General features: G+C 43.0%; 57 protein-coding genes and 1 other annotated feature (1 of these 58 running past the window's edge). Of the genes, 43 read left to right on the top strand and 14 right to left on the bottom strand.

What is annotated here, in order from left to right:
• On the bottom strand, positions 1 to 402 hold the beginning of the coding sequence (gene gltB / locus ACVBIO_RS05775) for a glutamate synthase large subunit (RefSeq protein ID WP_447160398.1). 4047 nt of this gene lie to the left of the window's left edge; only the first 402 of its 4449 coding nucleotides appear in the window; its start codon is at positions 400 to 402; its stop codon lies off the left edge, out of view.
• A 509-nt stretch (positions 403 to 911) separates the two neighbouring features.
• Between gltB and ACVBIO_RS05770 the strand changes: the two genes are divergently transcribed.
• The 3 genes from ACVBIO_RS05770 to oxyR all read left to right on the top strand — a co-directional run bounded on the left by ACVBIO_RS05770 (position 912) and on the right by oxyR (position 3522).
• Positions 912 to 1829, top strand: a complete 918-nt coding sequence (locus ACVBIO_RS05770; RefSeq protein ID WP_447172171.1) for a TIGR01212 family radical SAM protein — start codon at positions 912 to 914, stop codon at positions 1827 to 1829.
• A gap of 210 nt (positions 1830 to 2039) precedes the next feature.
• Positions 2040 to 2405: an Hpt domain-containing protein gene (locus ACVBIO_RS05765; RefSeq protein ID WP_447160400.1), complete on the top strand. Its 366-nt coding sequence runs from the start codon at positions 2040 to 2042 to the stop codon at positions 2403 to 2405.
• A 205-nt stretch (positions 2406 to 2610) separates the two neighbouring features.
• Positions 2611 to 3522 (top strand): hydrogen peroxide-inducible genes transcriptional activator OxyR, encoded by a 912-nt coding sequence (gene oxyR / locus ACVBIO_RS05760; RefSeq protein ID WP_447172212.1) that lies wholly within the window; start codon positions 2611 to 2613, stop codon positions 3520 to 3522.
• A 75-nt stretch (positions 3523 to 3597) separates the two neighbouring features.
• On the opposite strand, the gene ACVBIO_RS05755 is transcribed toward oxyR, so the two are convergent.
• Positions 3598 to 4677, bottom strand: coding sequence for an adenylate/guanylate cyclase domain-containing protein (locus ACVBIO_RS05755; protein ID WP_447160401.1), 1080 nt, complete (start codon positions 4675 to 4677; stop codon positions 3598 to 3600).
• A gap of 125 nt (positions 4678 to 4802) precedes the next feature.
• The gene (gene mutH, locus ACVBIO_RS05750) at positions 4803 to 5474 is read right to left on the bottom strand and encodes a DNA mismatch repair endonuclease MutH (protein WP_447168880.1); all 672 of its coding nucleotides are present in this window, start codon (positions 5472 to 5474) and stop codon (positions 4803 to 4805) included.
• A 692-nt stretch (positions 5475 to 6166) separates the two neighbouring features.
• Here mutH and rppH point away from each other — a divergent pair.
• The 9 genes from rppH to ACVBIO_RS05705 all read left to right on the top strand — a co-directional run bounded on the left by rppH (position 6167) and on the right by ACVBIO_RS05705 (position 14613).
• Entirely contained in the window at positions 6167 to 6688 is a 522-nt protein-coding gene (gene rppH / locus ACVBIO_RS05745; RefSeq protein WP_447160402.1) for an RNA pyrophosphohydrolase, read from the top strand.
• Between the two features lie 18 nt (positions 6689 to 6706).
• Positions 6707 to 8941, top strand: a complete 2235-nt coding sequence (gene ptsP, locus ACVBIO_RS05740) for a phosphoenolpyruvate--protein phosphotransferase (protein ID WP_447172170.1) — start codon at positions 6707 to 6709, stop codon at positions 8939 to 8941.
• Between the two features lie 75 nt (positions 8942 to 9016).
• Entirely contained in the window at positions 9017 to 9817 is an 801-nt protein-coding gene (locus ACVBIO_RS05735) for a sulfite exporter TauE/SafE family protein (RefSeq protein ID WP_447163725.1), read from the top strand.
• 83 nt (positions 9818 to 9900) lie between these two features.
• Entirely contained in the window at positions 9901 to 10752 is an 852-nt protein-coding gene (locus tag ACVBIO_RS05730) for a thymidylate synthase (protein ID WP_447160405.1), read from the top strand.
• A 496-nt stretch (positions 10753 to 11248) separates the two neighbouring features.
• A complete protein-coding gene (gene nhaA / locus ACVBIO_RS05725; RefSeq protein WP_447160406.1) occupies positions 11249 to 12424 on the top strand; it encodes a Na+/H+ antiporter NhaA in 1176 nt (391 codons plus the stop codon).
• A complete protein-coding gene (locus ACVBIO_RS05720; RefSeq protein WP_447160407.1) occupies positions 12421 to 12804 on the top strand; it encodes a hypothetical protein in 384 nt (127 codons plus the stop codon). Before nhaA ends, ACVBIO_RS05720 begins: the two co-directional genes overlap by 4 nt.
• A gap of 70 nt (positions 12805 to 12874) precedes the next feature.
• On the top strand, positions 12875 to 13783 hold the full coding sequence (gene nhaR / locus ACVBIO_RS05715) for a transcriptional activator NhaR (RefSeq protein ID WP_447172169.1): 909 nt from the start codon (positions 12875 to 12877) through the stop codon (positions 13781 to 13783).
• A gap of 193 nt (positions 13784 to 13976) precedes the next feature.
• Entirely contained in the window at positions 13977 to 14216 is a 240-nt protein-coding gene (locus tag ACVBIO_RS05710) for an FAD assembly factor SdhE (RefSeq protein ID WP_447160515.1), read from the top strand.
• Positions 14197 to 14613: a protein YgfX gene (locus tag ACVBIO_RS05705; protein WP_447160409.1), complete on the top strand. Its 417-nt coding sequence runs from the start codon at positions 14197 to 14199 to the stop codon at positions 14611 to 14613. The genes ACVBIO_RS05710 and ACVBIO_RS05705 overlap by 20 nt, the downstream gene beginning before the upstream one ends.
• Positions 14614 to 14684: 71 nt before the next feature.
• On the opposite strand, the gene nadB is transcribed toward ACVBIO_RS05705, so the two are convergent.
• Positions 14685 to 16295, bottom strand: coding sequence for an L-aspartate oxidase (gene nadB, locus ACVBIO_RS05700; protein WP_447160410.1), 1611 nt, complete (start codon positions 16293 to 16295; stop codon positions 14685 to 14687).
• A gap of 219 nt (positions 16296 to 16514) precedes the next feature.
• Between nadB and rpoE the strand changes: the two genes are divergently transcribed.
• The 11 genes from rpoE (at position 16515) to acpS (ending at position 26072) form a co-directional block, all read left to right on the top strand.
• Positions 16515 to 17093, top strand: coding sequence for an RNA polymerase sigma factor RpoE (gene rpoE / locus ACVBIO_RS05695; RefSeq protein ID WP_012154289.1), 579 nt, complete (start codon positions 16515 to 16517; stop codon positions 17091 to 17093).
• 25 nt (positions 17094 to 17118) lie between these two features.
• The gene (locus tag ACVBIO_RS05690; RefSeq protein ID WP_447160411.1) at positions 17119 to 17724 is read left to right on the top strand and encodes a sigma-E factor negative regulatory protein; all 606 of its coding nucleotides are present in this window, start codon (positions 17119 to 17121) and stop codon (positions 17722 to 17724) included.
• Positions 17725 to 17736: 12 nt separating this feature from the next.
• The gene (locus ACVBIO_RS05685) at positions 17737 to 18669 is read left to right on the top strand and encodes a MucB/RseB C-terminal domain-containing protein (RefSeq protein ID WP_447160412.1); all 933 of its coding nucleotides are present in this window, start codon (positions 17737 to 17739) and stop codon (positions 18667 to 18669) included.
• A 13-nt stretch (positions 18670 to 18682) separates the two neighbouring features.
• A complete protein-coding gene (locus ACVBIO_RS05680; RefSeq protein ID WP_447160413.1) occupies positions 18683 to 19147 on the top strand; it encodes a SoxR reducing system RseC family protein in 465 nt (154 codons plus the stop codon).
• A 132-nt stretch (positions 19148 to 19279) separates the two neighbouring features.
• Positions 19280 to 21070 carry a translation elongation factor 4 gene (gene lepA, locus ACVBIO_RS05675; protein WP_447160414.1) on the top strand — a complete coding sequence of 597 codons (1791 nt, stop codon included), beginning with the start codon at positions 19280 to 19282 and terminating at the stop codon, positions 21068 to 21070.
• 138 nt (positions 21071 to 21208) lie between these two features.
• Complete coding sequence (gene lepB / locus ACVBIO_RS05670; RefSeq protein ID WP_447172168.1) at positions 21209 to 22126, top strand: signal peptidase I; 918 nt, start codon at positions 21209 to 21211, stop codon at positions 22124 to 22126.
• Position 22127: 1 nt separating this feature from the next.
• Entirely contained in the window at positions 22128 to 22805 is a 678-nt protein-coding gene (rnc, locus tag ACVBIO_RS05665) for a ribonuclease III (protein WP_447172167.1), read from the top strand.
• Positions 22802 to 23794 (top strand): GTPase Era, encoded by a 993-nt coding sequence (era, locus tag ACVBIO_RS05660; protein ID WP_447160417.1) that lies wholly within the window; start codon positions 22802 to 22804, stop codon positions 23792 to 23794. The genes rnc and era overlap by 4 nt, the downstream gene beginning before the upstream one ends.
• 218 nt (positions 23795 to 24012) lie before the next feature.
• Positions 24013 to 24702: a DNA repair protein RecO gene (gene recO, locus ACVBIO_RS05655; protein WP_447160418.1), complete on the top strand. Its 690-nt coding sequence runs from the start codon at positions 24013 to 24015 to the stop codon at positions 24700 to 24702.
• 125 nt (positions 24703 to 24827) lie between these two features.
• The gene (gene pdxJ, locus ACVBIO_RS05650) at positions 24828 to 25565 is read left to right on the top strand and encodes a pyridoxine 5'-phosphate synthase (RefSeq protein WP_447160419.1); all 738 of its coding nucleotides are present in this window, start codon (positions 24828 to 24830) and stop codon (positions 25563 to 25565) included.
• 111 nt (positions 25566 to 25676) lie between these two features.
• On the top strand, positions 25677 to 26072 hold the full coding sequence (acpS, locus tag ACVBIO_RS05645; RefSeq protein ID WP_447160420.1) for a holo-ACP synthase: 396 nt from the start codon (positions 25677 to 25679) through the stop codon (positions 26070 to 26072).
• Here the strand turns inward: acpS and ACVBIO_RS05640 are convergent.
• Both ACVBIO_RS05640 and ACVBIO_RS05635 read right to left on the bottom strand, forming a co-directional pair.
• A complete protein-coding gene (locus ACVBIO_RS05640; protein ID WP_447160421.1) occupies positions 26039 to 26545 on the bottom strand; it encodes a GNAT family N-acetyltransferase in 507 nt (168 codons plus the stop codon). The genes acpS and ACVBIO_RS05640 overlap by 34 nt on opposite strands.
• A 153-nt stretch (positions 26546 to 26698) precedes the next feature.
• Positions 26699 to 27640 carry a Dyp-type peroxidase gene (locus tag ACVBIO_RS05635; RefSeq protein WP_447163721.1) on the bottom strand — a complete coding sequence of 314 codons (942 nt, stop codon included), beginning with the start codon at positions 27638 to 27640 and terminating at the stop codon, positions 26699 to 26701.
• A gap of 409 nt (positions 27641 to 28049) precedes the next feature.
• Between ACVBIO_RS05635 and ACVBIO_RS05630 the strand changes: the two genes are divergently transcribed.
• Positions 28050 to 29060 carry a toxin-antitoxin system YwqK family antitoxin gene (locus ACVBIO_RS05630; protein WP_447172166.1) on the top strand — a complete coding sequence of 337 codons (1011 nt, stop codon included), beginning with the start codon at positions 28050 to 28052 and terminating at the stop codon, positions 29058 to 29060.
• A 293-nt stretch (positions 29061 to 29353) separates the two neighbouring features.
• On the top strand, positions 29354 to 29893 hold the full coding sequence (locus ACVBIO_RS05625; protein WP_447172165.1) for an Mpo1 family 2-hydroxy fatty acid dioxygenase: 540 nt from the start codon (positions 29354 to 29356) through the stop codon (positions 29891 to 29893).
• A 77-nt stretch (positions 29894 to 29970) separates the two neighbouring features.
• On the opposite strand, the gene ACVBIO_RS05620 is transcribed toward ACVBIO_RS05625, so the two are convergent.
• Both ACVBIO_RS05620 and ACVBIO_RS05615 read right to left on the bottom strand, forming a co-directional pair.
• A complete protein-coding gene (locus ACVBIO_RS05620) occupies positions 29971 to 31251 on the bottom strand; it encodes an HlyC/CorC family transporter (protein ID WP_447172164.1) in 1281 nt (426 codons plus the stop codon).
• A gap of 146 nt (positions 31252 to 31397) precedes the next feature.
• Complete coding sequence (locus tag ACVBIO_RS05615) at positions 31398 to 32186, bottom strand: cytochrome C assembly family protein (RefSeq protein ID WP_447160426.1); 789 nt, start codon at positions 32184 to 32186, stop codon at positions 31398 to 31400.
• A 397-nt stretch (positions 32187 to 32583) separates the two neighbouring features.
• Between ACVBIO_RS05615 and ffh the strand changes: the two genes are divergently transcribed.
• The 11 genes from ffh to ACVBIO_RS05560 all read left to right on the top strand — a co-directional run bounded on the left by ffh (position 32584) and on the right by ACVBIO_RS05560 (position 43855).
• Positions 32584 to 33957 (top strand): signal recognition particle protein, encoded by a 1374-nt coding sequence (gene ffh, locus ACVBIO_RS05610; protein WP_447160427.1) that lies wholly within the window; start codon positions 32584 to 32586, stop codon positions 33955 to 33957.
• Positions 33958 to 34174: 217 nt separating this feature from the next.
• Positions 34175 to 34426, top strand: a complete 252-nt coding sequence (gene rpsP, locus ACVBIO_RS05605; RefSeq protein ID WP_012154307.1) for a 30S ribosomal protein S16 — start codon at positions 34175 to 34177, stop codon at positions 34424 to 34426.
• 20 nt (positions 34427 to 34446) lie between these two features.
• The gene (gene rimM / locus ACVBIO_RS05600) at positions 34447 to 34977 is read left to right on the top strand and encodes a ribosome maturation factor RimM (protein ID WP_447160428.1); all 531 of its coding nucleotides are present in this window, start codon (positions 34447 to 34449) and stop codon (positions 34975 to 34977) included.
• A gap of 15 nt (positions 34978 to 34992) precedes the next feature.
• Positions 34993 to 35739: a tRNA (guanosine(37)-N1)-methyltransferase TrmD gene (trmD, locus tag ACVBIO_RS05595; protein ID WP_447160429.1), complete on the top strand. Its 747-nt coding sequence runs from the start codon at positions 34993 to 34995 to the stop codon at positions 35737 to 35739.
• A 36-nt stretch (positions 35740 to 35775) separates the two neighbouring features.
• Positions 35776 to 36129 (top strand): 50S ribosomal protein L19, encoded by a 354-nt coding sequence (gene rplS / locus ACVBIO_RS05590; protein WP_012276214.1) that lies wholly within the window; start codon positions 35776 to 35778, stop codon positions 36127 to 36129.
• Positions 36130 to 36483: 354 nt separating this feature from the next.
• Entirely contained in the window at positions 36484 to 37575 is a 1092-nt protein-coding gene (locus ACVBIO_RS05585; RefSeq protein WP_447160430.1) for a 3-deoxy-7-phosphoheptulonate synthase, read from the top strand.
• Positions 37576 to 37589: 14 nt separating this feature from the next.
• On the top strand, positions 37590 to 38729 hold the full coding sequence (gene tyrA / locus ACVBIO_RS05580) for a bifunctional chorismate mutase/prephenate dehydrogenase (protein ID WP_447160431.1): 1140 nt from the start codon (positions 37590 to 37592) through the stop codon (positions 38727 to 38729).
• A 371-nt stretch (positions 38730 to 39100) separates the two neighbouring features.
• The gene (hcp, locus tag ACVBIO_RS05575; protein WP_447172163.1) at positions 39101 to 40765 is read left to right on the top strand and encodes a hydroxylamine reductase; all 1665 of its coding nucleotides are present in this window, start codon (positions 39101 to 39103) and stop codon (positions 40763 to 40765) included.
• A gap of 105 nt (positions 40766 to 40870) precedes the next feature.
• Positions 40871 to 41986 carry an FAD-binding oxidoreductase gene (locus ACVBIO_RS05570; RefSeq protein WP_447172162.1) on the top strand — a complete coding sequence of 372 codons (1116 nt, stop codon included), beginning with the start codon at positions 40871 to 40873 and terminating at the stop codon, positions 41984 to 41986.
• 204 nt (positions 41987 to 42190) lie between these two features.
• Positions 42191 to 42529, top strand: coding sequence for a hypothetical protein (locus tag ACVBIO_RS05565; RefSeq protein WP_447172161.1), 339 nt, complete (start codon positions 42191 to 42193; stop codon positions 42527 to 42529).
• 39 nt (positions 42530 to 42568) lie between these two features.
• Positions 42569 to 43855: a cation:proton antiporter gene (locus tag ACVBIO_RS05560; RefSeq protein WP_447164995.1), complete on the top strand. Its 1287-nt coding sequence runs from the start codon at positions 42569 to 42571 to the stop codon at positions 43853 to 43855.
• Between the two features lie 138 nt (positions 43856 to 43993).
• On the opposite strand, the gene pheA is transcribed toward ACVBIO_RS05560, so the two are convergent.
• The gene (gene pheA, locus ACVBIO_RS05555) at positions 43994 to 45967 is read right to left on the bottom strand and encodes a prephenate dehydratase (RefSeq protein ID WP_447172160.1); all 1974 of its coding nucleotides are present in this window, start codon (positions 45965 to 45967) and stop codon (positions 43994 to 43996) included.
• 79 nt (positions 45968 to 46046) lie between these two features.
• Positions 46047 to 46167, bottom strand: a sequence feature (Phe leader region).
• A gap of 119 nt (positions 46168 to 46286) precedes the next feature.
• The gene (hpf, locus tag ACVBIO_RS05550) at positions 46287 to 46649 is read right to left on the bottom strand and encodes a ribosome hibernation-promoting factor, HPF/YfiA family (RefSeq protein ID WP_012154318.1); all 363 of its coding nucleotides are present in this window, start codon (positions 46647 to 46649) and stop codon (positions 46287 to 46289) included.
• Positions 46650 to 46958: 309 nt separating this feature from the next.
• Between hpf and ACVBIO_RS05545 the strand changes: the two genes are divergently transcribed.
• Positions 46959 to 47651: a cytochrome b/b6 domain-containing protein gene (locus ACVBIO_RS05545; RefSeq protein WP_447163716.1), complete on the top strand. Its 693-nt coding sequence runs from the start codon at positions 46959 to 46961 to the stop codon at positions 47649 to 47651.
• Positions 47652 to 47739: 88 nt separating this feature from the next.
• On the opposite strand, the gene ACVBIO_RS05540 is transcribed toward ACVBIO_RS05545, so the two are convergent.
• A complete protein-coding gene (locus ACVBIO_RS05540; RefSeq protein ID WP_447172211.1) occupies positions 47740 to 48183 on the bottom strand; it encodes a c-type cytochrome in 444 nt (147 codons plus the stop codon).
• A 245-nt stretch (positions 48184 to 48428) separates the two neighbouring features.
• On the opposite strand from ACVBIO_RS05540, the gene trpR reads away from it, so the two are divergent.
• Positions 48429 to 48704, top strand: a complete 276-nt coding sequence (gene trpR / locus ACVBIO_RS05535) for a trp operon repressor (RefSeq protein WP_439267710.1) — start codon at positions 48429 to 48431, stop codon at positions 48702 to 48704.
• Positions 48705 to 48782: 78 nt separating this feature from the next.
• On the opposite strand, the gene ACVBIO_RS05530 is transcribed toward trpR, so the two are convergent.
• A complete protein-coding gene (locus tag ACVBIO_RS05530; RefSeq protein ID WP_447160439.1) occupies positions 48783 to 49157 on the bottom strand; it encodes a hypothetical protein in 375 nt (124 codons plus the stop codon).
• Between the two features lie 123 nt (positions 49158 to 49280).
• Positions 49281 to 49910, bottom strand: coding sequence for a peptidylprolyl isomerase (gene slyD / locus ACVBIO_RS05525; RefSeq protein ID WP_447172159.1), 630 nt, complete (start codon positions 49908 to 49910; stop codon positions 49281 to 49283).
• A 710-nt stretch (positions 49911 to 50620) separates the two neighbouring features.
• On the opposite strand from slyD, the gene thrA reads away from it, so the two are divergent.
• The 4 genes from thrA (at position 50621) to ACVBIO_RS05505 (ending at position 55899) form a co-directional block, all read left to right on the top strand.
• On the top strand, positions 50621 to 53086 hold the full coding sequence (gene thrA, locus ACVBIO_RS05520; RefSeq protein WP_447163715.1) for a bifunctional aspartate kinase/homoserine dehydrogenase I: 2466 nt from the start codon (positions 50621 to 50623) through the stop codon (positions 53084 to 53086).
• Entirely contained in the window at positions 53083 to 54018 is a 936-nt protein-coding gene (gene thrB, locus ACVBIO_RS05515; protein ID WP_447172158.1) for a homoserine kinase, read from the top strand. The genes thrA and thrB overlap by 4 nt, the downstream gene beginning before the upstream one ends.
• A gap of 47 nt (positions 54019 to 54065) precedes the next feature.
• The gene (gene thrC, locus ACVBIO_RS05510; RefSeq protein ID WP_447160443.1) at positions 54066 to 55352 is read left to right on the top strand and encodes a threonine synthase; all 1287 of its coding nucleotides are present in this window, start codon (positions 54066 to 54068) and stop codon (positions 55350 to 55352) included.
• Between the two features lie 256 nt (positions 55353 to 55608).
• A complete protein-coding gene (locus ACVBIO_RS05505; protein ID WP_447160444.1) occupies positions 55609 to 55899 on the top strand; it encodes a hypothetical protein in 291 nt (96 codons plus the stop codon).
• A 17-nt stretch (positions 55900 to 55916) separates the two neighbouring features.
• On the opposite strand, the gene nfo is transcribed toward ACVBIO_RS05505, so the two are convergent.
• Positions 55917 to 56771: a deoxyribonuclease IV gene (gene nfo / locus ACVBIO_RS05500; protein WP_447160445.1), complete on the bottom strand. Its 855-nt coding sequence runs from the start codon at positions 56769 to 56771 to the stop codon at positions 55917 to 55919.
• 244 nt (positions 56772 to 57015) lie between these two features.
• On the opposite strand from nfo, the gene ACVBIO_RS05495 reads away from it, so the two are divergent.
• On the top strand, positions 57016 to 57555 hold the full coding sequence (locus ACVBIO_RS05495) for a hemerythrin domain-containing protein (protein ID WP_447160446.1): 540 nt from the start codon (positions 57016 to 57018) through the stop codon (positions 57553 to 57555).
• The last annotated feature ends 116 nt before the right edge of the window (positions 57556 to 57671 follow it).

Genomic DNA, 57671 nt, shown 5'->3' with positions numbered 1-57671 from the left:
ACTCGCTTTACCAATTGGTCCAAGTACGTCGGCATTAACTGGCACATTTCGCCACCCTGCAACACTTAAGGTTTCCTTTTGGAGTTCTTGTTCAAGTAGCTGTTTGGTTTGCGAAGCTAAGATAGTATCTTGACTAAGGAAAAGCATGCCAACGGCGAAACGACGGCTTAAATGCCATTCATTTTCTTCGGCTATCGCTTTAAAGAAGTTAATTGGTAATTGCATTAATAGACCACAGCCGTCGCCAGTGCGGCCATCAGCAGCAATACCGCCACGATGCTTCATTCGGTCTAGGCCATGGATCGCGGTACGTACAATACGGTGGCTTGCTTCACCGTCCATCTGGGCTATTAACCCAAATCCACAATTGTCCCGCTCAAAACTTGGATGATATAAGCTCATTACTACACTCCCTAACCTCAACTGATACAACTCGGGAGATAAAGCAAAAAATCTCTATAGATATGCACCCGAATCAATCAAATTAACCTCAAGCGGGTTAAAGGTCAAACCAAATTACTGCATAAAAAGTAACTTGCAATTGCTGTTTAATACACCTGCATTAATCGGTTTACCTTAACGTAAACTGCAGATCTTCACGTATAACATTATGAATAAAAAGGATTTTGAAATTTACGGTTTTTTCTAGCCGCCTATTTGTAACTAAAATGTTGATTATATCTGTTTTCGGTAAAGTGATTTTTATTGCACATACAGTGAAATGATAACCACTCTTACTTGTGAGTATTTATGCATAAATAAACATGAGTGTAGTAAAGGTGAGTCGTTAGTAACGTAAAGAAATCATTAATAGTAAAGCGTGGTCTTTACGGTTATTTGAGCTAGCGCTAATTAATGAATTGTGGAACTGGTTAAAATAGCGCAAATTTTTTCGCAAGGTGATAGAGCAGTTGGGACTGGATAGTTACGTTAATACCTTCGGTGGTGTATGCAAACAAAAATATGGTGAGCGGATCCGTAAGCTGACTATTGATGCTAAGTTCACTTGTCCAAATCGTGACGGCACTTTGGGTAAGGGCGGTTGTACCTATTGTAATGTGGCTTCGTTTAGTCATGAACATAAAACAGAGCTTTCTATTCAAGAGCAACTTAATCAGGGGCGTGAGCGCTTATCATCTAAGTCATCGAAATATATTGCATATTTTCAAGCCTATACCAGTACTTATGATGAGTACCTAGTATTAAAGCAAAAGTACGATGAAGCGATACAAGATAGTGATATTGTTGGGCTCTGTGTCGGCACTCGGCCTGACTGCGTTCCTGATGACGTACTGGAGCTATTAGTTGGCTATCAAAATGATGGCGTTGATGTATGGCTAGAATTAGGCCTGCAATCGGCTAATGACAACACCCTAAAGAAAATTAACCGCGGACACGACTTCGCTGCCTATGAAGATACAGTTAAGCGCGCGCGTCATTTAGGCATTAGGGTATGTACTCATTTGATTTTGGGGCTGCCAGGTGAAAGCCATAAAGACTATCTTGAAACCTTAAATAAGGTGTTAGCCGTCGGCGTTGATGGCATTAAGCTGCACCCGCTGCATATTGTGGAAGGCAGCACCATGGCCAAAGCATGGCGTAACGACAAGATGAGTTTACTTGAGCTTGAAACCTATGCTTTTAGCGTGGGAGAACTGATACGCTGGACCCCCAAAGAGGTGATCTTCCATCGAGTTACCGCTTACGCCAAAAAACCTATGTTGTTAGCACCAGACTGGTGTGCCTATCGTTGGAATGGTCTTGTGGCAATTGTTGATGATCTGAAGGCAAAAGGCGGTCAAGGTACCTATTTGAAAAATAGCGTTTAAACTGTTAGGAGCTTTGTGCGAAAAACGTTCAAGTATCAGATTGGCAAGGTAGCCGCAAGGTTACTTTATTTAATGATAGGTTGGTAAAGTGTTAAAATCGGTGTAAATTTAACCTCGTGTGACAGTAGTTGTTGCACCGGTGATTTTAGCGGGTATTATGTGGTAAATTCGTATTTTTGTATACATGGCAATATTTTGAGAGGTGCCTAAATGGCAACGGCTGAATTAGAATCAATTCTGGATCTTAATACACTGGAGCAATACTGCAGTGCAATTGGTGCAGGTACGCTACTTAAAAGCGTCGTCTTGTTTGAACAACTGATGCCAGAGTACGTTGGCAACCTAGTCAGTGCACAAGAAGCTAACGATAAAGATACGCTTTGTAGCGAAGCGCATAAGTTCAAAGGCGCAGCGGGTTCAGTTGGCCTTAAACGTATTCAGCAATATGCCCAGCTATTACAACATGGCGAAGAAGCATCTTGGGAACAAGAGCACCAAGCATGGTTGAATGAAATTGTTGCATACGCTTCAAAAGACTTGCAGCAATTAAAAGAATACTTGGAGTCTAAGGCTTAAATTAACCTAGCTTCAATATTAATAGCGCAGTTTGGATTATCCACTGCGCTATTTTTTTATCTGTCGTTAAACAGTATCAAGAGATTATCTTGTACATTTTTGATTCAGTTCACAGTCTAACCGCTCTAAATCAGAGTTGGCTTAGCGTTTTATGGTAGAGTTAGATTGAACGATTAGATAAATAATGTCACTGGTAATCTATTTTATGAAACATCTACCAAGTTTAAAGAATCTGTTCTATCTGGTGAATCTACACCAAGAACAGAACTTCAACAGAGCCGCTAAAATATGCCATGTCAGCCAATCGACCTTGTCTAGCGGCATTCAAAACCTTGAAGAGCAGTTAGGTCACCAGCTTATTGAGCGTGACCATAAGTCATTTATCTTTACCGCGATAGGTGAAGAGGTGGTGATGCGCTCTCGTAAGCTGTTGACTGATGTTGATGATTTGGTCGAACTGGTTAAGCATCAAGGTGAGCCTATGACTGGTGAGATCCGCTTAGGTTGTATTCCTACTATTGCGCCTTTTTTGTTGAGTAATGTGGTTCAACATTGCAAGCAGGCTTACCCAGACTTAACGCTATTCTTAAAAGAAGACACAACCGATCGTCTGATCAACGCGTTAGGTAAAGGCGAGCTCGATCTGCTGTTGCTGGCTCTTCCGGTCGATACGAGTGGCTTTCATAGCATGAAGGTTGGTATTGATCCGTTCAAAATGGTAGTGCATAAAGATTTGAGCGATGAGATCCATGAACCCATCGACTATCAAGATTTACCGGATGAAAGTATTTTTTTACTGCAAGCAGAGCACTGTATTACAGGCCATGCCATTTCGGCTTGTCAATTAGGTGAGAGTATTAAAATCAACCCATTTGCAGCGACGAGCCTGCACACGTTAGTACAGATGGTGAACTGTAAACTAGGCACAACATTCTTACCGCAGATGGCAATCGATGCGGGGATTTTGAATAACACAGACTTAACGACGATGGCCCCGCCTGGTGAGACGCCTTACCGCGACATCGGATTAGTTTGGCGCCAAACATCAAGCCGAATTTTGACCTTTAGAACGATAGGATTAGAGATCCAAAAGTTATTAGAGCAAGCTGATAAATAGGTCGTTGGTATAAATAATAAAGCCGATAAAATTATCGGCTTTTTTATTGCTATTTTTTATTGCTATTTTTTATTGCTAAGAGTTAGCGAGTTTAGGTGTGACACCAAAGACTTCGATGGAGTGTTGCTTACCTTTTAACTTGATTGGTCCTAAGCTATTTAGGTTGTACTGTGAGTCGCTATATTCAAGACGTGATTGTAGCGAGCCAGAGATCAGCATTCGCTGACCCAGTGGGTTACATTGGTCTTGTAACCGAGCTAAGGTATTAAGTACATCGCTAAAGAAGCTAATTTCTTGCTTCTGCACACCTACAACGGCAGCAACAACTTGACCGCAATGGGCCGCAGCCTTAAATTTAGGCACAAAGCCATATTGTTCTTCAAAGTAGCGTCTTTGCCAGCTGAGTTGCTGACTAAACTCATGATAAATATTAAAGCATCGATCTTCTTTAATACCGTCTTTTAATGGCCAGTGGATAAGAACTGCATCCCCCATATAACGATAAATTTCAGCCTCGTTATTGGTTACCGTATCGGCTAATAAACTAAAACTGTCTTGGATTAAGCGGCTAAAACGATAGTCTCCAAGTGATTCAGCATGAGTGGTTGATGCCACCATATCTAAATACAAAAATAAGCGCTGTTCATATCTTGGCTTATGATATTTACCTAAACCAATATTAAGTAGCACTCTTGGGCCAACTAATAGTGCCATCTGCTCAATAAATGCTAGGCCGACACGCACCACAACGAGATAGACAATCAATGCCTGGAATGAAGGACTATAAAGAATGTGAGCTGTTAACATTTGGCGCAATGTAGTCATATGGTTTTCAATGGCCCACATGTTGAGGTATTGGGTGATATAGGCCAAAGTTGTTGCGCCGAGCAATAAAAACAGGCCTTTAAAAACAACTGAAAAAACATAGGGTAAGCGATTGATAGCACTGAAATCTGCAATTAAGTTCGACATCCAGTGAAGGCTGCCGAAAATCAGGCCCATATAAATTGAAAGCGTGGCTAAATCAGCGGAGCCAATGGCCCACTGTGGAAGTTCTGGAGTTTGCGCGTATCTAAAAAATACGAAAGCCGCCATGGCCAAAGTCCAAGCGAATATAGCAAAGGCTAATTTTTTCGCTTGTATATGTGCTTTCACTATTAAGGGGGTATCCAAATACTACACGATTTTAGGAGGCGCTATTTTATAGAATATTCCCCTACTTTGACTAGTAGTATTTGTGATCTAGGTCAAATGAGTGTGAGTTTTGGCCAAAAAAAGACTTAAAGCAGCTGTGAAAGTATTTTTTGGGTAAATTGGGTCTTTAAATAAAAGCCTCTAGGGTTGGTTTGGGTGAGTTGTCCATCACGGCCAATGCTATCTGTAACGACCTGACTATTCGCGGCTTTAGGGCGTAGCTGTAGCACTTCTCCATGTCGAGCTGTGACTTTGTCGACTTGGCCCATTGCTATTAACTCCATGATCTCCTCCCAGTCTTGTTTTAGGAGTTCACTCTCTTCACTAGATGGTTGCCATAAAATAGGTGAGCCTATCTGGCGCTCGGCTAAGGGGATCTCTCGGTCACCTTGAACAGGGATCCACAATACCTGTTGGAGCTTATGGCAAACCACGCTATTTTCCCACGTTAACCCTTGTATATTGGTCAGTGGCGCTACCGTTACATAAGTCGTTTCGAGCACTTTTCCTTGTCGGTTGACTGGAATCGTCTTGAGTTCTACGCCTAAATGAACAAAGTCTTGTTCAGGCCTTGAGCCCGCTAAGGCACCTAACTCTAATTCAATTAGTTGTCCGACCCAGCCTTTATGACGTTTTAAGTCATTCGGCATCTCAATATCGTGATAATTTGCAAGCTGGCCTAAGGTTAAACCTGCCATGGCTTCGGCGCGTTGCATCAGTTCTTCGATGCTTTCTGGGGAGCTAAGTGATTTCTTCATAGGCATAATTTTACCTAAATAGTCAGTTATATCAAATAAGAGTGAAAAACGAACAGCTAGTTAAACACTGGGCGCTAACGGTAGAAATTATACCTAAGTAAGTGAATTGCATGGGGAACTTTATTGTTGTTCATATCTGGACTTGAGTTTTTACTAAGTTACACCACTGCTTTCCCTGTTTTTCCAACATAGTTATCCACAGAATTGTTGGATAACTTATATTTATTCAATAACTACTGCAATCAAAGTGATCTGTCAATCTATTAAAAGGCGGTTTTTTTGCTTTTTTTAAACGGAAAATGGTTGCACTTGTGAATAACACCTTTCGGCTATCTAGCGATTCAAGCTATTTAAATGCGCTGGTTAAAAAGTGACCACCTTTGGCTTTCGCCAGTGTTTTGGTTTTTATACCTCAGTGTAAGTCTTTGTTATTGTGTGTCTTGTTGTTTGCTTTTCTCCTAAGGTAAAATTAATAAACCAATAGTAAATGCGCAAGTTATTAGACTTTAATTGAGTTTCCAACAGAGATATCCACAGTTTTTGTGGATATCATGAGTTATTCATTTGGCTCTCTGTTGATAAGGTTGATAGAAAAGTCATTTTATCCAACGATTGGCGTGTAACAGATATTTGCCGCCGGACACGCTTTGTGAAACAATCAAAAGATTAATAGTTAATAGTTCGGAGTCCATGTGATTGATAGTGACGGCTTTCGCGCAAATGTGGGCATCATTATCTGTAATCGCTTTGGGCAGGTTATGTGGGCAAGACGTTTTGGCCAACATTCCTGGCAATTTCCTCAGGGTGGCGTTGACGATGGAGAGTCAGCAGAAGAAGCCATGTATCGTGAGTTATACGAAGAAGTAGGATTAAAGCCAGAACATGTGCAAATTCTAACATCTACGCGATCATGGTTACGCTACCGATTACCTAAGCGGTTAATCAGACAAGATAGTAAACCCGTGTGTATAGGGCAGAAACAGAAATGGTTTTTGCTACAATTGAAAAGTGCCGAAAGTGCTATTGACCTAAATGCCAGTGGTCACCCAGAGTTTGATGATTGGCGTTGGGTCAGTTATTGGTACCCAGTAAGACAAGTCGTTTCTTTTAAAAGAGATGTTTACCGAAAAGTCATGAAAGAGTTTGCTGTGACCACTTTACCTTTGCAGGTTAAAGAGTCGAACAATAGAAGACGAGGTATGCGTAGAAGCTAAATAGGGAGGTTTGCAGTAGTGCTAAAAACACTGAGAGATATAACACAGGCGGTTGCGTCAGCTCGCGACCTTCAAAACGCGTTAGATCTGCTTGTTACGCAAACCAAGCAAGCTATGGCTACAGAGTGTTGTTCTATCTATATATTAGAAGAACAACAACTCGTACTTTCTGCAACTGATGGCCTAGAGCCCACAGCTGTTAATCGCGTAAAAATTCCCATTACACAAGGTCTCGTTGGTTTAGTTGCTCAGCGAGAAGAGGCTATTAACTTAGCCGATGCCTCATCTCATCCAAGATTTAAATTACTCCCAGAAGTCTCAGAAGAAGCTTATAGCGCCTTTCTCGCTGTGCCGATCGTTTATCAAAAGTCGGTTATTGGCGTTATCGTGGTTCAGCAAGTGCAGGCTCGTCAATTTAGTGAAGGAGAAGAAGCCTTCTTGATGACACTAGCTGCTCAGTTAGCCGTTGCAATTAAGGGGGTCACTCATAGAGTTAAATCTGCCACTAACTTGCAGCAGCGTTACTACACTGGCAGTCAGGCTTCCAAAGGTATTGCGATAGCTCAAGCTTTGGTGCTTGGTGGACAGATTTCATTTGATCTTGTTGAGCGGCAGGCCAAATCAATTGATGAGGAGGAGAGGCGCCTTCAAGATGCAATGAACCGGTGCAAAGATCTGCTTGTTGGGCTATCTCAACGCTTCGATAGAGAAAAAGATGAAGAAGCGGCCTCGATTTTTAGGGCATTACTGCTATTGCTTGAAAAAGCGAGTTTAGGCGGAGAATACATAAAAGAAGTTAGAGCCGGCTGGAGCGCGGAAACGGCAGTTTGTCTGGTTTCCAAGCGTTACATCGTACACTTCGGCTCGATGACAGACCTCTACCTTAAAGAACGCGCTAATGATATTAGAGATCTCGGCCAACGTGTGCTGAGGCAGTTAATTGAACCGGATAAGATTTTTTTAGAGCCTCAAACGCCAGTGATCTTGATTACTCGTGAAGCCACTACCACCTTATTAGCGGAGTTTCCCAGACAAAAATTAGCAGGGATCGTCACCGAGCTTGGCGGTGCTAACTCTCATGCGGCCATTTTAGCGAGGGCTATGGGAGTACCCGCGATTATTGGTGTTGAAGGCATATTAAGCGCCAATATAGAAAAGTCGCAGATTATTATTAACGCCAATCGTGGTCAGGTCATTATTGAGCCATCAGGAATCGTACTGTCTGAATATCGAAGCTTAATAGCGGCGCAAGAGGAGCAGCAAAGACAATACGCGCAAGAACTCTCTCATAAAGCGGTGACAATTGATGGTAAGCGTATTTATCTTTACATCAATAGCGGGTTGTTAAGTAGCGTTGATTCAGAAACTGGCGCCGACTCAGATGGTATCGGACTGTATCGCACTGAGATCCTGTTTATGATCAAACAGTGCTTTCCTGGTGAAATAGAGCAGTTAGAAATTTATCGCAAGGTTCTAAAGGCGGCCGGTAATAAGCCTGTGGTGATGCGAACATTGGATGTGGGTGGCGATAAGCCGCTAGATTACTTCCCCATTATTGAGGATAACCCGTTTTTAGGGTGGCGCGGTATTCGATTATCGCTGGATCATCCTGAGTTATTCCTAGTTCAATTAAGAGCGATGCTACAGGCGGCAATTGATACTGAGCAGCTACATATCTTGCTGCCAATGGTCAGTAATCTTGAAGAGATTGATTTAGCTTTGATCTATTTAGAACAGGCTTGCCAGGAGCTGACTTCAGAACTTGGTAAGCAGATCACTATGCCGAAAGTGGGCATCATGCTTGAAGTTCCAGTGTTGCTATATCAGTTAGATGAAGTGGCTAAACGGGTAGATTTTGTTTCAGTAGGCTCCAATGACTTAACGCAGTATCTATTAGCAGTCGATCGTAATAACCCTAGTGTTAGCCCATTATTTGATAGTTATCACCCGGGCGTTCTCAGAGCGCTCAAATTTGCAGTCGAACGCTGTAATGAGCTCGAACTGCCAATTAGTGTTTGCGGCGAGCTTGCGGGTGAACCTATTGGTGCTATCTTGCTGGTTGCTATGGGATATGAGCAATTAAGTATGAATCAGGCTAGTTTAGCGCGAATTAATTACTTATTAAGACGTGTTTCACAGCAAGAGTTAAGCTTATTATTAGCAAAAGTATTATGCCTAAATAGTGGCGATGAAGTGAGAAAACGAGTCAGTGATTATTGTGAGCAACGCGGTCTTTTATCGGTGATAAGTTAAAAAGCCTCAATAACTTGTTATTCCGTTAGTGAATAATTTAAGCTTAATCAATAATAATAACGAAAGGTCGTACTTGTGGAAAGCTGGCTATATATATTGTGTATTTGCTTAGTGCTAGGTGCAGGCATTGGTTTTATGGCTGGGCTGCTCGGGATCGGCGGTGGACTGATTGCTGTTCCTGCGTTACTGCATATTTTACCCCAAGTTGGTATTACACCTGAAAAGTTACCCCATGTCGCGATTGCAACCTCTTTGGCGGCCATCATCCTTACCTCGCTTTCATCTGCCCGTGCGCATCATAAAAGGGGTAATATTCCTTGGCCGTTATTTAAGTCTATGCTGCCAGGCTTTGTGCTGGGCGCGTTATGTTCAGGTTTTATTTCTGAAATGATTGCCGCGAAATCACTGCAACAAATATTTGCTGTATTTGTTATCTTGATGGCTGTGCAGATGGCCTTTCCATTTAAGACCGAATCAAACCGAGCAATGCCATCGCCTATGAGTTTGTTCTTTGCAGCGACCGCGATAGCTATTATCGCAGCGCTTATGGGAATTGGTGGCGGTGTACTTTTGGTACCTTTCTTAACTTGGTGTGGGCTACAAATGCGCAATGCGGTTGGGTTTTCTGCTGCAACAGGTTTACTCATCGCATTATTTGGCAGTATCGGATATACACTCGCAGGTTGGGATGCTGCTGGTTTACCAGAATGGACCTTAGGTTATATCTATTTACCGGCATTGATAGGTATTGTATCGACATCGATGTTGATGGCCCCTGTGGGCGCAAGAGCCGCAACTAATTTACCTACGGCAAAATTAAAGAAGTTTTTTGCCGTATTCCTTGCTCTTGTGGGCCTGAAACTTGTTTTAGCATAATGTTATACTGGGTAAATGTCGGTAGTATTTCTTCATTTAGCGCTGGGAGACAACCCAGCATCTTTTTTTATAGGTAGATAGTCATGAAACAGTATTTAGATCTTTGTCAGCGAATCATTGATGAAGGGACTTGGGTTGAAAACAGCCGTACAGGTAAGCGTTGCCTTACCGTTATTAATGCTGATTTGGTTTATCATGTCGATAAAAATGAATTCCCACTTATTACTACGCGTAAAAGTTTCTATAAAGCGGCAATTGCTGAGCTGCTGGGGTATATCCGAGGATATGATAATGCTGCTGATTTTAGAAAAATTGGCGCAAAAACCTGGGATGCTAATGCCAATGATAATCAAGCATGGTTGAACAACCCTCATCGTAAGGGCGTTGATGACATGGGGCGCGTTTATGGCGTGCAGGGCCGTGCTTGGAGTAAGCCAGATGGTGGCACTGTCGATCAGTTACGTAAAATTGTTGATGATTTGTCAAAAGGCATAGATGATAGAGGCGAGATCTTGAGCTTCTACAACCCTGGTGAGTTCCACATGGGATGTTTAAGACCTTGCATGCACACTCATAACTTTTCCTTAGTTGGTGATACGCTTCATTTGACCAGCTTTCAGCGCTCTTGTGATGTCCCGCTAGGCCTTAATTTTAACCAAGTTCAGGTGTTTACCTTGCTAGCCTTGATGGCACAAATTACGGGTTATAAAGCAGGCAAAGCATTCCATAAGATTGTTAACGCACATATTTATGAAGATCAGCTAGAACTGATGCAAAATGTGCAACTAACACGTGAACCTTTTGCTTCGCCGAAATTGGTGATTAATCCGGACATTAAGTCACTTGAAGATTTAGAAACGTGGGTGACAATGGAGGATTTTGACGTTACGGGTTATGAACATCATGAACCGATTAGTTATCCATTTTCAGTGTAGATTTTTGCTATTCATGGTCGTCTATAAACTCGCTTAACGGCGAGTTTTTGCTTTAACATTTTATTAAACCACTGAAAGTGGATTTGCTACCTCCCTTTTATACTCCGCTTGAAACTCTCTACTAATAAATTACTATTATCTTAGTGGTTTAAGCTTATATTAAGTCTTTATTCAGCATTTACCTGACGAAAAATTGAGTAAATACTCGTTATTTTCGAATCGTCAAAAGTTTGTTTTTTAAATTGTTATATTGTGTGAATAATAGGCTTGTAATATAGATCACCGTTTTACTTCCTAAAAAAGTGTGATCTCCAACGCTTTATTGTTATTGTGGCTTTATAAAGCGTGATTATTCTATTGATGTTTGGTACTTATGCATATTAGGATTTAAATCAATACTTCGGATATACCGATGTTTGTAGTTGGCGCAAACGATTATTCAGGTTAATCGTATTCAGCTACACTCGGCAGTATTGAGATTTTATGGAGCGTATAAATGGAACGGGCAATTAGGAATTTTTTAAGCCAGGAATCGGCAGGCGGCATTATTTTAATGGTTTCCGTCGCATTAGCGATGATTTTGGCGAACTCACCTTTATCAGGTATGTACCAAGGCTTTCTGGAAACAGAAATGCAAGTCCGTGTTGGCAGCCTAGATATCGATAAAACACTGATCCATTGGATCAACGATGGCCTGATGGCGATATTCTTTTTACTTATAGGCTTGGAAGTCAAGCGAGAGCTATTGGAAGGCGCATTATCGAGTCGAGCGCAGGCTTCTTTGCCGACGTTTGCAGCAATTGGCGGTATGCTTTTCCCTGCTGCTGTTTACCTAATATTCAATTATTCAGACCCTATCACTCAGGTAGGCTGGGCAATTCCTGCCGCAACTGATATTGCGTTTGCATTAGGTATTATGGCGCTATTGGGTAGTCGAGTTCCTGTTGCGTTAAAAGTGTTTTTATTGGCGCTAGCAATTATCGACGATCTTGGTGTTGTTGTGATTATCGCACTTTTCTACAGTACGGACCTGTCGACAATTAGCTTAATCATTGCTGCGGTTGCAATTTTAGGTTTGATAGGGCTTAACGTTAAAGGTGTAACAGCATTAGCGCCATATGGAATACTCGGTCTGATATTGTGGATTGCAGTATTAAAATCAGGCGTTCATGCCACACTTGCTGGCGTTATTATCGCATTCTGTATTCCGCTTCGTGCAAAAGATGGTTCGTCACCTTCAGAGAGTTTAGAGCACGGGTTGCACCCATGGAGCACCTTCATGATCTTGCCGATATTTGCCTTCGCAAATGCGGGTGTAGATTTAAGCGGCATGAGCTTGAGCTCGTTACTATCGCCTGTTCCGTTAGGTATTGCACTTGGACTACTGATCGGTAAACCATTAGGTATCATGCTATTTAGTTTCATAGCAGTAAAACTTAAACTGGCAGTATTACCAGATGGCATGGGATGGAGACATATTACTCCTGTAGCTGTTATGTGTGGTATTGGTTTTACTATGTCTATGTTTATCTCGTCACTTGCATTTACTGGCGAGGGCCAAATGTACGGAGACTATGCAAGACTTGGGATTTTATTGGGATCACTAGCATCTGCAACCATAGGTTATTTCTGGTTATCTAAGGTGCTACCTGAAAAAGGAGAGAAAGTATGAGATTAAGGTTATTAGCATTAGTCGTTGGTCTGGGTTTTACTTCAATGGCATCGGCAACACAGGTTGAAGTGTGTAATCAAGATATCAATAGTGTTGTTTGTCATAACTACCTTGAAGGTGTCGTTGATGGAGCCTTGATGTATAAAGGGGCGGCAGTGGGTAAACGATTAGAAAGTGATGGCTACGAGTCTCGCGCGCTTAAATACCGAGGTGGTAAGCGTTATCAGGAAGCTAACCGTACCTTTTGTGAGGATAACCTCCCAGACCGTGATGCGCTTGTTGCTGGATTAGCTGAAGCATTCTCAAGCGGTGAAATAAAACGTACTGATGATTTGACGAGTGTTATGTCAGGCTTATTGGACTGTCAGCGTCTTAAATAAGTCACAGTCAATTAACGAGGCAACTGAATAAGTTGCCTCTTTTTTTATTTTCAATACTGTGGCGTTAATCATGGCAAATCTAAACTACAATCACCTTTACTACTTCTGGATGATCCAGAAAAAGGGCTCGGTTGCTAAGGCTGCAGAGGCATTATGCTTAACTCCGCAGACGGTTACTGGTCAAATACGTGTATTGGAAGCTAGCCTTAATGGCAGCTTGTTCAAGCGAGTGGGACGGTCATTAGAGCCGACAGAGTTAGGTGAGTTGGTATTTCGTTATGCCGATAAAATGTTTAGCTTAAGCTATGAGATGCTCGATCTGCTGAACTACCAAAAAGATGAGAACATCTTGTTTGAGGTCGGTATTGCTGCAGCGCTGTCAAAAGCATTGACCAGCCGAGTCTTATTGTCTGTAGTACCCAGCGATGGTTCAATGCATTTAGCGTGTTATGAGTCGACTCACGAAGACTTGATGGCACGATTACGCGAACATAAACTAGATATGATCCTATCGGATTGTGCGGGTGAAAGCCTTAAATACCCTGAGATTTTCTCTAAGCAGCTAGGTGAGTCTGGTGTGGCATTTTTTTCCGCTGAAACTTACTCTAAGCCTTTTCCGCAATGTTTAGAGCAAGGCAAGTTATTGATCCCAGGTAGACGGAGTTCTCTTGGGCAGCAATTAGTGCGTTGGTTTGACGAGAAAGCACTTAATGTGAGTATTCTCGGTGAATTTGATGATGCCGCCATGATGAAATCATTTGGTTTTTTCAAGCAGGGAATATTTGTAGCACCGTCAATTTATAAGCAAGATATATTAGCTCACGGTATGACGCTGCTAGGTGAAACATCTGAAATTAAAGAGGTTTACCATGTGATGTTTGCAGAAAGAATGATCCAGCATCCAGCGGTTAAGCGGCTTTTAGAGACTGACTTTAGCGATCTATTTGCAGGTAATGACCTGACCGTACAGCAGTTATAAGGTATTAATATTGGCTAGTGTTTAACGCTATATTGGACGGTTTTTTCACGTTATGGCCTAGCTGCAAGGCTCTAAAAGTAAAACGTTTATTGAGTTACGACACTAAGGCTAGGCAAGCGTTATAAGCAACTGTTACACTAGCGGCACTATCAAAGATTGGAGTTTTACTTTGTCTGATTCAAGCCAAGAACCTATGAAATTACCGAGAGTTAAGTGGGCGTGCCGCAGAGGTATGCTTGAGCTAGATGTATTGTTTCAACCTTTTGTTGAACAGCAATATGAAGCTATGTCGGTCAAAGATAAAGACACTTTTGTCAGACTACTCGAATGCGAAGATCCTGAGCTGTTCGCTTGGTTTATGGGCCACGAAGTGTGCAATGATCCTGAGTTTGCAGAAATGATTATTAGGGTTCGTGGACGTCCAGCAGCATAGTTTTGATGTTCGAACCTCTTTCGGTCAACGTCTCTCGTTGGCCGTTATTGCTCTTATTTGTCTAAGCTCTTTTCTTATTTGGCCTTACGCTGAAAACATCTCTTATATCTTACTCAAAGCATTGCTGTTTATTGCATGTTGTATTTTCTTTATATGGCAGATATGGCGCTTAAAAACGTGGCGTTGTCGCTTTGTTCTTAGAGCCGACGGCGGTGGTAAACTTGAGGGGAACATAGGTTTCGTAGTAAAAGGCAAACCTGTTATTACGCCTTTTGCGGTGATGTTTGATATTAGTTTCGCGAAGCGAAGTACAAGATTAGTGGTGTGGGCGGATATGCTAGACGACACAAACTATCGACATCTGTGTCGTCTGCTTCAGTTAGCCAGTCAGAGGTGAAAGGCTAACCGCTATAGTTAACGGCAATGCTTTATTAGCATTACATAGACTGCAAGGGTTAACGACTGGGGCTAATCGGGCTGTAGAATCGTTGGTTTTGGTGATGCATCCTTGTTTGGATGATCTATGTTGTAATGCAAGCCTCGGCTTTCTTTACGCTCCATAGCGCAGCGAATAATAAGCTCTGCAACTTGGACCAGGTTACGCAGCTCTAACAAGTTATTACTGACTCTAAAGTTGCTGTAATACTCTTGAATTTCCTGTTGCAACATGACACAGCGGCGTAATGCGCGCTCAAGTCGTTTATCAGAACGAACAATGCCGACATAATCCCACATAAATAAGCGTAACTCGTGCCAGTTATGGGCAATAACCACTTCTTCATCAGAATTAGACACTTGGCTTTCATCCCAAGCGGGTAAAGTGCCCGGCATCGGGATCTTACCTAGCTGACTTTCAATATCCTCTGCTGCGGCCCTAGCAAATACCAAACACTCAAGTAGTGAGTTGCTGGCCAGACGGTTAGCACCGTGAAGTCCTGTGTAAGCGACCTCGCCAATCGCGTACAAACCATTAAGGTCAGTTTGTCCATGTAGGTCTGTCATTACCCCGCCACAGGTATAATGCGCAGCAGGTACAACAGGGATCGGCTCTTTGGTGATATCGATACCGAGTTCTAAACAGCGCTTATAGATAGTTGGGAAGTGCTTAATAATAAAATCAGCAGGCTTGTGGGTAATGTCAAGATAAACGCAATCTGAACCTAAGCGTTTCATCTCGTAGTCGATTGCACGGGCAACAATATCACGCGGTGCAAGCTCTGCGCGCTCATCAAATTCTGGCATAAAGCGGGTGCCATCAGGGCGACGTAGAAACGCGCCTTCGCCGCGCAGCGCTTCGGTCAATAAGAAATTTCTCGCATCAGCATGATAGAGGCAAGTTGGATGAAATTGGTTAAATTCCATATTGGCGACACGACAACCTGAGCGCCATGCCATGGCAATGCCGTCACCTGAAGCGATATCAGGGTTCGATGTATACTGGTAAACCTTAGAGCTGCCACCAGTTGCTAGCGCGACAAATCGTGCCTTAACGGTTTCAACATGCTCTTCATCTCGGTTCCAAATATAGGCACCTTGCACGCGATTTCCTGGGCGACTTAATTTTCGGGTGGTAATTAAATCAATGGCATTATAACGTTCGAGCACTCGAATATTCGGGTGATTACGTGCCTGGTCTTGCAGGGTGACTTGGACCTCTTTGCCTGTGGCATCGGCGGCATGTAGAATGCGTCGGTGACTATGGCCACCTTCACGAGTCAAGTGATAAGGCGCTTCAGCTGTACTGCCTGCAGGAACTTCTTCTTTATCGAATGCGACGCCGCAGTTAATTAACCACTGCATTGCAGCTTTGGCATTTTCAGCTGTAAATTTCACGACAGGCTCGTCGCAAAGCCCTGCTCCGGCAACGAGCGTGTCGGCAACATGAGACTCAATGGTGTCGTCTTCATCAAAGACTGAAGCGATACCACCTTGGGCATAATAGGTAGAGCCTTCGCTAAGTGGACCTTTGGAAAGCAAAATAACTTTTGATTTTTCAGCAAGATGCAAAGCTAAAGTGAGACCGGCAGCACCACTGCCGATAACCAAAACGTCAGATTGGTGTTCAACTACTTGTTTCATCAGGTATCATAGAGTTATCTGGGAGTCCGACTATGTTAAACCATGGCGCTGAATATGGATACTTTCATAGGTCGCATATAAAAAATCATTGCTTCCATAAAAGAAAATCACATCTTTGCAAAATTTTTTAGAACTTTTTTGAAACGCGCTAGTCTACATAAGTGAATATGATTCGAGCGGCTGAGAAATCAGTATTAGATTTAGGAGTAGTCGGCTCGGATGAGTGGACAAATAAGTGATCAACAGTTAGTTGAGCGCGTACAGCGTGGAGACAAAAACGCTTTTAACCTTTTGGTACAAAAATATCAAAACAAGGTCGCCAATCTGATATCTCGTTATGTACGAAATCAGGCCGACGTTGCAGATGTTTCGCAGGAAGCTTTTATTAAAGCTTACCGTGCACTACCAAATTTTCGTGGTGAAAGTGCGTTTTATACTTGGTTGTACCGCATCGCAGTTAATACTGCGAAAAATCATCTGGTCGCTCAAGGGCGTCGCGCCCCAGCGAATGATGTCGATGCTGAAGAAGCTGAATATTATGATGGCAGTGATGCGTTAAAGGAGTTTGCCTCCCCAGAACGTCTCGTATTGTCAGAAGAAATTCAAAAGGTTGTTTTTGATACCTTAGACACATTACCAGAAGAATTGAAGATGGCTATTTCACTCAGAGAACTTGATGGTATGAGTTACGAAGAGATAGCCAATGTTATGGATTGCCCTGTAGGCACTGTGAGATCGCGGATCTTCAGAGCACGAGAAGCAATCGATAAAAAGCTTAAGCCGTTGCTAGAACGTTAGCATCTTAAATAAAGATAGGTGAATAATGGATAAATTAGGTCAGGAATGGGTATCTGCTGCTGTCGATGGTGAAATTGATGAGCACACGTTAGCTGAATTAGCGGCTGACGCAGATTCACATGAGCAGTGGCGTGATTATCATATGATTGGTGATGCGATGCGTGGTGAGCTGCCAAAGACGATGTCTTTGGATCTTAGCGCTAGCATTATGGCTGCTATTGATGAAGAGCCTGCAATTGTTGCGCCTCAGCCAACTATTGCAGCTAAGGCGTCAACAAGCACATCGAGTGGTAAAGTTATTCCACTGTTTAAGCAATTTGGCCAATACGCTATTGCTGCTACTGTTGCTATGGTTGCGGTTGTCGGTGTGCAAAACTATAACCAAGATACATTAATGGACAACTCTCCGTTGCCTGTGCTTAATACGCGCCCATTAATTGGTAGTGCATCTCCAGTTAGCCTACAAACTGGTGCCGTACAGCAGAACCAAAGTTATACTAATGATCAGGTTGTCGACCAGCGTCGCCGTATTAATGCCTATATCCAAGATCATATGTTGCAACAAAGATTGAATAATGGAGTGAATATCGACGACAATAGTGAGGTCGATACCACACCTGTTGCTCAATAATGAGGAGTTAGCTTGCGTCTAATCCTATTGGCTATTTTAGCCATGAGTTTTCCCGCGATGGCGCGGGAAGATATGCCCGCCAAAGCTTGGCTAGAAAATATGAGCCAAGCCCTGCGAGAACAAGAATTTAAAATATCTCTTATCCAACTTCAAGCTGATCATATCCGCCCGCTGGTTTATGTACACGGTAAAGTTAATGACGAAGAAGTGGCTTTTTTAGAGCATCTAAACGGACCGCCTAAAAATGCTGTGCGAGTGGGAAATACTGTCACTTTTATCGAGCATGACCAACCTGCTTACAGCGTGTATGCATCTCGAATTCAAGGGGTTATACCTAGCGCGTTTGCCGACGACGTCTCTAAGCTTGAAGCCGGTTATCAATTTGTCTTAGGCGGACGAAGCCGAATAGCGGGTCGGCCAGGACAACTTGTGCGCATTATCCCTAACGATAACAATCGCTATGGATACCAGATCTGGTTAGATATGGATACCTATTTGCCGCTGCGTTTCGATATGATAAGCGGCGACAAACAACTACTGGAGCAGCTGTTAGTTGTTGAGTTGCTAGTGCTTGATGAAGTCCCTGCAATTTTAAAAGAAGCCTATAAGCAAGAGTGGCCAGCCGTAATGTCTCAATCAGACCGAGAGGGTGGTGAGAATTGGCAATTTAGTTGGCTACCTGCAGGTTTTAAAGTGTTAGTCAAAGATCAGCATAGGTTAATCGGTAGCAAAGAAGCGGTAGAATACATTGCCATTAGTGATGGATTAGCCAATATATCTGTTTATGTGGCTAAGGCCGGTGAAGCACCACTACCTGAAGAGTTAGTTACCCGTAATGGCCTATCTCTAGCTACCGAGCGAGTCGGTAATGCTGAGGTGGTCGCTGTCGGTAAAGTCCCCGCTGAAACGTTAAGCCGAATTGCTAAAAGCATCATGTTGCAATAATGAAGGTGTTATCATGATGGAAGAAGTCGCTAGAGTTGTCGCCAATGGCAACTCTGGTTGGGTCGTTGTAGAAGTTGAAATGAAAAGTGCCTGTAATCACTGCGAGAGTGGCGATTCCTGTGGCACTTCTGCTGTGTCAAAAGCTTTTGCTCCTAAAGTACAACGCTTTTCAATTCAAAGTGATAAGCAGTTTATTAAAGGTGAGCGCTTAAAACTGGGTTTACCAGAAAGTGTGATCTTAAAAGCGGCAACGCTAGTCTATATTTTACCGCTAATCGGTTTATTTATTGGTGCCTTTGGCGCAAACCAAATCGGCTCATTATTGGGCGGTGCTTCCGATCTGTTATCGATATCGGGAGCGCTAGGCGGTAGCTTCTGTTTCTGGGCCATCGGCAAAAAAGCGGCCAAGAGATTAGAAGCACAGGCGCAGCCTGTTATCATCAAGTCCTTAGGCAAGCCAATCGAGATAACTAATTAACTACACCATATTACAGTCCATTAGTTATTTTCCTCAGTAATCACACTATAAAAATTGGTATTAAAGCTGCGATCGGGTACAATTCTGCACTTTAAAATTTTTATCAACTTCGAGTTAAGTCATCCCAGCATAATGAAGCATATTAGAAACTTTTCAATTATTGCCCATATTGACCACGGCAAATCAACACTCTCAGATCGCCTTATTCAAGAATGCGGTGGCTTAACTGATCGTGAAATGGCGTCACAGGTTCTCGACTCGATGGACATTGAGCGTGAGCGCGGCATTACCATCAAAGCCCAAAGTGTCACTTTGGATTATTTAGCCAATGATGGTGAAACTTACCAGTTAAACTTCATTGATACACCAGGCCACGTTGACTTCTCGTATGAAGTATCACGTTCGCTTGCAGCATGTGAAGGCGCATTATTAGTGGTTGACGCGGGTCAAGGCGTTGAGGCACAAACCCTAGCAAACTGTTATACCGCTCTTGAGATGGATATGGACGTAGTTCCTGTTCTGAACAAGATCGATCTACCGCAGGCTGATCCAGACCGTGTCGCTGAAGAAATTGAAGATATCGTCGGTATTGAAGCGACAGACGCTGTGCGTTGCTCTGCTAAAACCGGTATCGGCATTAAAGACGTTCTAGAAGTGATTGTGGCGCAGATCCCACCACCACAAGGCGATCCAGAAGGACCACTTCAGGCGCTGATTATCGACTCTTGGTTTGATAGTTACTTAGGCGTCGTGTCTTTAGTACGTATTAAAAATGGCGTATTAAAGAAGGGCGATAAGTTTAAAGTGATGTCTACAGGGCAGAACTATAATGCTGATCGTGTCGGTATTTTTACACCTAAGCAAACTGATACTACTGAGCTAAAAACCGGTGAAGTAGGTTTCGTTATCGCAGGTATTAAAGAGATCCATGGTGCCCCCGTTGGTGATACCTTGACTCACTCTAAGCACGGCGCAGAAACAGCACTAGCGGGATTTAAAAAGGTTAAACCGCAAGTTTATGCTGGTTTGTTCCCTATCTCTACCGACGATTACGAGAACTTCCGTGACGCGCTGAACAAGTTAAGCCTTAATGATGCATCTCTATTTTTCGAGCCAGAAACCTCATCTGCACTAGGTTTTGGTTTCCGTATTGGCTTCTTGGGTCTGCTCCATATGGAGATCATTCAAGAGCGTCTAGAGCGTGAATATAACCTAGAGCTTATCACTACAGCACCAACAGTAGTGTATGAAATTGTTCAGACCAATGGTGAGACTATTTATGTCGATAACCCATCTGATCTGCCAGCGATAAATAACATCGCCGAAATGCGTGAGCCGATTGTTGAAACTAACATTCTGGTACCTAAAGAGTATTTAGGTAACGTTATTACCTTATGTATTGAAAAACGTGGCGTACAAACTAACCTGGTTTACCACGGTAACCAAGTGGCTTTGACCTACGAATTGCCAATGGCTGAAGTGGTAATGGACTTCTTTGACCGTCTAAAATCAACCAGTCGTGGCTACGCATCGCTTGAGTATAACTTTATCCGCTTTGAGCCTGCTGACATGGTACGTCTAGATATCTTGATTAACGGTGACAGAGTCGATGCGTTAGCGATGATCATTCATAAAGGATTGATCCGCTCTAAGGGTCTCGCCCTTGTGAATAAGATGAAAGAGCTTATTCCTCGTCAGATGTTTGATATTGCGGTTCAAGCGGCTGTTGGTAGCCAGATCATCGCTCGTTCATCGATTAAAGCTATGCGTAAAGATGTAACGGCTAAATGTTACGGTGGTGACGTATCTCGTAAGAAGAAACTACTGAACAAGCAGAAAGAAGGTAAGAAGCGTATGAAGCAAGTTGGTAACGTTGAAGTGCCACAAGAGGCATTCTTAGCGGTACTGAAGCTTAACGATTAAAGTAATTCGTTAAGAATTGTTAATATATCGCTAGACTGAGCGCCGCAATTTGCGGCGCTTTCATTACTGGCGTATAACCTTAATGACAATGGCATTTTTGCCATAAAACTGACTATGTTCGGCAGGAGTTAATTAATAATGGCAGCCTATTTTTCTCTTATATTGGTGTTAGTGACATTAAGCAGTGGCTTAGTGTGGATGGCTGATGCCCTATTTTTTGCGCCCAAGCGCCGTGAAAAGTTGGCAATGGCTCAAGCTGCACAAGCTGACTTGAGTGAAGAAAGTGTTGATAAGATCATGCGCGAATCTACACTAGTTGAAACATCGAAGTCTATCTTCCCTGTTATCGCGTTTGTATTGATCTTACGCTCTTTTATATACGAACCCTTTCAGATCCCATCGGGCTCTATGATGCCAACTCTACTGGTTGGTGATTTTATCTTGGTTGAGAAGTTTAGTTACGGGATTAAAGATCCTGTATGGCGTACAACGCTAAAAGAAACTGGCAAGCCTGAGCGCGGTGATGTTGCAGTATTTAAATATCCGGTGAATCCACAAATCGATTACATCAAACGTATTATTGGTTTGCCGGGGGACCGTATCATTTACAGAAATAAAGAGCTTTATATCCAGCCAGCGTGTGCAGAGGGGCAAAGTCCTTGTCCTGAGCTTAAGATGGTTGATAGAGCCTTGGTAAATCGTGGCGAGTTTTCTCAAAATGGTACACCGTTAATTCGTTACAAAGAGCAGTTGGGTGATATTAGTCATGACATTCTTATCAACCCATCTATACCCGATAGAATTAGCCATTACTTCCGTCAGCAAAACGTGCCATTAACAGAGTTTGTGGTGCCAGAAGGCCAATACTTTGTAATGGGTGATAACCGCGACAATAGTACGGATAGCCGTTTTTGGGGCTTTGTTCCTGAACAGAACTTAGTGGGTAAAGCTGTCGCTATTTGGATAAGCTTTGAATTTGACAGAGCACCAGCGGACTTTTTGCCGACCTGGATCCCAACTGGGGTTCGCTTTAACCGTGTAGGCGGAATTGAGTAATATGGAACCGATTAAAAATATTCCACGTTTGTGCCGTACCTTAGGGTATGAGTTCAACGAAAAAGCATTATTAGACCAGGCGTTAACGCATCGTAGTGCGTCTAATAAGCATAACGAGAGATTAGAGTTCTTAGGGGACTCAATTCTTTCAATCGTCATTTCTGATGCTTTATATCATCAATTTCCAACAGCGACAGAGGGCGACTTGAGCCGTATGCGTGCCACACTGGTTTGCGGTAAGATGCTGGCCGAAATTGCGATAGAGTTTAAGCTTGGCGATTACCTCAAGCTTGGACCTGGTGAGCTTAAAAGTGGCGGATTTAGACGTGAGTCTATTCTTGCTGATGCGGTGGAGGCCATTATTGGCGCGATTTATCTTGATTCAGAAATTGAGAAGTGTCGCTCATTAGTGCTTAAGTGGTATGAATCACGTTTAATGGTGATTGAGCCTGTAAACCAAAAAGATCCCAAAACTTTGTTGCAAGAGCATTTGCAGAAGTTTAGAAAACCACTGCCCGTGTATAAAGTGGTCCATACTGAAGGTGATGCTCATGAGCAGACTTTCACCGTTGAATGTATTGTTGAAGACTTGAGCCAAGTTGCTGTTGGAGTAGCCAGTTCACGCAGAAAAGCCGAACAAAGTGCTGCTGCTCAAGTGTTGGAGTTAATGAAGAAATGAGTGACAACAAAGATTTACCTGAAAGCCACGAGCCAAGCTTAGACGAATTACTGGCTAATATGAACAATCCGTCATCAGCAGTTAAGTATGCTGTGACTTATTGTGGCATGGTCGCTATCGTTGGTCGTCCAAACGTGGGTAAGTCAACGCTACTCAACAAGTTGTTGGGCCAGAAGATCAGTATTACCTCTAAGAAGCCACAAACAACTCGTCACCGTATCATGGGTATTCATACCGATGGTCCGCGTCAGGTGGTGTTTATTGATACGCCGGGTCTTCATATGGAAGAGAAGCGTGCGATTAACCGTTTGATGAACCGCGCTGCGGCAAGTTCACTGGCAGAAGTCGCTCTAGTGGTATTTGTTGTTGACGGTATGAACTGGACGCCAGATGATGAAATGGTGCTGCGTAAGCTTCAGAGCCGTGATGATGGCCGTAAAACGATTCTAGCAATCAACAAAGTCGATAATATTAAAGATAAAGAAGCGTTATTCCCATATCTTGAAGAATTATCGAAGAAGTTTCCTTTTGATGAGATCTTGCCGATCTCTGCAACGCAGGGCACTAACGTACAGCGTATTCTCGATATGTCTGTGGCATCACTGCCAGAATCGGCACATTACTTCCCTGAAGATTATGTGACTGACCGTTCGCAAAAGTTTATGGCATCTGAAATTGTTCGTGAGAAGTTAATGCGCTTCTTAGGTGATGAGCTGCCATATGATTGTACGGTAGAAATCGAGCAGTTTAAGATGATGGAAAACGGTGTCTATCAGATTAATGCCTTGGTACTTGTTGAGCGTGAAACGCAAAAGCGCATGGTCATCGGTAACAAAGGTGAGCGTATCAAGAAGATCAGCTCTGCAGCACGTGTTGATATGGAAGTCTTGTTCGATAACAAGGTTTTCTTAGAGATGTGGGTGAAAGTCAAATCTGGTTGGGCTGATGACGAGCGTGCACTGCGTAGCTTAGGTTACGGCGACGAGTAAAGCGTAAGTTTACGATCGGGGCTGAATTTTCAGTCTTTATATCGATACTTAGATTTGAGAAAGTGCCTCTTTTTAGCAATAAGAAGAGGCATTTTTATATTCTGCTCTGTCAGTTTAATCGCGCAGCTTTCTAGTTAACTAGTTTTGGTCACGACAAGGTTTGGCTTTATGATGTTAGTAACTGTCTTGGTTTATTCACTTATTGGAATGAGATAATCATGGAGCGTGGCTACGTTCTTCACAGCAGACATTTTCGTGACTCCAGCGTCATCGTTAACTTACTGGTTGACGGTAAAGGCCGTGTCGATGCTGTGGCGCGACTCGGTAGTGCTAAGAACTCGATTCGCAGTATTTTGCAGCCTTTTCAACCGTTGATTTTTCAGTTACAAGGAAAGTCAGAACTTAAGAACTTAAAGCAAGTAGAAGCTGCAAGCCCGGCTGTGCCACTAACGGGTGATTGTCTATATTCGGGGCTGTATCTAAATGAACTACTGATCCGTTGCTTAAGCGGGCAGCATAACGCTGAGAACTTGTTTTATGATTACCATCGCACCTTAATCGGTATGGCGACTCGATTTGATCAAAGTTTGCTTCGGTATTTCGAACATGCACTCTTAAAAGAACTCGGCACTATGCCATCACTGGATTTCGATCCCAGTGATGCGCCAATCACTGCCAGTGGCTTTTATCGATTAGAGCAGGCGCATGGTTTTACACCTGTGATTGCCACAGCGTTTAATCAGCATAAGTTTTTTACCGGTGAAATGTTAGTGGCGTTAAATCAGCAGACATTAACGGCTGAGCACTATGGCGAGGCAAAAAAATTGATGCGGCAGTTGCTCGCGCCAATACTTGGCGATAAACCACTGTACTCGAGAAGCTTGTTTATTAAGCAAGACAAGACTTAGAATAAAATTAGACTGAGAACAAGATAAGATAAATTCAATACCGTTCTTACCCATGGACTGGCTAAACCGTCACCCTATTAGTACAATATCTGCTTTCATTTCAGCTTATTATTTAAGGAACAATCATGGGCCGGATCTTATTGGGCGTTAACATCGATCATATTGCGACTTTACGTCAAGCACGCGGTACAAACTATCCAGATCCAGTTCATGCTGCAGCCGTCGCTGAACATGCTGGCGCAGAAGGTATCACTATTCACCTGCGTGAAGATCGTCGTCATATCATCGACCGCGATGTTTATACATTGGCGAAAACCTTAAAGACGCGTATGAATTTTGAGATGGCGGTGACACAAGAGATGCTCGATATCGCCTGCGATATTAAGCCTGCTTATGTGTGTTTAGTACCGGAAAAACGTGAAGAGTTAACTACCGAAGGCGGGCTTGATGTTGCAGGCCAGCAAGATAAAATTGCAGCTGCGGTAGCGCGACTGACTCAAGAGGGGATTAAAGTATCTTTGTTTATTGATGCTGATAAAACTCAAATTGATGCCGCTGTTACGGTAGGCGCACCTGTGATTGAAATTCACACCGGTTGTTACGCCGATGCCAAAAACGATATAGAGCAAGCGGCTGAGCTACAACGTATTACCGAAATGGCGACGTATGCTCATGGAAAGGGCTTGGTTGTTAATGCTGGCCACGGCTTACATTATCATAATGTAAAAGCGATTGCGGCAATCCCTGAGCTCTACGAACTAAATATTGGTCACGCGATTATTGCTCGTGCAGCCATTGATGGTTTAGCTACAGCCGTACGTGATATGAAGCAACTTATGCTTGAAGGACGTCGCGGCGAATAAGCTGCAGTCCAATACTGTTTATTAAAGCCGAGACATGCGTTCTCGGCTTTTGTTTATTCAGAAGCGCTATTCGCTCTGAAAAGATTGGCTCCGTTTAAATAGGTAAAGGTTATGATTGTAGGTTTAGGCACTGATATTGTGGAGATTGCTCGGATTGAGGAGCGTATTCCTGCTGCTGGCGATGCCGCGTTATTAACTTGTCGTTTGGCCAAGCGAGTGTTAACGGAAGCCGAGTTTACGCTCTTTATTGCATCATCCCATCCTGGGCGATATCTGGCTAAGCGTTTTGCCGCTAAAGAAGCTGCAGCTAAGGCGCTTGGCACCGGCATTGGCCGCGGGGTGTCGTTTCAGCATATTGAGATCAGCAATAATGAAAATGGCGCACCACTTATCGCTTTTAGTGACGGAGCTGCACAAAGGTTAGCTTTATTGGGTGGCAAGCATGCACACATCTCTATCGCTGATGAGGTGCACTATGCTACTGCCACGGTGATCTTAGAATCTTGATCTTGAGTTTGTAATGAATTTAGAAGCATTACATGCTCACCATTGATGTCCTGCTCGCCGGTAAACTCGAAACCTAGCTTACGATATAAAGCGATAGCCCCATGGTTATTAGGGTAAACGCTTAAGAAAATTTGCTGGCATTGAAAGTGGCTAAATAGAAACGCTAACAGCAATTGAGCAAAGGCTTCGCCTAAACCTCGACCTTGGTAGTCTTGAGCGATTAGAAATCGATCGAACCAGACTCGCTGCATTTTGGACTCATGAAACAAGCCATACATAGCAAATCCTACCACTTGTTGATCACAACACAGCGCAACGGGAGTATAACGAGAGTCTTCTTTAGCCTCTTGTAGGCAGTGAGGAATGGACTCTATAAACCCCAATTGATTGCTTTTGAGTTGTAGTGTAAGTAATACTGGCAGGTTGTCACTGCTGATAGGCTTAATAGTCAGTAAAGGTGAGGAGAAGTTCATCTTTCTCAATCAATAAATTGCTAAAGGAAAAGTTTGGGCGCGGATAGTAACGCTTTTATTGATTAAGACTCAAGCGGCTTGTTTAAAAACGGTGATAAAAAGAATCAACTCACCCTAACGTTCAACGTAACGTCAGGGTGAGTAGTGAAGTATTTATTCGTCGTCAAATTGATCTAAAAAAGCCTTAGATGGCATAAAGAATAAACACCCTGTTTTGGCTTCTACAAAGTCGAGTAGGCGGTCATAGTGGCCATTCTCGTCGGCATGGATCATCTGGCTTAGAGAGGTTTCAATAATAGACGGTGTGGCGGCAAAGCCAACAAACATAGTACCGTGCTCCATCGCATTGCCGTATGGACGGTTTTGTCTAAGCATTTTAATTTCTTCACCATCAATCTCAACTTTACTCTTAGCATTATGCGCCCAAGCAGGCTTTGCTTCATCACTTAGCTCAACGTTATCCATCTTGGTACGGCCAACAACCTGTTCTTGGTATTCTGTTGACTGCTTATCCCAATCTGCTTGGCGGTCAATATAGCGCTGTACGTGCAAGTAACTGCCGCCTTGGTGCAATGCAATGTCAGCAGCAACTAATACTGACTCTACGCGCTCATTACCCGTAGGGTTTTCTGTGCCATCAACAAAGTCAATCATGTCGCGATTATCTAGATACTTATAACCTTGAATATCTTCGCTCAGTGTTGCAATGTCCTCAAAACCATTGCGGATGTATTTCGCTGCCTGAAAGTTCAAGTCGATTCGCTCTGACTTAATCATCACAAAAATATCACCAGAGGTTGAGGGGAACTGCCGTTCGCCGTTACTCATGGCTGGAAACTGATGTAGCTCTGCAGGCATAGGTTGATCTGGAAATAGTTGTGGCCAAGCATTTGCGGAAAAACCAATGGATATGTTTAACCCTGCAGTTAAGTCTTTTTGATTAATCGACTTCTCAATGCCATTTATCGCAGCGATACCATCGCCTATTTGCTTTGCAAGGTCTGAGTGATCTTTTAGGCAGAAAGTGAGGTATTCCACATGAGATGTTGGATTAGATAAAACGCCTGATTGTGCGAGTGAACAGAGCTGTGTCATTGAGTTTTCCTCATCAGATATGGTTTGCTGTGATGGTTCTATAATAAGATAGTTCCATAATAAAGAGTGTAGCGGAACTGATTGGAGTACTTAAAAACTATACGCTTTTAATTGTGGAAGTGAAATTAACTAGCGTTAATCATTGCCTTGGAGCGGCCTGAGGATGGGTGTTTTGGCTAACTTTGACAGAATATAGTGATTTGAGTTGCGAAACTGCCAATAAAGTCAGCGTAATTGCCAAGGCAGTTTGAGAACTCAGTTAACTCTGTGTATTGTGCAGCTGTTTAAGTTGATGTTTTATCAACGTGTTTTATTTTGTGTATTAGGCTTGCCAGCCAAATACCTCTAACCACATTGAGTAATGATTATGCTGTATACCCAAAGATTAAAGCGAATAACGTCCCTATTAATGCTGCTGATAAGTGTGTGGTTACTATCGGCATGCGGCAATGATATACAGCTTCCGGTTAGTGAGGACGATTTAGAGCAAACTCGCTGCAGCGCGCAATATCAAAGTGATTGCCCTGAGTCTTATCGAGGCAAGCTGTTTACTGGCATTGCAACTAATTATGCTTATGGCAAGGCGTTTTATAGAGTGACTCAGTATCAAGATGGACTCGAGCACGGCTATAGCTTCTCGACGTTAAACAACCAACTCAATGAAACCGCTTGGTATAAGGCAGGTAAGTTAGATGGAAAACAGATTAGTTACCACTTTTCGACTACAGGAAAACCGCAATGGGTGAGGCTTTACCAAGCAGGCGCAAAAACTGAGCACTGGCTTTATAATGAGCAGGGCGTAATCCTCAGCTATAAGCGATTTGAAGGCGACAAAGAAGTCGAGAGTATCAGTTATGAAAAAGGCCGAGAATGGCGCCTGTATTATTTTGTTGATGGTGAAAAGCGCCAGCGTCACAAGGACTATTATGCAAGCGGCGAGCTTGAGAGTAATAGTGAATTCATTTATGCAGATTATAAAAAACTTAATGAGAAAACTTACTATAGTAGTGGCCGTTTAAGAAGTAAATTTAACTACGACAGAGCAAGTAACAGCGGGATATTAGAAACCTATGGCTCAGATGGCAAGCGGCGCTCAGAGGAGCATTATGGTTATAACCCGTTAAGTACTCGCCATGGGGTGCAGTTAACCTTTTGTGGTGAAAATGGTCGGGTTGATTCTCGCGAGCATTACAATATGGGCTTAGAAGATGGCGAGTTTGCTAAATATCACTGTAATGGTCAGTTAATATTCAAGCGTACCTATGTCAACGGTGTGGTGACAGATAAACAGATTAAAATCTATGATGAGAATGGCCTGGCGGTGGTGATTAAAAAGCTTGATGGCAAAGGTAAGGTCACACAGGAAAGCTACTATGATGATGACTCTGCTAAATGGGTGACCTATTCAACGACGGACTAGCTGCTAGATGAACTCTATCCTCTGCTGAGGGCGGCGACTTAGCATAAGCTGCTTTATTGGAGAGTCAGCCAACCATAAAAAGCTCTTTTGAACTTTTACGCTATTAAAATGTGACAAGATCCATTAGGTTAATATTTGGTTAAATTTGTTGGCGGTTAACGGGACTGAGCCTGAGAAGAGGTTATCGCGATATTTGCGAGACTCGTAACAAGTTGAACCAAATACAATCGTTACGTTAGAAACTAAGGTTCAGCCAAGTTTTTATACTGGCAAGCCTATATGGAGAAGAACAGATGAAATCCGCCGAAGAGCAGTTATCGACCTATAAGAGTGTGCATTTAAACCCGAAAAACATTAAGACCCACTTTATTGGGATCCCACTGATTATCTGGTCATTGTTTTTATTACTCAATTTGATCCCGCTAAACTTTGCGGTGTTTAATTACCCGGTGATCAGCTTTAATGTTGCGACTATTTTTGCTGTTGGGGTACTCATCTATTACGTGTTTTTGCACTTTAGATTAGCGATTGGCTTAGCCCTGTTTATTATTCCAGTGCTTTACACTTCAAGTCTGGTGGCGCAAATGCCTGGTGCATTTTGGATTGCTGTTGCTGTATTTTTTGTTGGCTGGGTCATTCAGTTTATTGGCCACCACTATGAAAAAGCCAAACCTGCATTTGTAGATGATCTTAATCAATTGCTCATTGGACCTTTTTTCTTAATGGCAGAGATTTATTTTATGCTGGGTATGGAAAAGAGCTTGTTAGCAGAGATTACGCCTATGGCCAGAGATAAACGTAGAGCGATAGAAGCAGCTAAAAAAACGACTTAATTAACTTGTTTGATTGAGTCGCTCACCCATAAAAAAGGCGCTAACAGCGCCTTTTTTATGTCAATCAGGATAAACGATTATTTATCTTTTTTAGGTGACTGATAATGCTGCGGCAACACTCTGACTGTTTTTATCATGTTGTCTGCAACATCAATGACCTCTAGCGGGTAACCGTACAAACGCATTGATGTGTTTGGTTCAGGGATCTCTTCGAGATATTCAAGGACTAGGCCGTTAATGGTTTTAGGTCCATCAATCGGAAAGTGCCAAGCCATCTCTTTGTTTAAGTCGCGGATGTTGATACTCGCTTCAATCAGATAACTACCATCTTGCTGTTGGGTGATATCCTCACTCGCGGTGGTCACCATTGAGGTGGTAAAGTCTCCTACAATCTCTTCTAAAATATCTTCCAATGTCACTAAGCCCTGAATATCGCCGTATTCGTCGACCACAAGGCCAATACGTTCTTTATTGTGCTGAAAATTAGACAATTGCACGTTAAGAGGTGTGGCTTCAGGAATGAAATACAGCTCCTTTACTGCTCGAAGTAATGATGATTTACTAAATTGTCCCTTAGATTGCAGACGAAGTGCATCGCGTAAATGCACAAAACCAACGGCATCATCAACGGTGTCTCGATAGAGTAAAACACGGGTGTGCGGGCTTTGAATAACTTGTTTGTTAATGCTCTTAAAATCATCATTAATGTTGATAGCGTATAAGTCTGAACGCGGGATCATGATGTCATCTACAGTGACGTTTTCTAGATCCATAATCGACAATAACATCTCTTGGTGACGCCGAGGGATTAAGGCGCCCGCCTCATTCACAACTGTACGCAGTTCTTCTTGGCTCAAAGCATCATCGGCTTTAACAGATCGGATCCCGAGTAAACGTAAGAAGCTTGAGGTAATGAAATTTACAACTTTAACGAAGGGCGACAATATGACTAATAGCACGCGAAGGATATAGCTAGAGGGGAATGCGATACGTTCAGGGTGAAGAGCCGCAACGGTTTTTGGGGTGACTTCAGCAAAGACTAACACGACTAACGTTAATACACCTGTGGCAATGGCGACCCCCATGTCACCAAATAAGCGCATACCAATAATGGTTGCGATGGCTGAGGCCAAAATATTAACTAAGTTATTACCGATAAGAATTAAGCCAATGAGCCTATCAGGACGTTCAAGCATCTTTATGGCGCGAATGGCACCTTTATGACCACTGTTAGCCAGGTGGCGTAAGCGATAGCGATTGAGCGACATCATGGCGGTTTCTGAGCCTGAGAAATAGGCTGAGAGTAGAATCAAGACGAACAAAATAGATAAAAGTACGCCAGTGGATATATCGTCCAAACTTTGGAGCTCCGCTGTTGTTTTAAAGATAGAGGCGAATAAACATTGAATAAAGTGCTATAAAAATTAGTAATTACAGAACTTTCAAAGGGGTGTCAAGTTTAGCCCATCATTTGAAGATGGGCTAAATGACGAAAGTGGTGGCATTAGCTGAGAATGAGTTCTTTTACAATACGAGCACCAAAGTAGGCCAGTGACAGCAAGACCGCACCTGTCAAAGTGTAAGCAACAGCGGTTCTAATGCGGCAACCTACCCAGTACTGCTGGGCTAACATGGCGATATACACACACCAAGCCATGATAGAAAGTACAGCCTTATGACCTTTACCTTCTTCAAACATGTCGTCGAGGAAGATAAAGCCTGTAGCAAGTGACAGACTTAATAAAATCACCCCTACAATCACTAAGTGATACAGCTGCTTCTCTACTGTCATTAGCGGTGGCATTGCCGAAGTCATTATTAATTTCTTACTCTTTAGGCGGTTTTGAATGATTGCCAGCTGAATCGCGTACAGGGCTGCAATCATCAGGGCACTGTAGGCCATAAGCGACAAGACAACATGCACTAAAACATCCGGGTGAACTTCAAAATGGATGATGTACTCAGGCGGTACTAGCCAAAGCAAGGCCACTGATATTACTGAACAGGCAAAGACAACTGGTAAAACAACAATGACTTTGAGTCTAAAAAGTAAAATGGTGAAACTGAACGTGATAATCCAGTTAACCATCGAAATCACGTTGGTTAAGCTAAAGTTTTGTCCATCACCTGTGATGATAGCTTGTGACAATGCCGCAGCATGAAACACCACGCCGAGCGCGGCAAAGACTGCAATTAATTTTCTGTTTGGTCCATCAACATGAAAAAGTCGGCTTGCGACGAGAACCAAAGCAATACTATAGAACAACATGGCTGTAGCTGAGAAAATGACCATCGAGTATTAACCTACTTTGTTTTTAAGGACCTAATGTTCTAACAATGCATTAAAAGTTGACCAAACGACTCGCATAGTAGCGTGATTCAAGCATGAGTTAAATCACTGAGTGAGCTAAATATAGCCTTGAGTCTAGCCATTAAAGTCGTTTCGACTTTATTCATTAAGTTAGCATGTAATATTATTGTGTAGAATAGCATGAGCGGAAGGGATTTGGGCAGTGACCTTGGTTGCAAAAATAGGTCGATTTTTTATCTTATTGACGATTTTTAGTGATTTTTTACGTTTCACTGCACTGAGTTGTAAAAGTAACTTGCGTCATTCTGTAGCATAATATCTGGGCATCGCTATAATACAGCCCCATCAATGTAAATTTTAAACGGTAAAGAACTGGATAATGTTTGAGAACTTAACTGACAGATTGTCACGGACTCTGAAAAATATCAGTGGCCGTGGTCGCTTAACGGAAGAAAACGTTAAGGAAACCTTACGCGAAGTCCGCATGGCACTTCTTGAGGCCGATGTTGCCTTGCCTGTGGTTCGTGAATTCGTAAATAGCGTTAAAGAACGCGCTGTTGGACAAGAGGTTTCAAAGAGTCTAAGTCCAGGCCAAGCCTTTATTAAGATCGTTCAAAGCGAACTTGAAAATGCGATGGGCGAAGCGAATGAAGCTTTAGACCTATCGGCTCAACCGCCTGCAGTGATCATGATGGCGGGTTTGCAAGGTGCGGGTAAAACCACCAGTGTTGCAAAGCTCTCTAAATTCTTGCGTGAACGCGAGAAGAAGTCTGTTCTCGTTGTGTCTGCCGACGTATACCGTCCAGCGGCGATTAAACAGCTAGAAACCTTAGCCGCTGAAGTTGAAGTTGAATTCTTCCCGTCAGATGTGAGCCAAAAGCCTGTTGATATCGCTAAGGCTGCAATTGCACACGCAAAGCTTAAGTTCATTGATGTGGTTATTGTCGATACTGCAGGTCGTTTGCACGTCGATGAAGCCATGATGGATGAAATTAAAGAGCTTCATGCTACGGTGAACCCGGTTGAGACATTGTTCGTGGTTGATGCCATGACGGGTCAAGATGCGGCAAACACAGCAAAAGCCTTTAATGAAGCGCTACCGTTAACCGGTGTGGTACTGACCAAAGTCGATGGTGATGCACGAGGCGGTGCAGCATTATCGATTCGCCACATTACGGGTAAACCAATTAAATTCTTAGGTGTGGGTGAAAAGACCGATGCGTTAGAAGCATTCCACCCAGATCGTGTCGCATCACGTATTCTAGGTATGGGCGACGTTCTTTCTCTTATTGAAGAGGTTGAGCGTGGTGTAGACCAAGAAAAGGCGATGAAGCTTGCAGCTAAAGTAAAAAAAGGCGGCAACTTTGATTTAGAAGATTTCCGCGAACAGCTGCAACAGATGAAGAACATGGGCGGCATGATGAACATGATTGAGAAGCTACCTGGTGTGGGGCAATTACCACCAGAAGCACTTGCTCAAGTTCAAGATGGCAAGATGACTGGGCAGATGGAAGCGATTATCAATTCTATGACGCCAGGTGAGCGCCAACGTCCCGATATTATCAAGGGTTCACGTAAGCGTAGAATCGCGCTGGGCAGCGGCACACAAATTCAAGATGTGAACCGCTTACTTAAGCAGTTTACTCAAATGCAGAAAATGATGAAGAAAATGTCAGCGAAAGGCGGCATGAAAAAAATGATGCGTGGCATGAGTGGTATGTTACCACCAGGCATGAAAATGCCAGGCCGCTAGGCATTTAGAATATTCTGCATAGCTAAATTTACAGACTAGAGTGAAACTTGCTCTGGTCTGTAAATCGTTTTAGGCGTAAAAAACGCCGATTACGGTTGCATTCGCCGGTCAGTCAGGTAAAATCTGCCGGCTTTCTATCTGGGGCTCTTCGCGAACACGGAGTTTCAGTTTTTATTTTTGCTTGATAAAAAGCAAATCATTAGAGGATACCAAACGCATGGTTACCATTCGTTTAGCTCGTGGCGGCGCAAAAAAGCGTCCATTTTATAACATCGTTGTAGCTGACAGCCGTAACGCCCGTGACGGTCGTTTCATCGAGCGCGTTGGCTTTTTTAACCCAGTAGCTCGTGGCCAAGAAGAAGCTCTACGCTTAGATCTTGACCGTGTTGAGCATTGGGTTGCTAACGGTGCTGCTACTACTGATCGTGTAGCAAAACTGATCAAAGACGCTCGTAAAGCAGCTGCTTAATAGCGTTAGGGTATAGATTGATGAGTAGTAAACAAGAACCCGTCATCCTTGGGAAATTAGGTTCCAGTTTTGGCATTAAAGGTTGGTTGAAGATCACTACCTATACCGACTCTGTTGAAGGTATCTTTGACTATTCTCCTTGGCTTATTAAAGAGCAAGGTGAATGGCGCGAGGTTAAAGTCGCCCAGTGGCGTTTTCAGGGTAAAGCGGTTGTCGCTTGTCTTGAAGGCGTAACAACACGGGATGAGGCTCAAGCGCTTACTAATTGTGAGATTGCTGTGCCTGCTGAGCAGATGCAAGATTTACCAGAAGATGAATTCTACTGGCGAGATCTGATCGGATGTGAAGTGACTAATACCAAAGGCTACAACATGGGTACCGTTCAGGAGATCGTGGAAACAGGATCGAATGACGTACTTCTAGTTAAAGCTAACGCAAAAGATGGCTTTGGCAAAGCGGAACGTATGATTCCCTTTGTTACTGACCAGTTCATCCAAAAGGTGGACCTGGCAGCAAAACAGATTTTAGTGGATTGGGATCCGGACTTCTAAGTCGAGGTACAACATATGTGGTTAGGGGTAGTAACCCTGTTTCCCGAGATGTTTCGTGCCGTAACAGATTTTGGTGTAACGGGTCGTGCAGTTAGCAAAGGGTTGCTAGAGTTGCAAACGTGGAATCCTCGAGATTTCACCCATGATAAACATAAAACAGTGGATGATCGCCCTTATGGTGGTGGCCCTGGAATGTTAATGATGGTGCAGCCTCTACGTGATGCCATCCATGCAGCAAAAGCTGCAGCTGGAAAAGAGGCAAAGGTGATCTACCTTTCTCCTCAAGGCCGTAAGCTGACACAGCAAGGCGTTGAAGAGTTAGCGCAATCATCCAGTTTGGTTTTAGTGTGTGGTCGATACGAAGGTGTCGATGAACGTATTATTCAAACTGAAGTGGACGAAGAGTGGTCGATAGGAGATTACGTGCTTTCGGGCGGTGAACTTCCAGCGATGACTTTGATTGATTCAGTATCTAGATTGGTTCCTGGCGTGCTAGGAAAACAAGCTTCCGCAGAGCAAGATTCTTTCTCTGATGGATTACTGGATTGCCCCCACTATACGCGTCCTGAAAGTTTGGATGGCCTGGATGTTCCAGCCGTATTGTTAAGTGGTAACCACGAACATATTAGACGCTGGCGTCTACAGCAAAGCCTAGGTAGGACTTTGTTGAGACGACCAGAATTACTTGAAAATCTAGCTCTGACTGGCGAACAAGAGAAGCTATTAGCTGAATTTGTTGACACCATCAAACAAGATGATTAGTCGAAGCGCAGTTATTACTAGTATGGAGTTTATTTAATGAATAACATCATCAAAATGCTCAACGAAGAGCAAATGAAAACCGACGTACCACAATTTGGTGCCGGTGATACAGTAGTTGTTAAAGTACGTGTTGTAGAAGGCGGTAAAGAGCGTCTACAGGCGTTCGAAGGCGTTGTAATCGCTAAGCGTAACCGCGGCGTTCACTCTGCATTCACAGTACGTAAAATCTCTAATGGTGAAGGTGTTGAGCGTGCGTTCCAGACTCACAGCCCAATCATCTCTAGCATCGAAGTTAAGCGTCGCGGCCGTGTTCGTCGTGCTAAGCTTTACTATCTACGTGATCGTTCAGGTAAGTCTGCACGTATCCGTGAGAAGCTTGCTACTAAGTAATTTAGTACTTGCTATAAAAAAGATGCAGTGTTCGCACGAGAAACCGCCTATATGGCGGTTTTTTGTTGCCTAAATTTAATGGGCATTTCAATTTCCTTCCTGAATCTTCATGTTATTGGTATTACTCTTCAGCCGTATTTACGAAAGCTAGATTAGAAATTTTCATTTATAGAAAATGTCGCTTGATCTCACCGCTTCATCTAGGCATAGTGTTCTTAAGGTGTAATGCTGTACCGTTACAGTGGTACTCGGTTCGGACGATAAAACCGAGCTTAAAATATAAGTTGAGACGTTCTTCAGTGACATAAAGACTGTTAGCGCAAAGCAGATAAGAGATAAAGACAGGTGGTTATCATGCAACAAGACACAATTAATAATGTTCATATCAGTTCTGAGCAAGTTCTCGTGACTCCTGAGGAGTTAAAGCGCGATCTGCCTCTGTCTAAGCATGCTTATCAATATGTGCTAAATGCCCGAAAAACCGTGTCAGATATCGTACACAAACGTGATAATCGTGTGCTTGTGATCTCTGGTCCTTGCTCAATTCATGATATCGATGCCGCTAAAGAGTATGCTTTAAAACTTAAGAAACTTCATAATGAGCTCGGCGAGCAGTTTTTTGTATTGATGCGTGTTTACTTTGAAAAACCGCGTACAACGGTTGGCTGGAAGGGCATGATTAATGACCCTGATATGAATGAATCATTTGATGTTGATAAAGGTCTAAGACAAGCAAGAGAGCTAATGATTTGGCTTGCTGAGCTTGAGTTACCTGTTGCGACCGAAGCCCTGGATCCTATCAGTCCGCAATACATGTCAGAACTCATTACCTGGTCTGCAATTGGCGCACGTACAACAGAATCTCAGACTCACCGAGAAATGGCCTCGGGTCTTTCTATGCCAGTTGGCTTTAAAAACGGCACTGACGGCAAGCTGGGCGTTGCGATAAATGCGCTAGAGTCGGCCGCGAGTGGGCACCGCTTCATGGGGATTAATCAACAAGGTCAGGTGGCACTACTACAAACTGCCGGTAATCCAGATGGACATGTTATTTTACGTGGCGGTAAAACCCCAAATTATGACGCAGCAAGTGTCGCTGAGTGCGAACAGCAGTTACATGCGGCAAAGCTTAATGCACGCTTGATTGTTGATTGCAGCCATGGGAATTCGTCGAAAGATCACAATAAACAAAAGCCTGTATGTGAAGATGTATTTAACCAAATTGCTGTAGGTAATCAATCTATTATTGGTGTTATGCTAGAAAGCCACCTAAATGCAGGTAAGCAAAGTAGTGACATACCGATGAATCAACTGGCTTACGGTGTATCGGTGACCGATGCTTGTATAGACTGGCAAACCACGGAAAACTTGTTACGAGATGGTGCTAGCTTATTAGCCCCAATATTACCGACTCGATTTGATATGCTGAAAGTAGCAAATGGCTGATGGAAGAAAGATTGATGAATGAGAAGACTACAGCAGAGCTTGAGAACCTGAGGGGTTTGATTGACGGTGTCGATCAGCAGTTACTGCATTTACTGAGAAAACGTTTAGATCTTGTTGCACAAGTTGGCGCGGTAAAACATGGTGCAGGTTTGCCAATTTACGCGCCGCAGCGTGAAGCTAATATGCTAGCGAAAAGACGTGCTGAAGCGAAAGCGATGAATGTCGCGCCGCAACTCATTGAAGATATTTTACGTCGCCTTATGCGTGAGTCTTACCTTAATGAAAAGGACGTAGGCTTTAAGCAAATTAAGGCTGATTTGGGTCATGTGGTTATTGTGGGGGGGGAAGGTAAGTTAGGTGGGTTGTTCTCACAGATGTTAACGCTTTCTGGTTATCAGGTAAAAACGCTTGATAAAGATGATTGGATAAACAGCGAAAGCATCTTTGAGGGGGCAGGCTTGGTTATTGTCACCGTGCCGATAAACATTACCTGTGAATTAATTGCTGAGCAACTGACAAACTTACCTAAAGATTGCATCTTGGCCGATTTGACTTCCATCAAAGGAGCACCAGTGGAGGCGATGCTGGCAGCGCACTCTGGCCCCGTGCTTGGCTTACACCCTATGTTTGGTCCAGATGTAGGCAGCCTTGCAAAGCAAGTTGTCGTCGTGTGTCACGGCCGCGAGCAACAGGCTTATCAATGGCTGATAGAGCAGATTGAGATTTGGGGAGCTCGAATTGTTGAAGCTGAGCCAAGCAAACACGATAAAGCGATGCAATTGGTGCAAGCCATGCGACATTTTTCCTCTTTTGTATATGGCTTGAACCTTTACAAAGAGGAAGCAGATATTGAGTCATTGCTACAGTTTAGCTCGCCAATTTACCGCTTAGAGCTGGCTATGGTAGGACGCTTATTTGCCCAAAGCCCTGAGTTATATGCTGATATTATCTTCGCTCAAGAGGAAAGCCTTGTTGCGATCAGCGATTACTTAGATAACTACTCTCAGGCGTTATCTATTTTAAAGTCCGGCAATCGCGATGCGTTTGTGGCTCAGTTTGCAGAGGTGTCTCGCTGGTTTGGTGATTTTGCGCCGCAATTCCAACGTGAGAGTCGTGCGATGTTGCAATCAGTAAACGACATGAAGACTGGCTAATAACTGCTCGTAATCCTTAAATTGAAAAGGCGCTTAGGCGCCTTTTTTTGCTTTTGCTTTACTTACCTTTAATTGAATGACTGCGCATTTTTGGTCATGCTTATCACTACTTAAAAACTTCACTCTTGCGAATGCATCTTGAGATGACGTCGCTACCCTCGGCTCCTGCGCTTGCATTAATCACTGAAAATAAAGCTTTTTATTTTATATTCCTTCAGTACTTTAAGTGTTTATTAGTTAACACTTAAAGTGATCTCTTTCATAGTTTTAGCTTTTGTTGTTAGAAAACCCTTTTGCAATTCGTCAAGAAGCGTACACTAACATCAAAACATGCAGATGAGATGCATGATTAAAATATAGGAGTTAGTGTCGTGTTTTGTATTCAATGTGAGCAAACAATTAGAACACCTGCGGGTAATGGCTGTAGCTACACGCAAGGTATGTGCGGTAAGTCGTCTGATACCTCAGACTTACAAGATCTTCTTATCTATATTCTCCAAGGTGTGTCGTCATACGCGGCCCTTGCTCGTGAAGTCGGCATTATCGACCATGAGATTGATACCTTTGTGCCAAAGGCATTTTTCGCGACACTGACCAACGTTAACTTTGATGATGAGCGTATCATTGCTTATACCACCCAAGCTGAAACTTTCCGTAACCGTTTAAAGTCGGCATACGAAGCTAAGTGCGGTGAACTAAGCATTGAAGCCAAGCCAATGAATGCGCCTATGCAGTTGGTATTGGGCGCGACTAAGCCTGAAATGCTATCTCAAGCGCTTCAAGCTGTGCCTAACCGTGGTAAAGATGAAGTCCATGAAGATATTATGGGTTTACGTTTACTTTGCTTATACGGCCTTAAAGGCGCAGCAGCCTATATGGAGCATGCTCGCGTACTTGAGCAAACCAGCGATGAAGTGGCTGGCGAGTTCCACGAGATCATGGCTTTTCTTGGTGAAGACTCAGTTGATGCCGATAAGCTATTTAATACAGCAATGCAGATTGGTCAGCTTAACTACCGCGTAATGGCAATGCTCGATGAAGGGGAAACCCATGCCTTTGGTCACCCAGAGCCAACGCAAGTTAACACTAAATCTGTAAAGGGTAAGGCTATCTTAGTGTCTGGTCATGACATGAAAGATCTTGAGCTTATTCTTGAACAAACCCAAGGCAAAGGTATTAACGTTTACACCCACGGTGAGATGTTACCTGCACTGGCTTACCCTGAACTTAAAAAGTATCCACACTTAGTGGGCAATTACGGCAGTGCATGGCAGAATCAGCAAAAAGAATTTGCGACATTCCCTGGTGCAGTAGTAATGACGTCTAACTGTATTATCGACCCAAATGTGGGTGATTACTCAAACCGTATCTTCACTCGTAGCATCGTCGGTTGGCCTGGTGTGACGCACCTAACCGGTGACGATTTCAGTGAAGTGATTGCTAAAGCTGAGTCTCTAGAAGGCTTTATCTATGATGAGATCCCCCATCTAATCACCATAGGTTTTGCACGTAATGCGCTGATGGCTGCTGCACCTACTGTAATCGAGAATGTTAAGAGCGGTGCAATCAAGCATTTCTTCTTAGTAGGTGGTTGTGACGGTGATAAGCAAGAGCGTGGTTACTTCACGGATATCGCGACTCAAGCGCCTGCAGATTCAGTTATTTTGACACTAGGTTGTGGTAAGTATAAGTTCAATAAACTTGAGTTCGGTGACATCAATGGAATTCCACGTCTATTAGATATTGGTCAGTGTAATGATGCTTACTCAGCCATTCAGCTTGCAATTGCGCTTTCTGAAGCATTCGAGTGCGATATTAATGAATTGCCACTTACCTTAGTACTTTCATGGTTTGAACAAAAAGCGATTGTGGTATTGCTAACGCTACTATCACTGGGTGTGAAGGACATTATGACAGGTCCAACGGCACCAGCGTTTTTGACTCCTAACCTAGCTAAGGTGCTTGAAGAGAAGTTTGGTCTTCGTAACACCACAACCGTTGAAGCAGATCTAAATCGCATCCTTAATGTGGCGTAACTGCATCGATACGGGTGATAAGTAAGTTTAAAATGGTCACCAATGTGTGGCCATTTTTAGTTTAAGGGTTAACAACTTAGTTTGATAGGTAGGTATAGCGTGAATATGGCAATCAATAAGCAAACTTCTAATTTAGAATCTTTTTCGGCTCAGCAATGGCAGTCTGGCGAACATCAACTGGTGTGTGTTGAAAAATGGAATGAGACTCATGACGTTATCAGCTTTAGATTTCAAGCTGCCACTCCAGTTAAGTTTCATTTTAAGCCTGGTCAGTTTCTTACTTTATTGCTGGAAATTAATGGTGAGAAAATTGCTCGCAGCTATACCATTAGTTCGTCACCTTCTCGTCCATATTCTATTGTACTGACCATTAAGCGTATTGCAGGTGGCAAGGTTTCAAATTACTTAGCTGATAACCTTGAAGTCGGTCATATGGTGCGAGCTCTCGGCCCCGATGGCGTATTTAATTTAGTTGATATTCAAGCGCAAAAGTATCTGTTTTTAAGTGCTGGCTGCGGTATCACGCCTATGTACTCCATGTCTCGTTGGTTAACCGATACCGAAGTTGGCCCAGATGTGAGCTTTCTTCATAGTGCAAAATCTAGTAACGATCTTATATTTGAATCGTCCATTGCACAGATGGCTGAGCGAAGCGCCAAATTTAAGCTTAACTATGTTTTAGAAGAGGTTAGTGACCAAGCGAGTGCTTACATAGACAGTCAGGCTGGCCGTTTAAATGCAGATAACTTGGTGAGACTTGTACCAGACTTTAAAACTCGAACGGTTTTTGTATGTGGCCCTGAGCCTTATATGAAAGCAGTAAAAGCATTACTTGAGTCGTTAGACTTTGACATGCAGCAGTTTCACCAAGAGAGTTTCGGTACATTTAAAGGTGATAGCGCAGAGCTTAGTGCAGCGAAAGAGCAAGGTACTGATATTAGTTCTGATATTAATTCTGGTGCCAGCGGCTTTATGTTGAGTATTGGCGATAAAAGCCGCGCTCTGTCAGCAGAACAAACCGTATTGGACGGCATTGAAGCCGAAGGGTTACCTATTCTTGCTGCCTGTCGTTCAGGTGTTTGCGGCGCATGTAAGTGTAAGGTTGTTGAGGGTGAAACAGAGTCTACAAGCCAAATGGCATTGACTCCAGATGAGATAGCACAGGGCTTTGTGCTCGCTTGCTCAACCAAGTTAAAGTCAAACGTGACCTTAGAGTTGTAGATGTAAAAAATTAAGTTCGCTGTTTATAGCGCTATATTTATAGCTCTGTGTTTATAGAGTTAAGTCTATTGAATGAAAATCTGAAATAAATCAGGTGTGAAAGTTGCGTAACTCACTATGAGAAAGTAAGGTTAATGACAGGTCGTGATGGAATTGCGCCTGTCTTTATATACCAATCGATATCATTTCTCGATGGAGTGGCGTATGGCATCAACATTACATTCTCAATCACTAGCACTGGAAGATAAAAATCTTGCGCATTTTTTGTATGCGTTGATGGCATGCTTCCCGATAATGTTAGTACCAACAGCCCTGAGTCTTCTTATAAACCTGTATCAACCTCAGCAAAATGCCAATAGCATATTGGCAATACATTTACGTTGGCAGCGCTGGTCTATCATAGGTCTATTTTTAGTGATGTTAACAGGGTACTTATGTGCTCAGTCATGGTTGAGCGCCACGCTATATGTGGCCGGTGCGATATGGTTTAGCGGCAGAGTGATTAAAGGCTGGCTAAGCTTAATTGAAGGCCGCAAAATTTAATCCCTGTTACTTCTCTCTTTATTTTAATGAGACTTCACTGTGACTAGTTACGAAATCCTGTGTCTACTTTCCGCACTTTCTCTTGTTATTTCGCTTATTTCATCACGATTACATCGCTGGCAACAGACCATAACAATTACCGCATTAGCCTTAGGTTTAAGCTTAGTTATCTTAATCGCGGGTAAGATCTTTGGTATAAAAATATATTCAACTTTAGTAACCGATTTGGAGCAGCTCGATTTCAATGCTCTACTGCTTAACGGCATGTTGGGCTTCTTACTTTTTGCTGGTACGTTGCAGATTAAGCTGCATATTTTAAAAAAACAAAAGTGGGAAATTTTCATACTGGCTTTTGTTGGTACACTCATATCCACATTTCTTGTCGCTGGCCTGCTCTATTCATTCGCTTCTTTTATCGGTTTACCTTTAAATTTTAGTCATTGCTTACTATTTGGAGCACTGATTTCGCCAACAGATCCTATTGCGGTGTTGGCTATTATTAAACAGCTTGGCGCCCCCGAGGATATTGCAACTCAGGTTGAGGGGGAGTCGCTCTTTAATGACGGTATAGGTTTAGTGATTTTTATTACAGTTTCACAAGTCGCATTCTCAACTGAACCGTTAACATTTATTGATGTGAGTAAACTCTTTATTAGAGAAGCGATAGGAGGTTTACTTTACGGCGCAGTATTAGCCGCAATATTACATGGCATGCTGCATTTCTCCGAAGAGCGGACTCAGTATTTATTGATGACATTATTGGTGCCGAGTGCAGGTTATATCGGAGCCGATATGCTAGGTGTTTCAGGGCCATTAGCTATGGTTGCAGCAGGAATCATCATCGGAAATATCAGTGTGCCAAAGTTGCTAAAGAAAGAAGAACAAGGGCACCTAGAGAGTTTTTGGTTATTGATTGAGTCGTTCTTTAATTCGTTGCTGTTCCTGCTATTAGGCCTACTATTATTACTGATTCATTTCGATGTTGAGCTATGGTGGTTTATGCTGCTTGCCGTCCCAATCGTTTTGATAGGGCGCACTATTAGTATTTACTTGCCTTATTTGGTTTTTAGATGCTTCAGGCACTACAACTCATATGCAGAGAAGATCTTGGTCTGGGGAGGATTGCGTGGTGGGTTGGCATTAGCGATGGCGATGAGTTTACCTACCGGGATTATTGTCATCAGCGGCAGTAATATTGACCTTAGAGACCTGTTAATGGTGATGACTTACGCAGTGGTCGTTTTTTCTATTTTAGTTCAAGGGACAACGATTCCGAGCTTGATTGATAAAAGTAACGCTGAGCAAGCTGCCCAGCGTAAACGTTAATTTTACAAGGTAGGCGTGGACCTACTGTTGTTCATGTTTCACAAGCTGTTTATACCAGTTGTCAGCATATAGATGCCTGTATCAAGGCATCTATAGAAAGCAGTCTAATCAAACTACCTATAGCAAACTATCGACAGTCTAGTGGTATAGATTGCTTAATAACTCGTTAACCAGCTTTGCTGAGTCGGCTTTTGAAGCTTGCTCAATCGCGCTCAAGTTCACCATGATACCATCGCCTTTTAACTGCCTTATAGCCTTTACAAATGTTGGCATTTGCTCGACTTCAATCGCATAGCTTGGATTGACTAACACTGGTAAATGGCTCAGGGCTTTCAGCTCAACCAATGCCGCCAAATCCAGTGATGGTTTACCTGAGTTATTAAGAGTTGTGACCCCTGATTCACACAAGATAAGTTGTTGATTACCTTGGCTCAAGATAACCTCTGCTGCATTAAGCAGATCATCGACGCTAGCCATGGTATTGCGCTCGACTATAACAGGAACCAATAAAGAGCCAAGTTGGGTTAAAATGGCTTGGTTATACATTAGATTCCCCGATAGCATGACTACATCTGCAAACTGAGTCGCCATGGTTAAATCGGTTTCATGTTCAATGACAAGGACACAAACTAAATCAAATTGTGCGAGAGCATGCTTAAACTTATTGATGGAGTTAATGACATCGCTTTGCTGGTTTAATCCCTGTATCGCAACGGCTTGGAAACCTGATTCTTTAAGCTCTTTTGCTAGCTGCTCAACTTGCTGAAGCTCTAGGGGGAGTTGTACTTGAGCTATCGCACCGATATTACCGGCTCCTAGGTTTAGCTGGCCGCAGATAACTTGCGTAGACTCACTCTTATATTGCTTACTAAAGCGCTGTTGCTTATTACTGGTTGTTGCTGCAACAGTGGTCGACTTAGAGGTGTTAGGCTCAATCATCAACTGGCTATTACTCAGTTGAGTTGGTCTAACTGTTTCACAAGGGTAGCAGCCGAGTACTTTAATGAAGCGAGTAGTACGTTCTAGCTCTTTAAGCGCTGCTTGCATCGGCTCGCTTGATAGATTGGCATCGATATCTAAATAGAACATCTCTTCCCAAGGCGTACCCGGTATCGGGCGGGACTCAAGTTTACTCATGTTAAGATTACGGGCTTTTAATACCAGTAAGGCTTCGACTAATGCCCCTGGTTTCTGGCCTGTTGCCATGATCAGTGTACACTTTGCTGGAAGCTGCGATGGCACTTCAACAGCCTTTCTGGCGACAACGATAAAACGGCTTTGATTGATTTTTTGATTTGCGAGATCAGCTTCTATCGCCTCTAATTGATACAAGGCGCCGCCTTCTGCACTACCGATAGCAGCGACACTGTTATCATTTGCATTACAGACTTTTTCCATCGCTTCTGCACTACTAGAGCAATACTCTAGTTTGAATTCACCGTGCTGACTTAAGTAGCGACTGCATTGACTAATCGGCTGAGGATGTGCATAAACTGTTTTGATGTCACTAATAGTGCTGCCGCTATTGGCCAGTAAGCAGTGACCAACCTCGATGGTGGTTTCCCCAACAATAGCAAGACTGGTGTGCTGTAATACGTCATACACTTCGTTAATAGAGCCTGAAGAGGTATTTTCTATTGGCAGGAAGCCATAGTCGGCGTGGCCAGATTCAACGGCTTGTACTATTTCATCGAAACTTTTGCAGCCTAAATCTTGCATCTCCACTTGGCGTCTATCGCAGTATCGGCTGGCAGCTAGATAGGAGTATGAACCTCTAGCGCCAAGGTAGGCGATACAATATTGCTGCTGTTGGGTTTCTGGATTTGCGCGGCCGTGTAAATAAGCTTGCTGGTTAAGCACTGAGTCTTCGATGATGCTTTGATAGAGTGAGATGACATAATGGGCATCTAATCCTTGCTCACGCCCCTGTTTTACAAGACGTGATAACAGCTCTTTTTCCCGGGTAGTATCGCGGATTGGTCTGACATCGACTTCTTTACTGCGTGCGACATCTAGGCTTAATTCTCTGCGCTTTGCTAGCAGAGCCAGCAGTTCATTATCGAGATTGGTGATCTGCTCTCGAGTGTGATTTAAGGGTTGTGGTTTACTCATCTTAGCCTCTGACTCTTGTATTGCGCTTAGTATTAATACCCTAGTGATAAGCATGACAATGTATGCTTACCTTAGCTGATATAAAAAAGCCTCCCATGTGGGAGGCTTTGGAATTTTCACTTTCGTTTTTACACCGAAATTCCGCCTCCGAGGGTGGGGGACATAAAAAAGAAAGTAAAAAACGTAGTATGGATTTTATTCATTGAAATAAAACTAAAGCGGGGGGCCTTAAGTGTCAATAAAAACTTAGCCTAATTGAGTTTTTTGCAATAAAAAGCGCACCCGAAGGTGCGCTTTGCGTGTAAATTTAACAATAATATCAAGCTGCGTATTCCTCCTCTAGGTTGTCATCAAAGTCGTCATCAATGGCATCATCTTCTATTTTAAGTGTTGCGTGACGTTGACTTTCAGGTTTATGAGTCAGGCGGTTTAGCTGTTTCTCCAGCTTTTGTCCCATTGCATTAATAGCCGCATAGAGGTCGTCGTGTTTCGCCTGGGCAAATAACTTGGCACTTGGGATGCCGACAGAAGCTTCAATTTTAAACCCTTGCTTCTCCTGTAAAATAATTACGTGTGGATTAATTAGCTGCACATCGTGTCTTGCTAATTTCTCTAATCTGGCTTCAATACGTTCGCGGATAGACTCAGTAACTTCAAAATGCTTGCTAGTAATCTTTATCATATGTCGAACCTTTTGTTGTTTCCTTGAATTCAGACTACCAATCTCAGATATGAAAGTCGTGATCTAAATCACGTTTTATTGGCTCTTTTAAACTGTTCGCCTTTTATTTGATCACTTAGACAAATATAGACAATAACTGGCCAAATTTCCTTGTAAACCCCAAAAAATCAGGTCATATTGGATTGGATAAGTCGTCCCTTATTTAGTGTTTTCAGCAAAAAAATCAGTGTAAATAACTCGATAGCTCTTCAGTAATTCCTCGTTTATAATGACCTCCTCAGGTAAATTAATTTTCAAGAGTGACAGTTGATGGAACAAAATCTGGTCAAAATTAAAGTGTGGGATCTTCCTACACGTGTTTTTCATTGGGGGATGCTGTGCTTACTCGGTGGGTTATGGTGGACAGCCGATGCTGGTGAGATGGAGTGGCATCAAATTCTTGCCTATGGCTTGATGATTTTGATTGCTGTAAGGCTTATCTGGGGACTCGTTGGCAGTGATACGGCTCGTTTTAGTCACTTTGTTTATTCACCTAAAACGGTTATTCACTACCTCAATCGAACTCGACGCGAAGGGATCTCATCATCAATAGGCCATAATCCCGTCGGCGGTTACATGGTGGTGACCTTAATTACGCTTATCTGTATTCAGCTGATAACGGGCTTGTTTGCAACCGACGATATTTTTACTGAAGGCCCTCTGTATTCGTTTGTTAGCTCAGATACGGCAAGTTGGTTAACTTGGTTACATAAGAAGAACTTTGACTTGATTTTAATCTTAGCGGCAATGCACGTGTTAGCAGTTGGAGTGCACATGATTAAAGGCGATAAAATTCTTGGTGCCATGTTTAGCGGTTATAAAAGTCTACCAGAATCGGAAATCACAGATTCTAGCGCTAACAATTTAGCCTTCGCATCCATGTTAAAAGCACTTGTTTTAGTCTTAGTGGTGGGCGCTTTGGTACTGAACTATCTGATGTGGCCTGTGATTGATATGCTCTAAGGACTTAAATAAAAAGCCAGTCGGGACTCAGACTGGCTTAATGGAAAGTATGCCTCTAATTCTGGACTAGAGGGGCTGACGTTTATAGTTAGTCTTTTTTATAAACGTCATGACAGCCTTTACAGCTTTTGCCTGTATTGCCAAAGGCTTGCTTCATCTCTTTCTTATCACCGCTTTTTGCTGCCAGCGCAAGAATCGCGGCGTTCTCTTGGAAGGTTTTCATCTTGGCATCAAAATCAGCTTTATCACTCCAGACTTTAGCTAATGCTTCGGTGTCACCTTTATCAGAACCTGTAACAAAGCCTTCAAGTGGTAGCTTTGATAAGGCTGCAACATTTTCAGCTCGCATAGCAAAAACTTCAGCGTTGAACTCTTTTTTGCCTTTAAGCATTGCACCCATGTCACCAAAGTTATGGGCAATCATGCTAAATGCAGATTGACGGTAATCGATTGCGTCATCGGCTTCTTTAAAGTTATTTGCATATGCACTAGTGGCTAGGGTCGCAGTTGCTGCTAGTGCGATAAGGCTCATTTTGGCTGTCTTTTTCATGGTAATTCTCACGTTTTTATTGTGTTATGTCATCTGTTTTCGCCTAATGTATATAGTTTTATCTTGCTGACTGCAATCGTTTTTCACAATAGTTACTCTTAGTTACAAATGAGTTTTATTTAGCAAGACCTAATATTGTTATAAAAAGTGCATGGTGGTTGGCATTCTTGATACAATCGCTGTAATGACGCACTAGTACGTGATTGTGGCTGAAATTAGGAGATAAAATGCGAGCAGAATGGGGTTCGGTTTTAGAGAAAGTCTTATCGCATCAAGCGCAGGACGATTTAACTGTATTGTTTGAGCTGTTACTAACGGAAGAGGAACGCAGTGCTGTCGCGGGCAGGCTAAAAGTTTTTCAGATGTTATTAGATGGTGAGATGAGTCAGCGTCAAATTGCGCAGGAATACCAAATAAGTATTGCGACGATTACACGTTGCTCTAATTATCTTAAGCATATGACTGAGCAGCAAAGAGAAAAGGTTAGGCTGTTAATCTTGTAAATGACTAGGTACGAAGCAGGGCACGAGCAGGAATGGTTTCCTGATGTGCCGAGCAGATTCATCTTCACCTATCCGATATCACAATAGTGGCGCTGCAACGATTCGATGTTTGCGATACTGGGTACGTCTTAAACCTATATATAGTGCGTAGCTGAGCAACATAAGGCTCAATACTGGTGCTAACCTTGAGTCGAGTTTTAACAGAAGTAGCGCCATTAATAGGTAAAGTGCAGGGGTATGCTCATAAAGGGCTATAGGAAGTAAGCCTTTTTTTCTACGTTTTTTAGGATCCGTTCGGCGGTTACTCGAGCGTAATGCATAAATTTTACTTCCTAGCAGAAATAATAACACCGCAAAAAGCAGGGCGTAGGTCTGTTCTAACATAAGTATACTTGCGCTGGCGATAGTGAAGTAGCAGTAGGGTAGAGCTTCATAGACCGTTTTTGAGAGCATTGCAGTTCCTTTGCAAAAATAACTAATAATTCCGTAGCTTAATGTTAAGTTTTTTATTATAGAGCATAAAAAAAGCCCGTTTCATTATCATTAATGAAACGGGCTTGAATTCAACCTAAAGAACTAGTGTCTGCAGCCACAGCCGCCGTTACCGTCACAACCTTCTTTAGCTTCTTTAGCTTCTTTAGTTTCGTCATCACTGCAGCATCCGCCTTCGTGACCGTGATCGTGTCCGCCGCCACAACATCCACCTTCATGAGAATGTTCATGACCGCCGCATCCGCCGCCGTGAGCGTGAATGTGGCCGTGGGCAATTTCTTCTTCAGTCGCTGCACGTACTTCAAGTACTTCAACATTGAAAACTAAAGATTGACCTGCAAGAGGATGGTTGCCATCTACAATAACAACATCATCTTTAACTTCTGTCACTTGTACTGGACGTTGACCCATTTCAGTCTCTGCGATAAAACGCATACCTGGAACGATGTCTTCAATGTCGCCAAACGCTGATATTGGTACTTCTTGGCGAAGCCCATCATGATATGGACCGTAGCCTTGCTCTGCATCTACGGTGACATCAAGGGTGTCACCCTGTGCTTTGCCTTCAAGCGCAGCTTCTAGACCAGGGATCATGTTTTCTGCACCATGCAGATAGATCATTGGCTCGGCTTCAAAAGAACTTTCTACAAGCTGGCCTTTCGCATCTGATAATCGGTAATGGATGCTAACAGCACATTTTTCGGTGATTTTCATATTGGCTCCAATCGGAAATTTGCGCGCATTCTAGCCTGCTTTAACGCTATTTGCGATAGATTGAATGCACTTCTGCTACCTAAGCCACATCTTTAGGGGGAGAAATTAGTATTGGCTTAAACGAGCTGGATTAGATACAGAAGGAATTTTCATATCGAGTGCAAACTTATTCATAGGTCGATTTTTGTCAGTCTGTCAGCCCCTTTTTGCTGAACTATTAAGAATGTTACGTTTGGCCTATTTCATATTTAAGTCGTGGATTTGTACCGATTTTGATATTCTGACTTTTTAGGTGGCAGCTATCTGTTTGATTTTGATTGTGTTATTTGTTTTATGGGTTTTGGTTTACGTCAACGTAACTTAGCCGTTATGTAATAAATTCTTCATTAAACTCCCATTGATAGTTGTTTTATGGCTGTTTTATCTCGTTTATTGCTAATAGTCTTAATAATAACAATAAAGTTGGTTTTAGGGGTTGACACTCGTTAGCAAAAAAGCAATTGTGTTAGTACACAAATCAATCCAATTGGATAGAAACGAATTTATATGTTTAGCCAGGTTTTAATGAACACCACCATTATTACAACCACCACGATTACCAACGTGGGGGCGGGCTAAGCACAACCTGATATAAGTAAAATATCAAGCCCGCTCCCCCAAAAGGAGCGGGCTTTTTTGTTTCTTAGGTGGCGCGGCACAAGGAGTTTTTGATGAAAGTAATGAAATTTGGTGGAACCTCGCTGGCGAATTGGCAGCGCTTTAAAGGCGCAGCAGAAATTATCAGCCAGTCAGCTCATTCACAAGCAACCGCCGTAGTATTGTCAGCCCCAGCCACAGTGACAAATGGCTTGATTGAGATGGTTGATGTTGCGGTGAATGGCGGTGACTACCGCGCCGTGTTAGCCAAAGTAGGAAGGGTGTTTGATGAACTATATGCTGCGGCGGCTGCCAGCTTAAGTGCAGAACAAAATACTTTGCTTAATGAAAAACTGCAGCAACAACTCACATTTTGGCAAAGTAAGCTTGAAGGGATGAGCTTACTTGAAGAGTGCCCTGAAAGTGTTGAAGCACAAGTTTTAGTTGGAGGGGAAAAGCTATCATCTGCGTTAATGGTTGAGGTGATGAAGTCCTTTAACCATAGCGCTGATTTATTAGTGCCAGAGTCTCTACTTGTCGGTTATGGCCCTCGCCTAGAATCTGCTGTTGATATTGAAGCGAGTAAACTGCGCTTCAATGCACTGGATTTATCGGTCGCGCAGGTTTGGGTAATGCCTGGATTCACTGCAGGCGACAGCGAAGGCAAGGTGGTTACACTTGGGCGTAATGGTTCAGATTATTCTGCGGCGGTGTTGTCAGCTTGTCTTAGTGCTAGTTGCTGCGAGATCTGGACTGATGTGGACGGCATTTATAATACTGACCCACGAGTGGTGACAGACGCCAAGTTGTTATCGCAACTGAGTTATCAAGAAGCGATGGAAGTATCATATTTTGGCGCAAAAGTACTGCACCCAAAAACGGTCGCACCCATTGCTCAATATCATATCCCTTGTTATATCCGTAATACTTTTAACCCAGATGCAGTCGGCACTCTAGTGTCTGATAAGCCAGACGAAACAGGGTTACATGTTAAAGCCATTTCAAATTTAGATGATCAAACCATGTTTGATGTGTCGGGACCTGGTATGAAGGGGATGGTCGGCATGGCGAGTCGTACACTGGGGGCGATTTCGCGCTCCGGCGTATCTGTGTCCTTGATCACTCAAAGCTCCTCTGAATACAGCATCAGTTTTTGTGTTTCTACTGAAGATGCGATTAAAGCCAAGTTTGCCCTAGAGCAAGAATTTGAACTTGAACTTAAAAACGACATTTTAGAGCAGATTGAGATGCGTCACGATTTAGCGATAGTCTCACTGATTGGCGATGGTATGCGTACTCACAAAGGTGTTGCTGCCAAGTTTTTCCAGGCGCTTGCACAAGCGACCGTTAATATTGTTGCGATTGCTCAGGGATCATCAGAGCGCTCGATTTCAGCTGTTGTTGAGCAGCGCAAGACTAAGCATGCAATAGCGGCATGTCATCAGTCATTTTTCGATGTGCAACATTACCTTGATGTATTTCTTGTGGGCTGTGGCAACGTCGGGGCTGGGCTGCTTAAGCAGATTAATAAACAGCGCAAGATATTAAAGCAGCAGCATATTGCCATTCGGGTTTGTGGTGTCGTGAACTCACAAAAGATGTTGTTAGATGCCGAAGGTATCGATCTTAATAACTGGCAGGGGTTGTTAGCAGATTCTGAGCAGCAAGCGGATCTTGATGCGATGTTAGTGTGGGCGAAAGAGCAACAACTACTCAACCCTGTGCTGGTGGACTGTACTTCAAGTGAATTGGTATCCGATAAATATATTGATGTTATGAATGCAGGACTTCACGTTGTTACGCCTAATAAGAAGGCCAACACTCGTGATATGGCTTACTACCAAGATTTAAGGAAAACAGCGCTTAAACAGCGTCGACAATTTCTTTATGAAACCACAGTCGGCGCTGGGCTACCGGTTATCGATAACCTAAAAAAACTGCTATTCGCCGGTGATGAGCTGCAACGCTTTAATGGTATTTTATCCGGTAGCTTGTCCTACATCTTCGGTATGTTAGATGAGGGCATGACACTGTCTCAGGCGACATCTATTGCAAGAGATAAGTGCTTTACAGAGCCAGACCCTAGAGATGATTTAAGTGGCATGGACGTGGCGCGTAAGGTATTAATTTTGGCTCGTGAAGTGGGAATGAATTTGGAGCTGAGCGATATCCACGTAGAATCAGTACTGCCCGACTCATTTGATGCCTCTGGTGACGTGAATGCATTTATGAACAATTTACCGTCTCTTGATGCTGCCATTGCCCAGCGGGTAGAAGCGGCAAAATCACAGGGTAAAGTGCTGCGTTATGTTGGCCAAATCGATGAGGAGGGCTGCAAGGTTAAGATTGTTGAAGTTGATGCCGCCGACCCTTTATATAGTGTGAAAGGAGGTGAAAATGCGTTGGCCTTTTACAGCCGTTATTATCAGCCGATCCCATTTGTTCTTAGGGGGTATGGCGCGGGTACCGATGTTACCGCGGCTGGTGCATTTGCCGATATTTTACGTACACTAAATTGGACTCGAGAGGTGGGCGTATGAGTGTCACTATTTATGCTCCAGCATCGATGGGCAACGTCGGAGTAGGTTTTGATTTACTAGGCGCGGCGTTAGCGCCCGTCGATGGTAGCCTGCTTGGTGATAAAGTCACTGTAGAGGCTGCTGAGAATGGATTGTCGTTGGTTTTAGCGGGTCATTGGGCTGATAAGCTTCCGCAGGATCCGCAACTAAATATTGTTTATCAATGTGCTGAATTTTTCTTAAGCCATTTAGATAAAAGTGCGGGACTTAAATTAACCTTAGAGAAAAATTTACCTGTAGGCAGTGGACTTGGCTCGAGTGCTAGCTCAGTTGTGGCAGCATTGATGGCGCTGAATGAATATTTTCAGCAGCCATTTAATCCGCAAGAACTACTGCGATTAATGGGCGAGTTTGAAGGCAAAATTAGTGGTTCAATTCATTATGATAACGTTGCACCTTGTTACTTAGGGGGGGTGCAGCTAATGCTTGATACGCCCAAGAGTGTTTGTGAAGCGATCCCAGAGTTTAAGCAATGGTATTGGGTGGTGGCGTATCCAGGCATCTCGTTATCGACCTCAAGAATGCGCCAATTGATGCCAACTACATTCGATAAACAGACCACTATTGATTTTGGGCGTTATTTAAGTGCCTTTGTACACGCATCCTATAAGCAAGATGCAGATCTGGCGATTGCGGTATTAAAGGATGTGTTAGCTGAGCCTTATCGCGCTGGGGAGATCCCTCACTATCAAAATGCTAAAGCGGCTTTAGCCGAGTTAGGCATGCTAACGACGGGGATCTCTGGCAGTGGGCCAACACTTTTCAGTGTTACTGATGATCTGAGCGTCGCTCAACAAGCGCAGCAGTGGTTAGATACCTATTATATCGAAGCTGGTAAAGGGTTTTCTCATATCTGCAAAATTGATAGCACTGGCGCACGTAAAGTTGATTAAGCATGCAGGAAAAAGATCGTAATAAATTGAATTTAAAGGAAGTCACCATGGAATTGTATAACCTAAAGCACCCTTCACAGGTGGTAAGTTTTACTGAAGCGGTAAAGTTAGGTCTTGGAAAAGACAGAGGCTTGTTTTTCCCAAAACAGATCCCGCAGTTGCAAGATGTCGATAGTCTATTGGCGCTCCCCTTTGTTGAAAGAAGTAAGAAAGTCATTGGCGCTTGGTTAGCATCAGAACTTGGCCAAGATACAGTTGATAGATTAGTAGAGCGCGCCTTTAATTTTGAGCTGCCATTAGTGAAAGCCGATAGTAATCTCTATAGTCTTGAGCTGTTTCACGGCCCTACGCTTGCCTTTAAAGACTTTGGCGCTCGTTTTATGGCTCAGTGTTTAAATGAGTTAGCCAAATCAGAAAAAATTAATATTCTAACAGCGACGTCTGGCGATACTGGCGCTGCGGTAGCGGATGCATTTTATGGCTTAGATAACATTAATGTGGTTGTGCTATATCCAAAAGGAAAAATCAGTGTGCTACAGGAAAAGATGTTTACCACCTTAGGGGGGAACATCCATACCGTGGCGGTAGAGTCTGACTTTGATGCGTGCCAAACCTTGGTGAAGCAATCGTTTGAAGATCTTGATATTAGAGACGGTTTACATCTTAACTCAGCTAACTCTATCAATATCAGCCGCTTGCTGGCGCAAATTTGCTATTACTTTGAAGCGGTTGCTCAATTTAAGCTGCACAATGACAGCGATCCTGTTATTGCCGTTCCAAGTGGTAACTTCGGTAACCTAACGGCGGGCTTATTTGCTAAAGCCATGGGGTTACCTATCAAACGATTTATTGCTGCTACAAACAGTAATGATACCGTGCCACGCTATTTAGAAAGTGGTACTTGGTTGCCTGAAACAACGGTTGCGACAATATCTAATGCGATGGATGTAGCAGAGCCAAGTAATTGGCCACGTGTTGAAGCGATAGTGAAGGCGATGGATTGGTCTTTGGAAGATATTGTAGGGTTAGGGGTATCAGAAGCGCAAACAGCAGACTCTTTGCAAGCGCTTAATCGTTCGGGATACCTTTCAGAGCCCCATGCGGCTATTGCAGCATTAGCGCTTAAACAGACGATGACAGCAGATGAGAAGGGAATATTTCTCGCTACAGCTCATCCGGCTAAGTTTAATGAGGTGGTCGAGGAGATCCTTAATATTGAATTAGCGTTACCAGAGCCTTTAGCTAGAGTCGTTCCCAAAGCCATTTTATCGGCAGAATTACCGGCAGATTTTGAACTGTTAAAGGCTCACCTATTTAAGCTGTTATCGGTTTAGTATTTTACAAAATTACAAGTCGTTACTTAAACAAGGAAGCTGTTAACGCTTCCTTTTTTTGTTGCTTAAATGTGTTGTTAGTGCGACCTGTGTAAAGCTGTGCAATCTTAGTTTTCATACTCTTTATAGTTAGTTAGTTTATTTAGCAGTTGATGCAGGCTGTGGTACTTAGAACTAACGCTGTGTGATTTTGGTCACAAATTTTAGCTGTGAATTTTTATATTGTGCGCGGCAGTTTTTAAAGAGGGTTGTTATTGTGTTTCGTGCTGTCATAGGTGTTTTATTAGTGAGTCTGTTAAGTGGTTGTGCAACAGAAGAGTTTGAACTTTACCACAGGATTAATGAAGCTTATGACTTTGAAGTAACCCATTGTGACAGCTTCGCTATGGTGACAGGAGTTGGGCGAGGCGATAATGCACTCGCTGATGCAAGATTGAGCGCAATTAAGCAAGGCGAAGAGCTTAAAGGTACTCATATCGTATGGTTGCAATCAGACTTGGGCGAGCCAACCAAAGTCGTTGCTGTGATTTACAAATGTTTAATCTAGCAAAGGAGGGATGAAGTTCACTGCTTAGCGAGAAAACGTAACCAGTTTATCTCTTCCTGCCAGATCTCTGGGCGTATTGTTTCTAAAATAAGTGGGATCCCTTTAACCACATCGAGCTTCATTAAGCTGGCAAAAGCTTCTTGACCGATCTCCCCCTGTCCCAAGGATTCATGACGGTCTACTCTACTGTTGAGTGCCGTTTTACTGTCGTTTAAATGCATGGCTTTCAGGTATCGATTCCCCACTACCTTATCGAAAAGCTCAAAGGTTTGTTTGCAAGCAGCATGGGTGCGAATATCGTAACCTGCGGCAAACAGATGACAAGTATCAATACAGACCCCCACTCGAGACTTATCTTCCACACCATCGATGATCTGCGCTAATTGTTCGAAAGAGTGGCCTAGGTTTGAGCCTTGCCCTGCAGTATTTTCGATGACAGCAGTGACACCTGATGAGCGCTCTAAGGCTAAGTTAATTGATTGACTAATTTTTGCTAAGCATTCATCGATTGAGATCTGTCTTAGGTGACTACCTGGATGAAAGTTTAATAAGCTAAGGCCTATCTGTTCGCAGCGGTGCATTTCGTCGTAAAAAGCCTGACGAGATTTTTCTAGCAGCTCATTTTCAGGGTGACCTAAATTAATTAAGTAACTATCGTGAGGTAAAATAGATTCAAGGCTGATATTGGCATCAAGACAATGCTGTTTGAAAAGTAATATTTGTTTTTCTTCTAGATCATTAGCCTGCCAGCGACGCTGGTTTTTGGTAAACAGAGCAAAAGCGTTTGCGCCAATCGCAGCGGCATTAAGTGGAGCATTTGCGATACCGCCGGCCGCGCTAACATGGGCGCCAATAAGGTGAGAAGCTTGCATCTAAACTTGTCCTACTATCGATGTTCTATTTTCCAATATTATGCCACGGCATAGAAAAACCGGTTGGGTTTATAGAGGTAATATTTATTTTCAGTTAATTATCGAGCTATAACGTTATGTTAATTAATCTAAAATTAGTTGATCTTCATCATAAACTCGATGGCAGTCCACTTGTTATGTTGGGTGTTCTTTATACGATTTACTAATATTAGTGGTAGTGGGTGGAATTAGGATGGAGATGACTATGCTAGCGAGGCTCATGCGCGATCATAAACATATTGCTATTTTACTTAAGGTTCTAAAGGACAAATACACTAAGCTGGCGGCTGGCGAAGCGATAAACTACAACCTAGTGCGAGATATCGTGGAGTATATGCAAAGCTATGCTGAGCATAGCCATCATCCATTGGAAGAGGTCATTTCAGAGTTTTACTGGAATAAGCTAGGCCGGGCACATATCAATGAAAAGCTCACTTCAGAACATCAGAAGTTAGGTGAAGCATCGGCGTCTTTGATGGCGACATTAAACCTGATTTTAAATGATATTGTGGTATCAAAACAGCAGTTAGTTACTGATTTAGAAAATTATGTGCGTTTACAGCAAGCGCATATGGAGTTTGAGGAATCGACAGTGTTTCCAAAGTGGAGGGAGGTTATTACCAATGAAGACTGGCACGTGGTTGCGGCTATGTGTGATGCTCGTTTGATTGATGACCCTTTGTTTAGTGATAACGATAAGGCGCTGTTTGAAGAACTTAGAGAGTACTTAATCGCGGCGGAATAGCTAGGTTCAACTCAGAAACTGAATTAAGAACTAAATCAGCGAGGGTGTAACAGATTCTGTGTAACTGCAGTTTTAGTTAATATGTTTCACAAGTCTGTCTTCAAACTCAATAATAA

This window comes from Shewanella sp. 0m-8 (assembly GCF_052977265.1).
Note: the sequence above shows the minus strand (reverse complement) of the source record. Positions and strands in the feature narration are given on the sequence as shown.

Bases quoted from the DNA above. Each gene is read 5' to 3' on its own strand.
- ACVBIO_RS05765 (WP_447160400.1), top strand. From the start codon at position 2,040: ATGGCAACGGCTGAATTAGAATCAATTCTGGATCTTAATACACTGGAG.
- oxyR (WP_447172212.1), top strand. From the start codon at position 2,611: ATGAAACATCTACCAAGTTTAAAGAATCTGTTCTATCTGGTGAATCTA.
- mutH (WP_447168880.1), bottom strand. From the start codon at position 5,474: ATGAAGAAATCACTTAGCTCCCCAGAAAGCATCGAAGAACTGATGCAA.
- ACVBIO_RS05730 (WP_447160405.1), top strand. From the start codon at position 9,901: ATGAAACAGTATTTAGATCTTTGTCAGCGAATCATTGATGAAGGGACT.
- nhaA (WP_447160406.1), top strand. From the start codon at position 11,249: ATGGAACGGGCAATTAGGAATTTTTTAAGCCAGGAATCGGCAGGCGGC.
- ACVBIO_RS05720 (WP_447160407.1), top strand. From the start codon at position 12,421: ATGAGATTAAGGTTATTAGCATTAGTCGTTGGTCTGGGTTTTACTTCA.
- nhaR (WP_447172169.1), top strand. From the start codon at position 12,875: ATGGCAAATCTAAACTACAATCACCTTTACTACTTCTGGATGATCCAG.
- ACVBIO_RS05710 (WP_447160515.1), top strand. From the start codon at position 13,977: ATGAAATTACCGAGAGTTAAGTGGGCGTGCCGCAGAGGTATGCTTGAG.
- nadB (WP_447160410.1), bottom strand. From the start codon at position 16,295: ATGAAACAAGTAGTTGAACACCAATCTGACGTTTTGGTTATCGGCAGT.
- rpoE (WP_012154289.1), top strand. From the start codon at position 16,515: ATGAGTGGACAAATAAGTGATCAACAGTTAGTTGAGCGCGTACAGCGT.
- ACVBIO_RS05690 (WP_447160411.1), top strand. From the start codon at position 17,119: ATGGATAAATTAGGTCAGGAATGGGTATCTGCTGCTGTCGATGGTGAA.
- ACVBIO_RS05680 (WP_447160413.1), top strand. From the start codon at position 18,683: ATGATGGAAGAAGTCGCTAGAGTTGTCGCCAATGGCAACTCTGGTTGG.
- lepA (WP_447160414.1), top strand. From the start codon at position 19,280: ATGAAGCATATTAGAAACTTTTCAATTATTGCCCATATTGACCACGGC.
- lepB (WP_447172168.1), top strand. From the start codon at position 21,209: ATGGCAGCCTATTTTTCTCTTATATTGGTGTTAGTGACATTAAGCAGT.
- rnc (WP_447172167.1), top strand. From the start codon at position 22,128: ATGGAACCGATTAAAAATATTCCACGTTTGTGCCGTACCTTAGGGTAT.
- era (WP_447160417.1), top strand. From the start codon at position 22,802: ATGAGTGACAACAAAGATTTACCTGAAAGCCACGAGCCAAGCTTAGAC.
- recO (WP_447160418.1), top strand. From the start codon at position 24,013: ATGGAGCGTGGCTACGTTCTTCACAGCAGACATTTTCGTGACTCCAGC.
- pdxJ (WP_447160419.1), top strand. From the start codon at position 24,828: ATGGGCCGGATCTTATTGGGCGTTAACATCGATCATATTGCGACTTTA.
- acpS (WP_447160420.1), top strand. From the start codon at position 25,677: ATGATTGTAGGTTTAGGCACTGATATTGTGGAGATTGCTCGGATTGAG.
- ACVBIO_RS05640 (WP_447160421.1), bottom strand. From the start codon at position 26,545: ATGAACTTCTCCTCACCTTTACTGACTATTAAGCCTATCAGCAGTGAC.
- ACVBIO_RS05635 (WP_447163721.1), bottom strand. From the start codon at position 27,640: ATGACACAGCTCTGTTCACTCGCACAATCAGGCGTTTTATCTAATCCA.
- ACVBIO_RS05630 (WP_447172166.1), top strand. From the start codon at position 28,050: ATGCTGCTGATAAGTGTGTGGTTACTATCGGCATGCGGCAATGATATA.
- ACVBIO_RS05625 (WP_447172165.1), top strand. From the start codon at position 29,354: ATGAAATCCGCCGAAGAGCAGTTATCGACCTATAAGAGTGTGCATTTA.
- ACVBIO_RS05615 (WP_447160426.1), bottom strand. From the start codon at position 32,186: ATGGTCATTTTCTCAGCTACAGCCATGTTGTTCTATAGTATTGCTTTG.
- ffh (WP_447160427.1), top strand. From the start codon at position 32,584: ATGTTTGAGAACTTAACTGACAGATTGTCACGGACTCTGAAAAATATC.
- rpsP (WP_012154307.1), top strand. From the start codon at position 34,175: ATGGTTACCATTCGTTTAGCTCGTGGCGGCGCAAAAAAGCGTCCATTT.
- rimM (WP_447160428.1), top strand. From the start codon at position 34,447: ATGAGTAGTAAACAAGAACCCGTCATCCTTGGGAAATTAGGTTCCAGT.
- trmD (WP_447160429.1), top strand. From the start codon at position 34,993: ATGTGGTTAGGGGTAGTAACCCTGTTTCCCGAGATGTTTCGTGCCGTA.
- rplS (WP_012276214.1), top strand. From the start codon at position 35,776: ATGAATAACATCATCAAAATGCTCAACGAAGAGCAAATGAAAACCGAC.
- ACVBIO_RS05585 (WP_447160430.1), top strand. From the start codon at position 36,484: ATGCAACAAGACACAATTAATAATGTTCATATCAGTTCTGAGCAAGTT.
- tyrA (WP_447160431.1), top strand. From the start codon at position 37,590: ATGAATGAGAAGACTACAGCAGAGCTTGAGAACCTGAGGGGTTTGATT.
- ACVBIO_RS05570 (WP_447172162.1), top strand. From the start codon at position 40,871: ATGGCAATCAATAAGCAAACTTCTAATTTAGAATCTTTTTCGGCTCAG.
- ACVBIO_RS05565 (WP_447172161.1), top strand. From the start codon at position 42,191: ATGGCATCAACATTACATTCTCAATCACTAGCACTGGAAGATAAAAAT.
- pheA (WP_447172160.1), bottom strand. From the start codon at position 45,967: ATGAGTAAACCACAACCCTTAAATCACACTCGAGAGCAGATCACCAAT.
- hpf (WP_012154318.1), bottom strand. From the start codon at position 46,649: ATGATAAAGATTACTAGCAAGCATTTTGAAGTTACTGAGTCTATCCGC.
- ACVBIO_RS05545 (WP_447163716.1), top strand. From the start codon at position 46,959: ATGGAACAAAATCTGGTCAAAATTAAAGTGTGGGATCTTCCTACACGT.
- ACVBIO_RS05540 (WP_447172211.1), bottom strand. From the start codon at position 48,183: ATGAGCCTTATCGCACTAGCAGCAACTGCGACCCTAGCCACTAGTGCA.
- trpR (WP_439267710.1), top strand. From the start codon at position 48,429: ATGCGAGCAGAATGGGGTTCGGTTTTAGAGAAAGTCTTATCGCATCAA.
- ACVBIO_RS05530 (WP_447160439.1), bottom strand. From the start codon at position 49,157: ATGCTCTCAAAAACGGTCTATGAAGCTCTACCCTACTGCTACTTCACT.
- slyD (WP_447172159.1), bottom strand. From the start codon at position 49,910: ATGAAAATCACCGAAAAATGTGCTGTTAGCATCCATTACCGATTATCA.
- thrA (WP_447163715.1), top strand. From the start codon at position 50,621: ATGAAAGTAATGAAATTTGGTGGAACCTCGCTGGCGAATTGGCAGCGC.
- thrB (WP_447172158.1), top strand. From the start codon at position 53,083: ATGAGTGTCACTATTTATGCTCCAGCATCGATGGGCAACGTCGGAGTA.
- thrC (WP_447160443.1), top strand. From the start codon at position 54,066: ATGGAATTGTATAACCTAAAGCACCCTTCACAGGTGGTAAGTTTTACT.
- nfo (WP_447160445.1), bottom strand. From the start codon at position 56,771: ATGCAAGCTTCTCACCTTATTGGCGCCCATGTTAGCGCGGCCGGCGGT.
- ACVBIO_RS05495 (WP_447160446.1), top strand. From the start codon at position 57,016: ATGCTAGCGAGGCTCATGCGCGATCATAAACATATTGCTATTTTACTT.